The 56264-nt window shown below is 75.7% G+C and carries 51 protein-coding genes and 3 tRNA genes (1 of these 54 only partly in view); 37 read left to right on the plus strand and 17 right to left on the minus strand.

All coding sequences use genetic code 11. The features are described 5' to 3' along the window. Positions 1 to 70: 70 nt before the first annotated feature. Positions 71 to 448, plus strand: a complete 378-nt coding sequence (locus tag FBY24_RS11845) for a DUF4229 domain-containing protein (RefSeq protein ID WP_142160823.1) — start codon at positions 71 to 73, stop codon at positions 446 to 448. Positions 449 to 495: 47 nt separating this feature from the next. Here the strand turns inward: FBY24_RS11845 and FBY24_RS11850 are convergent, their stop codons facing one another. Together FBY24_RS11850 and menE are read right to left on the minus strand one after the other, a co-directional pair. Further along, on the minus strand, positions 496 to 1365 hold the full coding sequence (locus FBY24_RS11850; protein WP_142160825.1) for a 1,4-dihydroxy-2-naphthoate polyprenyltransferase: 870 nt from the start codon (positions 1363 to 1365) through the stop codon (positions 496 to 498). 77 nt (positions 1366 to 1442) lie between these two features. Further along, a complete protein-coding gene (gene menE, locus FBY24_RS11855; protein WP_142160827.1) occupies positions 1443 to 2600 on the minus strand; it encodes an o-succinylbenzoate--CoA ligase in 1158 nt (385 codons plus the stop codon). A gap of 153 nt (positions 2601 to 2753) precedes the next feature. Here menE and FBY24_RS11860 point away from each other — a divergent pair, with 153 nt between their 5' ends. Both FBY24_RS11860 and FBY24_RS11865 read left to right on the plus strand, forming a co-directional pair. Continuing rightward, positions 2754 to 3845, plus strand: coding sequence for a DUF3048 domain-containing protein (locus FBY24_RS11860; RefSeq protein WP_142160829.1), 1092 nt, complete (start codon positions 2754 to 2756; stop codon positions 3843 to 3845). 131 nt (positions 3846 to 3976) lie between these two features. Then, positions 3977 to 4159, plus strand: coding sequence for a hypothetical protein (locus FBY24_RS11865; protein ID WP_142160831.1), 183 nt, complete (start codon positions 3977 to 3979; stop codon positions 4157 to 4159). Positions 4160 to 4181: 22 nt separating this feature from the next. On the opposite strand, the gene FBY24_RS11870 is transcribed toward FBY24_RS11865, so the two are convergent. Then, the gene (locus tag FBY24_RS11870) at positions 4182 to 5168 is read right to left on the minus strand and encodes a 1,4-dihydroxy-2-naphthoyl-CoA synthase (protein ID WP_174243490.1); all 987 of its coding nucleotides are present in this window, start codon (positions 5166 to 5168) and stop codon (positions 4182 to 4184) included. A gap of 9 nt (positions 5169 to 5177) precedes the next feature. Further along, on the minus strand, positions 5178 to 5903 hold the full coding sequence (locus tag FBY24_RS11875; protein WP_142160833.1) for a hypothetical protein: 726 nt from the start codon (positions 5901 to 5903) through the stop codon (positions 5178 to 5180). A 130-nt stretch (positions 5904 to 6033) separates the two neighbouring features. Between FBY24_RS11875 and FBY24_RS11880 the strand changes: the two genes are divergently transcribed. The 3 genes from FBY24_RS11880 to FBY24_RS11890 all read left to right on the plus strand — a co-directional run bounded on the left by FBY24_RS11880 (position 6034) and on the right by FBY24_RS11890 (position 10620). Next, entirely contained in the window at positions 6034 to 6987 is a 954-nt protein-coding gene (locus tag FBY24_RS11880; RefSeq protein ID WP_370511029.1) for an o-succinylbenzoate synthase, read from the plus strand. Next, positions 6984 to 8927, plus strand: coding sequence for a 2-succinyl-5-enolpyruvyl-6-hydroxy-3-cyclohexene-1-carboxylic-acid synthase (gene menD / locus FBY24_RS11885; RefSeq protein WP_142160837.1), 1944 nt, complete (start codon positions 6984 to 6986; stop codon positions 8925 to 8927). The genes FBY24_RS11880 and menD overlap by 4 nt, the downstream gene beginning before the upstream one ends. Positions 8928 to 9042: 115 nt before the next feature. Further along, a complete protein-coding gene (locus FBY24_RS11890) occupies positions 9043 to 10620 on the plus strand; it encodes a S1C family serine protease (RefSeq protein WP_255432370.1) in 1578 nt (525 codons plus the stop codon). 143 nt (positions 10621 to 10763) lie between these two features. Here the strand turns inward: FBY24_RS11890 and FBY24_RS11895 are convergent, their stop codons facing one another. Beyond that, a complete protein-coding gene (locus tag FBY24_RS11895; protein WP_142160841.1) occupies positions 10764 to 12098 on the minus strand; it encodes an isochorismate synthase MenF in 1335 nt (444 codons plus the stop codon). A gap of 112 nt (positions 12099 to 12210) precedes the next feature. Here FBY24_RS11895 and FBY24_RS11900 point away from each other — a divergent pair, with 112 nt between their 5' ends. The 20 genes from FBY24_RS11900 (at position 12211) to FBY24_RS11995 (ending at position 37037) form a co-directional block, all read left to right on the plus strand. Next, positions 12211 to 12909, plus strand: coding sequence for a demethylmenaquinone methyltransferase (locus tag FBY24_RS11900; protein ID WP_142160843.1), 699 nt, complete (start codon positions 12211 to 12213; stop codon positions 12907 to 12909). Positions 12910 to 13081: 172 nt separating this feature from the next. Beyond that, positions 13082 to 14377 (plus strand): geranylgeranyl reductase family protein, encoded by a 1296-nt coding sequence (locus FBY24_RS11905; protein ID WP_142160844.1) that lies wholly within the window; start codon positions 13082 to 13084, stop codon positions 14375 to 14377. Between the two features lie 67 nt (positions 14378 to 14444). Next, positions 14445 to 14807 carry an NADH-quinone oxidoreductase subunit A gene (locus FBY24_RS11910; RefSeq protein ID WP_142160846.1) on the plus strand — a complete coding sequence of 121 codons (363 nt, stop codon included), beginning with the start codon at positions 14445 to 14447 and terminating at the stop codon, positions 14805 to 14807. Between the two features lie 28 nt (positions 14808 to 14835). Continuing rightward, positions 14836 to 15387, plus strand: a complete 552-nt coding sequence (locus FBY24_RS11915) for an NADH-quinone oxidoreductase subunit B family protein (RefSeq protein WP_140457356.1) — start codon at positions 14836 to 14838, stop codon at positions 15385 to 15387. Further along, positions 15384 to 16190, plus strand: coding sequence for an NADH-quinone oxidoreductase subunit C (locus tag FBY24_RS11920; protein ID WP_142160848.1), 807 nt, complete (start codon positions 15384 to 15386; stop codon positions 16188 to 16190). The genes FBY24_RS11915 and FBY24_RS11920 overlap by 4 nt, the downstream gene beginning before the upstream one ends. Beyond that, positions 16190 to 17572, plus strand: coding sequence for an NADH-quinone oxidoreductase subunit D (locus tag FBY24_RS11925; protein ID WP_142160850.1), 1383 nt, complete (start codon positions 16190 to 16192; stop codon positions 17570 to 17572). The genes FBY24_RS11920 and FBY24_RS11925 overlap by 1 nt, the downstream gene beginning before the upstream one ends. Next, complete coding sequence (nuoE, locus tag FBY24_RS11930; protein ID WP_142160852.1) at positions 17572 to 18507, plus strand: NADH-quinone oxidoreductase subunit NuoE; 936 nt, start codon at positions 17572 to 17574, stop codon at positions 18505 to 18507. Before FBY24_RS11925 ends, nuoE begins: the two co-directional genes overlap by 1 nt. A 1-nt stretch (position 18508) precedes the next feature. After that, positions 18509 to 19840: an NADH-quinone oxidoreductase subunit NuoF gene (nuoF, locus tag FBY24_RS11935; RefSeq protein ID WP_142160854.1), complete on the plus strand. Its 1332-nt coding sequence runs from the start codon at positions 18509 to 18511 to the stop codon at positions 19838 to 19840. Further along, positions 19837 to 22422, plus strand: a complete 2586-nt coding sequence (locus FBY24_RS11940; protein ID WP_142160856.1) for an NADH-quinone oxidoreductase subunit G — start codon at positions 19837 to 19839, stop codon at positions 22420 to 22422. The genes nuoF and FBY24_RS11940 overlap by 4 nt, the downstream gene beginning before the upstream one ends. Continuing rightward, on the plus strand, positions 22419 to 23759 hold the full coding sequence (nuoH, locus tag FBY24_RS11945) for an NADH-quinone oxidoreductase subunit NuoH (RefSeq protein WP_142160858.1): 1341 nt from the start codon (positions 22419 to 22421) through the stop codon (positions 23757 to 23759). The genes FBY24_RS11940 and nuoH overlap by 4 nt, the downstream gene beginning before the upstream one ends. After that, positions 23752 to 24555: an NADH-quinone oxidoreductase subunit NuoI gene (nuoI, locus tag FBY24_RS11950; RefSeq protein WP_370510985.1), complete on the plus strand. Its 804-nt coding sequence runs from the start codon at positions 23752 to 23754 to the stop codon at positions 24553 to 24555. Before nuoH ends, nuoI begins: the two co-directional genes overlap by 8 nt. Before the next feature lie 8 nt (positions 24556 to 24563). Then, entirely contained in the window at positions 24564 to 25583 is a 1020-nt protein-coding gene (locus FBY24_RS11955) for an NADH-quinone oxidoreductase subunit J (RefSeq protein WP_370511030.1), read from the plus strand. Further along, entirely contained in the window at positions 25580 to 25879 is a 300-nt protein-coding gene (nuoK, locus tag FBY24_RS11960; RefSeq protein WP_140457349.1) for an NADH-quinone oxidoreductase subunit NuoK, read from the plus strand. The genes FBY24_RS11955 and nuoK overlap by 4 nt, the downstream gene beginning before the upstream one ends. 10 nt (positions 25880 to 25889) lie before the next feature. Continuing rightward, positions 25890 to 27857, plus strand: a complete 1968-nt coding sequence (gene nuoL / locus FBY24_RS11965; protein WP_370510986.1) for an NADH-quinone oxidoreductase subunit L — start codon at positions 25890 to 25892, stop codon at positions 27855 to 27857. Between the two features lie 19 nt (positions 27858 to 27876). Next, entirely contained in the window at positions 27877 to 29427 is a 1551-nt protein-coding gene (locus tag FBY24_RS11970; protein ID WP_142160861.1) for an NADH-quinone oxidoreductase subunit M, read from the plus strand. Next, positions 29424 to 31133: an NADH-quinone oxidoreductase subunit NuoN gene (gene nuoN / locus FBY24_RS11975; RefSeq protein WP_142160863.1), complete on the plus strand. Its 1710-nt coding sequence runs from the start codon at positions 29424 to 29426 to the stop codon at positions 31131 to 31133. The genes FBY24_RS11970 and nuoN overlap by 4 nt, the downstream gene beginning before the upstream one ends. 85 nt (positions 31134 to 31218) lie before the next feature. Then, on the plus strand, positions 31219 to 32226 hold the full coding sequence (locus FBY24_RS11980; RefSeq protein ID WP_142160865.1) for a polyprenyl synthetase family protein: 1008 nt from the start codon (positions 31219 to 31221) through the stop codon (positions 32224 to 32226). A 7-nt stretch (positions 32227 to 32233) separates the two neighbouring features. Beyond that, positions 32234 to 32968, plus strand: coding sequence for a PP2C family serine/threonine-protein phosphatase (locus FBY24_RS11985; protein WP_142160867.1), 735 nt, complete (start codon positions 32234 to 32236; stop codon positions 32966 to 32968). A 1114-nt stretch (positions 32969 to 34082) separates the two neighbouring features. Further along, on the plus strand, positions 34083 to 35399 hold the full coding sequence (locus tag FBY24_RS11990) for an RDD family protein (protein ID WP_160158501.1): 1317 nt from the start codon (positions 34083 to 34085) through the stop codon (positions 35397 to 35399). A 252-nt stretch (positions 35400 to 35651) separates the two neighbouring features. Continuing rightward, positions 35652 to 37037: an FAD-dependent oxidoreductase gene (locus FBY24_RS11995; protein ID WP_142160870.1), complete on the plus strand. Its 1386-nt coding sequence runs from the start codon at positions 35652 to 35654 to the stop codon at positions 37035 to 37037. A 49-nt stretch (positions 37038 to 37086) separates the two neighbouring features. Here FBY24_RS11995 and FBY24_RS12000 read toward each other — a convergent pair whose 3' ends face one another. The 3 genes from FBY24_RS12000 to FBY24_RS12010 are packed head-to-tail and all read right to left on the minus strand — an operon-like array spanning position 37087 to position 39592. Then, positions 37087 to 37848: an amino acid ABC transporter ATP-binding protein gene (locus FBY24_RS12000; RefSeq protein WP_142160872.1), complete on the minus strand. Its 762-nt coding sequence runs from the start codon at positions 37846 to 37848 to the stop codon at positions 37087 to 37089. Next, the gene (locus FBY24_RS12005) at positions 37845 to 38753 is read right to left on the minus strand and encodes an amino acid ABC transporter permease (RefSeq protein ID WP_142160874.1); all 909 of its coding nucleotides are present in this window, start codon (positions 38751 to 38753) and stop codon (positions 37845 to 37847) included. Before FBY24_RS12005 ends, FBY24_RS12000 begins: the two co-directional genes overlap by 4 nt. After that, positions 38750 to 39592, minus strand: a complete 843-nt coding sequence (locus FBY24_RS12010) for an ABC transporter substrate-binding protein (protein WP_142160876.1) — start codon at positions 39590 to 39592, stop codon at positions 38750 to 38752. The genes FBY24_RS12005 and FBY24_RS12010 overlap by 4 nt, the downstream gene beginning before the upstream one ends. Positions 39593 to 39780: 188 nt before the next feature. Between FBY24_RS12010 and htpX the strand changes: the two genes are divergently transcribed. Further along, positions 39781 to 40656 carry a zinc metalloprotease HtpX gene (gene htpX / locus FBY24_RS12015; protein ID WP_142160878.1) on the plus strand — a complete coding sequence of 292 codons (876 nt, stop codon included), beginning with the start codon at positions 39781 to 39783 and terminating at the stop codon, positions 40654 to 40656. 22 nt (positions 40657 to 40678) lie between these two features. Here the strand turns inward: htpX and FBY24_RS12020 are convergent, their stop codons facing one another. After that, positions 40679 to 41464, minus strand: a complete 786-nt coding sequence (locus FBY24_RS12020; protein ID WP_142160880.1) for a hypothetical protein — start codon at positions 41462 to 41464, stop codon at positions 40679 to 40681. A 5-nt stretch (positions 41465 to 41469) separates the two neighbouring features. Further along, positions 41470 to 41967, minus strand: a complete 498-nt coding sequence (locus FBY24_RS12025) for a YajQ family cyclic di-GMP-binding protein (protein WP_142160882.1) — start codon at positions 41965 to 41967, stop codon at positions 41470 to 41472. Between the two features lie 200 nt (positions 41968 to 42167). Here FBY24_RS12025 and FBY24_RS12030 point away from each other — a divergent pair. Beyond that, a tRNA-Tyr gene (locus tag FBY24_RS12030) sits at positions 42168 to 42249 on the plus strand. A gap of 115 nt (positions 42250 to 42364) precedes the next feature. On the opposite strand, the gene FBY24_RS12035 is transcribed toward FBY24_RS12030, so the two are convergent. Then, positions 42365 to 42862, minus strand: a complete 498-nt coding sequence (locus FBY24_RS12035) for a hypothetical protein (protein ID WP_142160884.1) — start codon at positions 42860 to 42862, stop codon at positions 42365 to 42367. A gap of 250 nt (positions 42863 to 43112) precedes the next feature. Here FBY24_RS12035 and FBY24_RS12040 point away from each other — a divergent pair. The 5 genes from FBY24_RS12040 (at position 43113) to FBY24_RS12060 (ending at position 44497) form a co-directional block, all read left to right on the plus strand. Then, positions 43113 to 43185 (plus strand) — tRNA-Thr (locus FBY24_RS12040). A 57-nt stretch (positions 43186 to 43242) separates the two neighbouring features. Further along, a tRNA-Met gene (locus tag FBY24_RS12045) sits at positions 43243 to 43319 on the plus strand. A gap of 109 nt (positions 43320 to 43428) precedes the next feature. Continuing rightward, positions 43429 to 43599 carry a 50S ribosomal protein L33 gene (gene rpmG, locus FBY24_RS12050; RefSeq protein WP_089798398.1) on the plus strand — a complete coding sequence of 57 codons (171 nt, stop codon included), beginning with the start codon at positions 43429 to 43431 and terminating at the stop codon, positions 43597 to 43599. Between the two features lie 23 nt (positions 43600 to 43622). Next, a complete protein-coding gene (locus FBY24_RS12055) occupies positions 43623 to 44075 on the plus strand; it encodes a MaoC family dehydratase N-terminal domain-containing protein (RefSeq protein ID WP_142160886.1) in 453 nt (150 codons plus the stop codon). After that, positions 44072 to 44497, plus strand: a complete 426-nt coding sequence (locus FBY24_RS12060; RefSeq protein WP_142160888.1) for a MaoC/PaaZ C-terminal domain-containing protein — start codon at positions 44072 to 44074, stop codon at positions 44495 to 44497. Before FBY24_RS12055 ends, FBY24_RS12060 begins: the two co-directional genes overlap by 4 nt. Positions 44498 to 44644: 147 nt before the next feature. On the opposite strand, the gene FBY24_RS12065 is transcribed toward FBY24_RS12060, so the two are convergent. Further along, on the minus strand, positions 44645 to 45706 hold the full coding sequence (locus FBY24_RS12065) for a LacI family DNA-binding transcriptional regulator (protein WP_142163492.1): 1062 nt from the start codon (positions 45704 to 45706) through the stop codon (positions 44645 to 44647). A gap of 201 nt (positions 45707 to 45907) precedes the next feature. Between FBY24_RS12065 and FBY24_RS12070 the strand changes: the two genes are divergently transcribed. From FBY24_RS12070 to FBY24_RS12085, 4 genes are all read left to right on the plus strand, one after another. After that, complete coding sequence (locus tag FBY24_RS12070) at positions 45908 to 47347, plus strand: sugar MFS transporter (RefSeq protein WP_255432372.1); 1440 nt, start codon at positions 45908 to 45910, stop codon at positions 47345 to 47347. Further along, a complete protein-coding gene (locus FBY24_RS12075) occupies positions 47344 to 48642 on the plus strand; it encodes an MFS transporter (protein ID WP_142160893.1) in 1299 nt (432 codons plus the stop codon). The genes FBY24_RS12070 and FBY24_RS12075 overlap by 4 nt, the downstream gene beginning before the upstream one ends. Positions 48643 to 48651: 9 nt before the next feature. Further along, a complete protein-coding gene (locus FBY24_RS12080) occupies positions 48652 to 49824 on the plus strand; it encodes a UDP-N-acetylmuramate dehydrogenase (protein ID WP_142160895.1) in 1173 nt (390 codons plus the stop codon). Between the two features lie 251 nt (positions 49825 to 50075). Then, entirely contained in the window at positions 50076 to 51827 is a 1752-nt protein-coding gene (locus tag FBY24_RS12085; RefSeq protein WP_142160897.1) for an alpha/beta hydrolase, read from the plus strand. Positions 51828 to 51832: 5 nt separating this feature from the next. On the opposite strand, the gene FBY24_RS12090 is transcribed toward FBY24_RS12085, so the two are convergent. The 5 genes in view from FBY24_RS12090 to FBY24_RS12110 are tightly spaced (at most 45 nt apart) and all read right to left on the minus strand, a layout consistent with a single transcriptional unit that may run on beyond the window. Then, entirely contained in the window at positions 51833 to 52903 is a 1071-nt protein-coding gene (locus FBY24_RS12090; RefSeq protein ID WP_142160899.1) for an adenosine deaminase, read from the minus strand. 5 nt (positions 52904 to 52908) lie between these two features. Further along, positions 52909 to 53622: a response regulator transcription factor gene (locus tag FBY24_RS12095; protein WP_140457331.1), complete on the minus strand. Its 714-nt coding sequence runs from the start codon at positions 53620 to 53622 to the stop codon at positions 52909 to 52911. Next, positions 53619 to 55172: a HAMP domain-containing sensor histidine kinase gene (locus FBY24_RS12100; RefSeq protein WP_142160901.1), complete on the minus strand. Its 1554-nt coding sequence runs from the start codon at positions 55170 to 55172 to the stop codon at positions 53619 to 53621. Before FBY24_RS12100 ends, FBY24_RS12095 begins: the two co-directional genes overlap by 4 nt. Positions 55173 to 55217: 45 nt before the next feature. Next, the gene (locus FBY24_RS12105; RefSeq protein ID WP_142160903.1) at positions 55218 to 55850 is read right to left on the minus strand and encodes a response regulator transcription factor; all 633 of its coding nucleotides are present in this window, start codon (positions 55848 to 55850) and stop codon (positions 55218 to 55220) included. After that, on the minus strand, positions 55847 to 56264 hold the final stretch of the coding sequence (locus FBY24_RS12110) for a sensor histidine kinase (RefSeq protein ID WP_142160905.1). It continues 851 nt past the right edge of the window; only the last 418 of its 1269 coding nucleotides appear in the window; its start codon lies beyond the right edge, outside the window; the stop codon is at positions 55847 to 55849. The genes FBY24_RS12105 and FBY24_RS12110 overlap by 4 nt, the downstream gene beginning before the upstream one ends.

The raw sequence follows: 56264 nt of genomic DNA on the forward strand, positions 1-56264 counted from the left end.
TCCCGGCCGCGGCAGGCGCCCCCGGTCGGGGCACGACCGGGCGCCGCCGCGCAGCGCCTACCCTGGGGGCGTGCCCGTCGTCGTCTGGTCCGCGCTCCGGCTGCTCCTCCTCCTCGTCACCACCGGTGTGCTCTGGGCCGCCGGGATGCGCTCGTGGCTGGCCCCCGTGGTCGGGGCGTTCCTCGCCTGGGCGCTGTCGTACGTGCTGCTGCAGCGGCCCCGCGACGCCGCGGCCCGCTACCTCGCGGACCGGGCCGCCGAGCGTGCCGCGGCCGGCGGGCGCGCCGTCCTGCGCGGCGGTGCGGCGCAGGACGCGGACGCCGAGGACGCGGCCGACGAGGCCGCCCGGTCCGCGGCCACGCCGGGCGCCGACCCGCGCGCCTCCGACGTCGGCGTGGTCCCCGACCCGCCGTCGGCCGTCCCGGACCCCCCGCCCGCGCGCGGCTGACGCCCCGCCCGCGCGACGGGTCGGCGTCGGTCAGAGCGCGGCGTCGGTCAGAGTGCCAGGCCCAGCCCCAGCAGCACCCCGAACGCCAGCTCGAGCGCACCCACACCCGCGAGCACCGGCACGAGGGCCAGCCCGCGGGCACCGAGCAGCACCACCACGGCCAGCACCACCGAGGGGGCGAGCAGCAGCAGCACCAGCAGCGACCACGGGGCGACCACCGCGCACGCCGCGCCGAGCAGCACCGGCAGCACGACCATGGCCGCGAACACCCGGCGGGCGCGGCGCTCGCCCAGCCGCACCGCGAGCGTCCGCTTGCCGACCACCGCGTCGGTGGGCACGTCGCGCACGTTGTTCACCATGAGCAGCGCGCACGCCAGGAGCCCGACGGCCACCGCCCCGACCCACGCGGTCCACGGCAGCTCGCCGGCCTGCGTCCACGTGGTGCCCAGCACGGCCACGAGCCCGAAGAACACGAACACGCCGACCTCGCCGAGGCCGAGGTACCCGTACGGGCGCCTCCCGCCCGTGTAGGTCCACGCGGCCACGACGGCGAGCGCGCCCACGGCGAGCAGCCACCACGACCCGGACAGGGCGACCAGGCCCAGCCCGAGCAGCCCCGCCACCCCGAACGCGGCGAACGCGGCGGTGCGCACCTGCGCCGGGCGGGCCGCCCCCGACGCGGTCAGACGCATCGGCCCGACACGGTCCAGGTCGGTGCCCCGCACCCCGTCGGAGTAGTCGTTCGCGTAGTTGACGCCCACCTGCAGCGCGAGCGCGACACCTGCGGCGAGGAGCGCGCGGCCGACGTGCTCGGCGCCCACCTGCGCGGCGGCGCCCGTGCCGACCAGGACGGGGGCGACGGCGGCGGGCAGGGTGCGCGGACGTGCGCCGGCGACCCACTCGGTGGTGCTGGCCATGGTGCTCCTGGGCTCGGGGGGCCCGGCGCACGGCCGGGAGGACGGACGGGACGGTCCCGCACGGGCGGGGCGTCGGGTCAGGCGGGCGGGGCCTGGGCCTGCTGCTCGACGGCGAGGCGCGCGACGGCGCGGCGGTCCGGCTTGCCGGGGCCGCGCAGCGGCAGCGCGTCGACCACGACCACCTGCCGGGGCGCGCTCGCCGGGCCGAGGGCCGCGGCCACGGACGTGCGCAGGTCCTGCAGCGGCGGGGCTGCACCGTCCGACGTCACGACGACGGCGACCACGCACTGCCCCCAGTGCTGGTCGGGCACGCCCACGACGCACACCTCGCGCACGCCCGGGTGGGCGGCTACGACCGCCTCGACGGCCTGCGGGTCGACCTTGACGCCGCCGGAGACGAGCACGTCGTCGAGGCGGCCGAGGACCTGCAGGCGACCGTCCACGACGCGCCCGCGGTCGGAGGTGCGCAGCCAGCGCGCGCCCCGCTGCGTCACGAACGTGGTCGCGTCCAGGTCGGGGCGCCCGAGGTACCCGGTCGCCAGGACCGGACCGGTCAGGCTCACGCGCTGCTCGGCGTCGACGTCGACCTGCACGCCGTCCAGCGCGACGCCGTCGTACACGCACCCGCCGCACGTCTCCGTCATGCCGTACGTGGTGACGACCCGCACCCCGGCCGCCCGGGCCCGCGCCAGCAGGGTCGGCGACGTGGCGGCCCCGCCGACGAGGATCGCGTCGAAGGTCCGGGCCGCCGCCGTGGCCGCGTCGTCGTCGAGGACCCGGACGAGCTGGGTCGGCACGAGCGACGTGTACCGCGGCAGGTCCGTGCCGAGGCCGTCGACCGCCGCGCGGAAACCCTCCGCGCGGAAGGGTCCGGCGCCCAGCACGTGCGGCGCGTGGCCGGCGAGCAGCGCGCGCACCAGCACCTGGAGCCCCGCGACGTGGTGCACGGGCAGCGCCAGCAGCCACCGCCCCGGGCCGCCCAGGCGCGCGGCCGTGGCGGCGGCGGACGCCCGCAGCGCGTCGGCGCCGAGCAGCACGTCGCGCGACCGCCCCGTCGAGCCCGAGGTCCGCACGACCAGCGCCGTGCCGTAGGGCACCCCGCGCGGCGCCTCGTGCCCGCGCGGGACGTCCGGGTCGAGCGCGCGCAGCGCGGGACCGGTGCCGTCGAGCGCGGCGGGCAGCGCGTCGAGCAGGTCCCCCGCGCGCGCGGGGACGTCGCGCAGGGGCCGGTCCACCCGCACAGCCTAGGTCGCCCGGCGCGCCCGGTCGTCCCGGGTGCGCCCTGCCGCACGGCCCGCGGTCGTAGAGTGGCCCGCGGCTGCCCCGGTCCTCGTGGGGCGCCGGCCACGGACGGGGGGTCCGCGGCGGGGGAGGGATCAGGAGACGAGATGGCACCGACGGCTCGGGCCGAGCGGCCCCGGCGCGCCCACCGGGCGGCGACCCGCCACGGACTGCTGCTGGCGGTGGGCGCGGCCCTGGCGCTCGCCGCGTGCGGGTCCCCGACGACGCCGGACGTCACCGTCGTCACCCAGGCCCCGACGATCGAGCCGGCCAAGGGGGCGGTGCCCGCGCCCGAGGTGCCCCCGACCTGGCCGCTGACGGGCGTCGCCGGGGAGCCCGACCCGCGCCCCGCGATCGCCGTGAAGATCGAGAACACGTCGTCGGCCCGCCCGCAGTCGGGCCTCGACCAGGCCGACGTCGTCTGGGAGACCATCGTCGAGTTCGAGGTCTCCCGGTTCATCGCCGTCTTCCACTCCCAGGTGCCCGAGGAGGTCGGCCCCGTCCGGTCCGTGCGGCCCATGGACCCGCTCGTCGTCAGCCCCCTGGGCGGCCTGCTCGTGTTCTCGGGCGGCCAGCCCGGCATCCTCGACCTCGTCGCGCAGTCCGGCGTCCAGGTCGTCTCGCACGACGCGGGCGCGCCCGGCCTGTACCGGATCAGCTCCCGCTCCGCCCCGCACAACGTCTACGGGACCCCCCAGACCTGGTGGGACGCCGCCGAGGCCGGCCGCACGGCGCCGCCCGAGCAGTTCGCGTTCGCCCGGACGGCCGAGCGCGCGACCGCCGCGACCGACGGGTCGCCCGCGTCGACGCTGGCCTTCCGGCTGTCGGGCGCGTCGAGCCCGACGTGGACGTGGGACGGTGCCAGCGGCACGTGGCTGCGCGCCGAGGGGTCGACCCCGGCGACGGTCGCGAGCGGGCAGCGGATCTCCGCCGTCAACGTGGTCTCCGTCGTCGCCGGGCACCCCGACTCCGGGTTCGGCGCCCAGGGCGGCGCGCCCGTGCCCACCTACGAGCTCGTCGGCTCCGGCGAGGCCACCCTCGCGACCGGCGGCAAGACCGTCGCGGTGACCTGGGAGAAGACCGCCGCCGACGCGCCGCTGCGCCTGCTGATGCCCGACGGGTCGCCCGCCCGCCTGGCCCCCGGCACCACGTGGGTCGAGCTGGTGCCCGCGGGCACGGGGTCGCTGACCGTCTCCTGACGGGCCCGGCGGGGGCGCCCGGCGTCATCCCGCAGGGGGACCCCGCGGCGCCGCACGGTGGACGGACCTCACCCGCGGCGCCCGACCCCCGGCGGACGCGCCGCGGGCGACTCCCCGACCAGGCTGGTGCCATGACCACGCACCACGCCCCGGCCCTCGTCCCGTCCGCCACCGACGCCCCCGCGCAGCCGCAGCACGACGTGCGGTCCGCGCTCGCGGTCGTCGCCGCCGGCCTCGTCCTGGTCGCCCTGCTCGTCGGCGGCACGGCCCTGCTGACCGCGGTCCTCGACGTCGCCCGGTGGGTCTCCGCCTGAGCCGCCCGACGACGCGCCGGCGTCAGTAGGCGTACGGGAAGCCCGACCAGTCCGGCGCCCGCCGCTGCAGGAACGCGTCGCGCCCCTCGACCGCCTCGTCCGTCATGTACGCGAGCCGGGTCGCCTCACCGGCGAACACCTGCTGGCCGGCCAGCCCGTCGTCCGCCAGGTTGAACGCGAACTTCAGCATCCGCACCGCCTGGGGCGACTTCGACGCGATCACCCGCGCGTACTCCAGGCCCACCTCCTCGATCGTCGCGTGGTCCACGACGTCGTTGACGGCACCCCAGTCGTACGCGTCCTGCGCGGAGTACTCCCGGGCGAGGAAGAAGATCTCCCGGGCCCGCTTCTGCCCGACCTGCCGCGCCAGCAGCGCCGAGCCGTAGCCGCCGTCGAACGAGCCCACGTCCGCGTCGGTCTGCTTGAACCGCGCGTGCTCACGGCTCGCGACGCTCAGGTCCGCGACCACGTGCAGCGAGTGCCCACCGCCCGCGGCCCAGCCGTTGACGAGCGCCACGACGACCTTCGGCATCGTCCGGATCAGCCGCTGCACCTCGAGGATGTGCAGCCGGCCGGCGCGGGCCGGGTCGATGGCCTCGGCGGTCTCGCCCTCGGCGTACCGGTACCCGTCCCGGCCCCGGATGCGCTGGTCCCCGCCCGAGCAGAAGGCCCACACCCCGTCCTTGGGGCTGGGGCCGTTGCCCGTGAGCAGGACCGTCCCCACGTCGGACGTCGTGCGCGCGTGGTCGAGCACGGCGTACAGCTCGTCGACGGTGTGCGGGCGGAAGGCGTTGCGCACCTCGGGCCGGTCGAACGCCACCCGCACCACCGGCAGGTCCCGCGCCACCGCACCGGCCGCGGTCTGCGCCGCGTCGGGCCGGGCCACGCCCCGGTGGTAGGTGATGTCGGTGAGGTGCTCGAACCCGGCGACCGTGCGCCACCGGGCCGGGTCGAAGGTGTCGGAGACGCGGTCCGGCAGCGGGGGACCGGCGGGGGTGTCGTCGCTCACCGGACGACCCTATGCGGTGGCGTGGTCGGCGGGAGTCTCCCGGTCGGGGCCCTCGGACCGGCCGAGGAGCCACCGTGCAGAGATCAGGCACAGGCCGCACCACGGCACGAGCGACGCGAGGGACGCGACCAGCCCGACCACGCCGAACGGCGAGGGGACCAGCATGAGCGCACCCGCCGCGGCCGCCCACAGGGACGACCCCCGCGGAGCGTCGGGCGCCAGGTGCAGGAGTCGTGCGACCAGGAGCAGGACGACCGCGCCGAGCAGGTAGTACGTCAGGAAGGCCGTGCCGGTCCAGCCCGCCAGCACGGCCTCTCCCGCGGCTTCGAGCGCCGTGCGACCCGCGTCGTCGGCCGCGGCGTGCGCGCGGGCCAGGGTCAGCATCTCGGCCGCCGGGTTCGACGCGACGTACGCAGCCATCTGCAGCGTGCCCAGGCCGACCACCAGGACGACGCCCGACCTCGACACGGTGCGCAGCGCTGCCGCCCACCCCAGGTACAGCAGCCACACGGCCAGGTTGTTCACCAGGTACAGGGCGTCGAGGGAGAGCAGGCCGACCACCGGGTCGTCGATCATGAGCGCGAAGACCTCCGGCGTCGTGCGTGCGGGCGGCCGGACGGAGAACGTCGCGACCTGCACAGCGACGAGAGCGACCGAGCCGATCGCGCCCCATCCGCCAAGACGCCGGAGCCCGCGCAGGTCGTCATCGGGCGCAGGGCGTGCAGCGCTGACCATGGTGCCTCCGCATCGGTCGGCGCTCGTGCCGCCGTCCCGTCGACCTTAGGGCGGCGCGCCCTCGCGCGTGGGCCGTTGGGGAGGCGGCCCCGCGCGCGCCGGTGCGGGGCCTCCCTACGCTGGTGGCGTGCTGCCGATCTCCGACGTCGTCGTCTGGTCCGTCCCCCTGCGCACCCGCTTCCGGGGGCTGACCTCCCGGGACGGGGTCCTCGTGCGGGGCGCGGCCGGCTGGGGCGAGTGCAGCCCCTTCTGGGACTACGACGACGACGCCGCCGTCCGCTGGTGGCAGGCTGCGCGGGAGGCGGCCGACGAGGGCTGGCCCCCGCCCGTCCGCACGCACGTGCCCGTCAACGTCACGGTGCCGGCGGTCGCCCCCGATCACGCGCACCGCATCGTCACCGCGTCCGGCGGCTGCCGCACCGCCAAGGTCAAGGTCGCCGAGCCGGGCCAGGACCCGCACGCCGACGAGGCGCGCCTGGAGGCGGTCCGCGACGCCCTCGGCCCCGACGGTGCGATCCGCGTCGACGCGAACACCGCCTGGGACGTCGGCACCGCCGTGACCCGGCTCGCCGCGCTCGACCGGGCGGCCGGCGGGCTGGAGTACGCCGAGCAGCCCGTCGCCGGGGTCGAGGACCTCGCCCGGCTGCGCCGGCGCACGCACGTGCCGCTCGCCGCCGACGAGTCCGTGCGCCGCAGCGACGACCCCCTGGCCGTCGCGCGCCTGCACGCCGCGGACGTCGTGGTCCTCAAGGCCCAGCCGCTCGGCGGCGTCCGCGCCTCGCTGCGGCTGGCCGAGCAGATGGGTCTGCCCGTGGTGGTGTCCTCGGCGCTGGAGACGTCCGTGGGCCTGGCCGCCGGTCTCGCGCTGGCCGCGGCGCTGCCCGAGCTGCCCTACGCGTGCGGCCTGGCGACCGCCCAGCTGCTCGCGTCCGACCTCGTCGCCGAGCCCCTGCTGCCCGTCGACGGGGCGATCGAGGTGCGCCGGCCCGCGCCGGACCCTGCGCTGCTCGCGGCCGCCGCCGCGCCCGCGCCGCTCGTCGCGCGCTGGGGCGCGCGCCTGGACGCCGTGCGGGCTCGGGCATGATGGCCGACGTGAGCGCGACCCCCGACGACGCCCCCCGCACCGGGACGACCGCACGGGTCCCGGCCCGACGCGCCGCCCGCCGGCCCGTCGACCCCGGCCCCCCGGCGATCGCCGCGGCCCGGGTCCTCGTGCAGGCGCTCGCGGCCCTCGGGGTGCGGGACGTGGTGCTGGCCCCGGGGTCGCGCAGCGCCCCGCTCGCGTACGCCCTGGCCGACGCCGCGCGCCCCGACGAGGACCGTCCCGCGGGCGCCCCGGCGGTCCGCCTGCACGTGCGCGTCGACGAGCGCGACGCCGCCTTCCTCGCCCTGGGTCTGTGCCGCGCGTCCGCGCACCCGCCGCGCCACGGGGAGCCCGCACCCGCCGGACCGCGCCCCGTGGCCGTCGTCACCACGTCGGGCACCGCGGCCGCGAACCTGCACCCCGCCGTCCTCGAGGCCCACCACGCCGGGCTCCCGCTCCTGCTGCTGACGGCCGACCGACCGCACGAGCTGCGCGGCACCGGCGCCAACCAGACCACCGAGCAGGTCGGCATGTTCGGCGGGGCCGTGCGCCTCGCCGTCGACGTGCCCGCGCCGGACGGGCGCACGGGGGAGGACCGGGACCTGCGCCGGCTGGTCTCGCGCGCCGTGGCCACCGCGCTCGGCGCCCGCACCGGCGACCCCGGCCCCGTGCACCTCGACCTGGCGTACCGCGACCCCCTGGTGCCCGACGAGGCGCCGTGGCCGCCCGCGTCGGAGGCGGGCCTGACGCAGGTCGCGACGAGGCACGCGCCCGCCGAGGCCGCCGAGCCCGCGACGGGCACGGTGCCGACCGTGACCGTGCGCACCGAGGGCGGCCGCCGGGTGCGGCGCGGCTCGGGCGCGGTGCCGACCGTCGTGGTCGCGGGGGACGGCGCCGGTCCGACCGCCCGGCGCCTCGCCGAGGCCAACGGGTGGCCCTTGCTCGCCGAGCCGTCGTCGGGCGCCCGTCAGGGTCCGCACGCGATCGGCGCCTACCGCCTGCTGCTCGACGACGACCGCCTCGGCGGGCGCGTGGGCCGCGTGGTCGTGCTGGGACGTCCGACGCTCTCGCGGCAGGTGCAGCGGCTGCTGGCCCGCCCGGACGTCGAGGTCGTCGTGGTCGCCCCGCGCGGCGTCGACTGGCCGGACGCCGCCCGCAACGCCTCCCAGGTGCTCCTCGAGCCGCCGCCCCGCATGCGCCAGGGCCGCGTCGGGGCGCCCGAGGGCTGGCTGGACGACTGGCAGGTCGCCGACGCCGCCGCGCAGGAGGCGCTGGCCGGGCTGCTCGACACGCCCGAGGACGCGCGCCGCTCCCGCTCCGGCCCGCGGGTGAGCGGCCCGGCGCTGGCCCGCGCCGTCGCCCGCGCCAGCGCCCCCGACGACGTCCTCGTCGTCGGGGCGTCGAGCCCCGTGCGCGACCTCGACCTCGTGGCCCGCTGGGACACCGCACCGCTCGTGCTGGCCAACCGCGGGCTCGCCGGCATCGACGGCACGGTCGCGACCGCGACGGGGGTGGCCCTGGGCCTGCCGCACCGCCGCGTGCGCGCCTACCTGGGCGACCTCACGTTCCTGCACGACGTCGGCGGCCTGCTGCGGGGCCCCGCCGAGCCGCGCGTGGACCTGCAGATCGTCGTCGCCAACGACGACGGCGGCTCGGTCTTCACGACCCTGGAGCACGGCGAGCCCGAGCGCGCGGAGACGTTCGAGCGCGTGTTCGGCACCCCGCACGGCGTCGACGTCGCGGCGCTGTGCGCGGCGTACGGGGTGCGGCACACGCGCGTCGTCGACACCGACGGGCTGCTGCCCGCGCTCGCAGCCCCGGGCACGGGGGTGGGTGTGGTCGAGGTGCGGGTGGACCGCACGCAGCGGCGCGCGCTGGGGGAGCGGGTGGCCGTCGAGGTCGCCGCCGCGGTGGACAAGGCCCTGACCGCCGGGCCGTGACGTCCCGGTGCGGGGCCGGGCGTCCGCTCGCCGCGAACTCACAGCAGGTTCCCAGGGTTCGGGGAGGCGTGTCCCAGTCCCTGGGGGTGAGATGGGTCTCGACAAGGAGGCAGCCATGACCAGCACGCCCGAGCAGCCGCACCGCGGGCAGCAGGACCACCCGACCGAGCCCCTCGCCGTCGCGCAGCCGACGCAGCGCCTGCCGCTGCCGGCGACCCCGCCCGCTCCCGCGCCCGAGCGGCTCACGCCCGCGCAGCAGTGGGCCCGGTACGACGCCGCGCAGCGCGCCACGCGCGAGCCGGCCCTCGTCGGCGCCCCCGCCGCCGCGCACGCCGCACCGCCGGCACCCCCCGTCCCGCCGGCTCCCGCCGGTTCCGCGTCCCCCGCCGCCGGCCCGGCGACGCCCCCGCCCCCGCCCGCCGGCGGCACCCCGTCGTCCGCCCAGCCCTGGGGCCCGCCCGCCGGACCCGCGCCGCGCCGCCGCTCCCGGGCGTGGCTGTGGATCACCGCCGGCGTCGTCACCGGCCTGCTCGTCGGCGGCGGCGCGGTCGCCGCCGCGCAGCTCGTGGACGGCTCGGCGGGCACGCAGCGCCCGGCCTCGCTGGCCGAGCTGGGCCGGCCGGCGGACGACACCGTCCCGGTCGCGGGCTCCACCACGCAGGGCCCCGACTGGCCCGCCGTGGCCGCCGCGGTCCAGGACTCCGTCGTCGCGATCGACGTCACGACCTCGGCGGGCGAGTCGCAGGGCTCCGGCGTCATCATCAGCGAGGACGGTGCGATCCTCACCAACAACCACGTGGTCTCCGGCGCCGGCGACGGTCAGGTGACGGTGACGCTCACCGACGGGCGCATCCTCGAGGCCGAGGTCACGGGCACGGACGCCAGCACCGACCTCGCGGTCATCCAGGTGGTCGACGCCCCCGACGACCTGGTGCCCGCGGTGCTCGGCGACTCCGACGCGGTCACCGTCGGGGAGTCCGTGATGGCCGTGGGCAACCCTCTCGGCCTGGCCAACACCGTCACCACCGGCATCGTCTCGGCGGTCGACCGGCCGGTGAGCACGCAGGAGAACGGCGGCGAGGCGGCCGTGACCAACGCGATCCAGATCGACGCCGCGGTCAACCCCGGCAACTCCGGCGGCCCGCTGTTCGACGCGCAGGGCCAGGTCGTCGGCATCACGTCCTCGATCGCGACCCTGTCGAGCGAGTCCGGGTCGATCGGCCTCGGGTTCGCGATCCCGGTGAACCTCGCCGAGCAGATCGCGGCGCAGCTCATCGCCGACGGCGAGGCCGAGCACGCGTTCCTCGGCGTGACGCTCCAGGACGGCACGGCCACCGCCGACGACGTCACGCGCCGCGGGGCCGTGGTGCGGTCCGTGACCGACGAGTCCCCGGCGGCGGAGGCGGGCCTGCAGGTCGACGACGTGATCGTCGCGATCGACGGCGACGTCGTGGGCGGCTCGGAGTCCCTCACCGCGTACGTGCGCGGCATGTCCTCCGGCGACGAGGCCACGCTGACCGTGGTCCGGGACGGCCGTGCCCTCGAGGTCGACGTGACGCTCGCGACCCGCCCGGACGACTTCGGCCAGCAGGAGCAGCAGCCCGCCGTGCCGGACGACTCCAGCGGGATGCCCGAGGGCATGACGCCCGAGGACCTGTGGGAGTGGTTCCAGCAGCAGCAGGAGCAGGGCTGAGCCCCGCACGACCTGGGCCGGCCGGTGACGGTCGTGCCCACCGCGGTCCGGTCCCCCCTGACCGGGCCGCACGCGAGCCCGCCGCGACGTCCCCCGCGGCGGGCTCGCGCACGTCCGGGGCCCCGGGCGTGCGCCTCGAGGGCTCAGTCGCCGCCGAGGGCGTAGCGCATGGGCTCGAGCTTGGCGCGGGACTCCGCGAGCTCGGCGGCCGGGTCGGACGCCGCCACGACGCCGCAGCCCGCGAACAGCCGCAGGCGGTGCGGGTCGTCGGGGTCGACGCGGGCCGAGCGCAGCGCGATGCCCCACTCGCCGTCGCCGTCGGCTCCGAACCACCCGACGGGCCCGGCGTACCGGGCCCGGTCCATGCCCTCGACGCGGGCGATCAGGGCCCGTGCGGCCTGCGTCGGCGTGCCGCACACCGCGGCCGTCGGGTGCAGGGCCGCGGCCAGCGCGAGCGAGGACGGGTGCGTGCCCTCGGCGCCGCGCAGCACGCCCGTGACGTCGGACGCCAGGTGCAGCACGTTCGGCAGCGAGAGCACGAACGGCACGTCCGGCACGTTGCTCGACGAGCAGAACGGCGCGAGCGCGTCGGCCACGGACGTCACGGCGTACTCGTGCTCCTCCAGGTCCTTGGACGAGTGCGCGAGGATCGCGGCGCGTGCCATGTCCGCCGCGTCGTCGCCGGTGCGCCGGATCGTGCCGGCGAGCACGCGCGAGGTCACCAGCCCGCGCTCGGAGCGCACGAGCAGCTCGGGCGTCGCGCCGATCATGCCGTCGACGCTGAACGTCCAGCACGACCGGTACCGCCCCGCGAGCCGCGCCAGCGCCCACCGCACGTCCAAGGGGTGCTCGGTGCGTGCCTCGACGTCGCGGGCGAGCACGACCTTGTCGACCTCCCCGGCGCGGATCGCTGCCACGCCGCGGGCCACCACGTCGAGCCAGTCCTCGGCCGCGACGGCGCCGTCCCGGTACTCGACGGCGCCCGGCGCGGTCGGCGCGGTGCGCCCGGTGACGACCTCGGCGAGCGTGGGTGCGGCTCCCAGGCGGGCTGCGGGCGTCAGCGTCGTCAGCCAGGCCCGCCCGGCGCGGCGCCCGACGACGACGCGGGGGACGACGACGGTGCCGCCGTCCGCGGACGCCCCGTCGAACGCGAACGAGCCGAACGCGACCGGTCCGGTGCCGGGCAGCCCCACCTCGTCGCGCACGACCGCGTGCGCGAGGACCTGCTGCCAGGCCCGCTCGGCGTCGGCGAACCGGTCGGGGCCGTGCACGTCGACGCGCAGGGCCTCGCCCCACGCCACGAGGCCGTCGCCGCGACGCACCCACGCCAGGGGCGCGTCCTGCGGCAGGAGGTCGAGCAGGTCGGCCGGGTCCGGCTCGCCCGCGCGCCCGTCGCCGAGCCCGTCGAGGGCGACCGTCCGGACGACGAGGGGGTGGGGGAAGGGCTCCCCGGGCGTGGAGCTGGGCGACGTGCTCATCACCGTCCAGGGTAGGTGGTGCGTCGTGGTCGCCCGGACCGTCGGCGGTCACCCGCGCGGGTGGCGGTGGTGCCTGGCGGGCGCGCGGGGGCGGACCTGCGACGATGGGCGCATGTCTCGCGCCTCCCTGGAGAAGGACCCCCGCGACGTCGCCGCGATGTTCGACGCGGTCGCCCGGCGGTACGACCTCACGAACGACGTCATCTCCCTCGGTCAGGACCGTGCCTGGCGCCGGGCCACGCTCGCGGCGCTCGGGGCGCAGCCGGGCGAGACGGTCCTCGACCTGGCGGCGGGCACGGGCACGTCGAGCGAGCCGCTCGCCGACGCGGGGGTGCGGGTCGTGCCGTGCGACCTGTCGACGGGCATGCTCGGCGTCGGCAAGCGCCGCCGCCCCGACCTGCCGTTCGTGGCGGGCGACGCGCTGCACCTGCCGTTCGCGGACGGCGTGTTCGACGCGGTCACCATGTCGTTCGGGCTGCGCAACGTCGCGGACGTCGACGCGGCGCTGGCCGAGCTGCTGCGCGTGACGCGCCCGGGCGGGCGGCTGGTCGTGTGCGAGTTCTCCCGGCCCACCTTCGCCCCGTTCCGCACCGTCTACACCAACTACCTCATGCGGGCGCTGCCGCCCGTGGCGCGCGCGGTCTCCAAGGAGCCGGACGCCTACGTGTACCTCGCCGAGTCGATCCGGGAGTGGCCGGACCAGGCCGCGCTCGGGCGGCAGGTGCGGCGCGCGGGCTGGACGGACGTGGCGTTCCGCAACCTCTCGGGCGGCATCGTCGCCCTGCACCGCGCGACACGCCCGGAGGCCTGACGCGCGCACCCGTGCCCCGTGCGGCGCCGGCGGGTAGCGGCTGGTGGGGCGGTCCGGCGGGACGATCGTCCCGCGGCGGGCGCCAGGTAAGCCCTACCTTCGCAGACAGGCCCGGAGGGTCTCGTTACACTCGCCGGAGTTGCACGTGAACATCGTCACAAGTGGGGTGAAGATGACGGCCGCAGCACACGATGACGCCGACGTCATCGTCGTCGGCGCAGGCCCTGCCGGGGCCGGCGCGGCCTACTGGTGCGCGTCCGCGGGGCTCGACGTGCTGCTCCTCGAGAAGTCCGCGTTCCCCCGGGACAAGATCTGCGGCGACGGCCTGACGCCCCGCGCGGTGTCCGAGCTGGTCCGCATGGGCGTGCCGATCCGGGAGCAGGACGGCTGGATCCGCAACGTCGGCCTGCGCGTCATCGGCGGCGGCCACCGCATCGAGCTGCCGTGGCCGGAGCTGTCGAGCTACCCGTCCTACGGCCTGGCGCGCGCCCGCACCACGTTCGACCAGACCCTCGCCGAGCACGCCCGTGCCGCCGGCGCCAAGCTCTCCGAGCGCACCTCGGTCACCGGTCCCGTCGTGGACGAGCGCACGGGCCGCGTCGTCGGCGTCCGGGCCCGGCCCGTCGACGACGCCGGCCGCCGCGCGGGCGACGAGGTGGAGTACCGCGCCCCCGTGGTCATCGACGCGGGCGGGGTGTCCGCACGCCTGGCCACCGCCGTGGGCCGGGTCAAGCGCGACGACCGCCCGATGGGCGTGGCCGTGCGCACGTACTTCCGCACGCCGCGGCACGACGACCCGTGGATGGAGTCGCACCTCGAGCTGTGGGACGGCGAGCCCGGCCGGTCGCACCTCATGCCCGGCTACGGCTGGATCTTCTCCCTCGGCGACGGCACCGCCAACGTCGGCCTCGGCTCGGTCAGCTCGACGGCCGCCGCCACCAAGGTGGACTACAAGGACCTGTTCGCCCGCTGGATGGCGCACGCGCCGGCGGAGTGGGAGTTCACGCCCGAGCACCAGGTCGGCCCCGTGCGTGGCGCGGCCCTGCCGATGGGCTTCAACCGCGGCCCCATGTACGCCGACGGCCTGCTGCTGGCGGGCGACTCCGCCGGCATGGTCAGCCCGTTCAACGGCGAGGGCATCGCCTACGGCCTGCAGGCGGGACGCGTCGCCGCCGACGCGATCTCCCAGGCCCTCACGCGCGGCTCCGCGGCGGGTCGCGAGCGGGCGCTGGCGACGTACCAGCAGCGCATGCGCGAGGACCTCGGCGGCTACTACACGCTCGGCCGGCTGTTCGTCCGGATCATCGAGCACCCCCAGGTCATGCGCCTGTGCACCCGGTACGGGTTGCCCCGGCCGCTGCTGATGAAGTTCGTCCTGAAGCTGTTGTCGGACTGCTACGAGCCCCGGGGCGGGGACACGGTCGACCGTGTGATCGCCGGGCTCGCGAGGATGGCACCCGCAGCATGACCCCGGCAGCCCCCACCCCCCGCCCGCGGCCGTCCGGCCGCACCTCGACGACGAGGAGGACCGCTCGATGAGCAACCCGTACGTGCCGCTCCTGGTGCTCATGGGCATCGCCGCGGTGCTGGCGCTGGGCGGTGTGGGGGCGAGCGCGATCCTCGGGCCGAAGCGCTACAACCGCGCCAAGCTCGACGCGTACGAGTGCGGCATCGAGCCGACGCCGCACGCGGTCGGCGGCGGCCGCTTCCCGATCAAGTACTACCTCGTGGCGATGACGTTCATCGTCTTCGACATCGAGGTGGTGTTCCTCTACCCGTGGGCCGTGAGCTTCGCCGAGCTGGCGACGTTCGGCCTCGTCGCGATGCTCGCGTTCATCGCGCTGATCACGGTCCCGTTCGTCTACGAGTGGAAGCGCGGCGGGTTCGAGTGGGACTGACGACGGCACGCGCGAGGAGGAGGGCCTGATGGGCATCGAGGAGGCCCCTTCGGGGTTCCTGCTGACCACGGTCGAGGACCTGGTCGGCTACTTCCGCAAGGGCTCGCTGTGGCCGGTGACGTTCGGCCTGGCGTGCTGCGCGATCGAGATGATGGCCGCGGGCGCGCCCCGGTACGACATCTCACGCTTCGGCATGGAGGTCTTCCGCGCGTCGCCGCGCCAGGCGGACCTCATGATCGTCGCCGGCCGGGTCAGCCAGAAGATGGCGCCGATCGTGCGGCAGGTCTACGACCAGATGTCGGCGCCGAAGTGGGTGCTGTCGATGGGCGTGTGCGCCTCCAGCGGCGGCATGTTCAACAACTACGCGATCGTGCAGGGCGTCGACCACGTCGTGCCCGTCGACATCTACCTGCCGGGCTGCCCGCCGCGGCCCGAGATGCTGATCCACGCGATCCTCGCGCTGCACGAGCAGATCCAGAACGAGCCGCTCGGGGTCAACCGCAAGGAGGCGGCCGCGGCCGCCGAGGCCGCGGCGATGGCCGCCACGCCGACGTCGCACATGACGGGGCTGCTGCGGTGAGCGACGCGAAGGACCTCAAGGCCGACGCCGCCGACGCCGTGAAGCCCGGCGAGGGCACGACCGGAGCGCAGAGCACCTCGGCGGCCGCGCTCGAGGCGGGTGCCCAGCACGTGCCCGCGGGGCCGGAGGCGGCCCGCACGCCGCTCGACCTCGTCGACGTGCGGACCGGCATGTTCGGCGTGCACGGGTCGGGCGACACGTCCGGGTACGGCGGGCTCGTGGCGGCCGTGGCGCTGCCCGGCCCGAGCGAGCGCCCCTACGGCGGCTGGTTCGACGAGGTCGTCGACGTGCTCGCCGAGGTGCTGGACGAGTCCGGCCCGGGCTTCGCCGCCGCCGTCGAGAGCGTCGTCGTCGACCGCGAGGAGCTCACGCTGCACGTGGCGCGCGAGCACGTCGTGGCCGTGGCGCAGGCGCTGCGCGACGACCCGGACCTGCGGTTCGAGCTGAGCCTGGGCGTCAGCGGCGTGCACTACCCGCACGAGGCGGGGCGCGAGCTGCACGCCGTCTACCACGTGGTGTCGGTGACCCACGGGCGCCGGCTCCGGTTCGAGGTCGCGGTGCCCGAGGCCGACCCGCACGTGCCGTCGACCACCGGCGTCTACCCGGCCAACGACTGGCACGAGCGCGAGACCTACGACTTCTTCGGCGTGGTCTTCGACGGGCACCCGGGTCTGGCCCGCATCGAGATGCCCGACGACTGGCCCGGCCACCCGCAGCGCAAGGACTACCCCCTGGGTGGCATCCCCGTCGAGTACAAGGGCGCCACCGTGCCACCCCCCGACCAGCGGAGGTCCTACAGCTGATGACCGCCGGACCCGCCCCCACCCCCCGCGCGACCCCCCACGCGTCCCCCCGCTCCACCGGCCACGTCGTCGACGACGACACCACCGGCGTCCCCACGTTCGAGGCGTCCGGCGGCGACTGGTCCGACATCGCGGCCGAGGCCGCGGCGCTCGGCGAGGAGCGCATCGTCGTCAACATGGGCCCCCAGCACCCGTCGACGCACGGCGTGCTGCGCCTCATGCTCGAGATCGAGGGGGAGACCGTCACCGAGGCCCGTGCCGGCATCGGCTACCTGCACACGGGCATCGAGAAGAACATGGAGCACCGCACCTGGACGCAGGGGGTGACGTTCTGCACGCGCATGGACTACGTCGCCCCGCTGTTCCAGGAGGCCGCGTACTGCCTGGCCGTGGAGAAGCTCCTCGGCATCACCGACGACGTGCCCGAGCGCGCCACGGTCATCCGCGTGCTGATGATGGAGCTCAACCGGATCACGTCCCACCTGGTCTGCCTGGCCACGGGCGGCAACGAGCTCGGCGCGACCACCGTCATGACCGTGGGCTTCACGGCCCGCGAGGAGATCCTCAAGGTCTTCGAGCTCATCTCGGGCCTGCGGATGAACCACGCGTACATCCGCCCCGGCGGGGTCGCGCAGGACGTGCCGCCCGGCGCCGTGGACTCCGTGCGCGAGGCGCTCGTGCAGGTCCGGCACTACCTGCGCCAGCTCGAGGACATCATGCTGGCCAACCCGATCCTGCAGGCGCGCCTGAAGGACGTCGGCACCCTCAGCCTGGCCGGGTGCATGGCCCTCGGCGTCACGGGTCCGGTGCTCCGCTCGACCGGGCTGCCGTACGACGTGCGCAAGGCCGCGCCGTACTGCGGCTACGAGACGTACGACTTCGACGTGCCCGTCGACGACGGCGCCGACTGCTGGTCGCGGCTCGTGCTGCGCCTGGAGGAGTGCTACCAGTCGATGCGGATCGTCGACCAGTGCCTCGACCGGCTCGCGGCCATGCCGGCCGGTCCGGTCATGGTCGCCGACAAGAAGGTCGCGTGGCCCGCGCAGCTGGCCATCGGCACGGACGGCATGGGCAACTCCCTCGACCACATCCGCGAGATCATGGGCACCTCCATGGAGGCCCTGATCCACCACTTCAAGCTGGTGACCGAGGGCTTCCGGGTCCCGGCCGGGCAGGTGTTCCAGACGGTCGAGCACCCCCGCGGCGAGCTCGGCGTGCACCTGGTGTCCGACGGCGGCACCCGGCCGTACCGCGCGCACTTCCGCGACCCGTCGTTCAACAACCTGCAGGCCGTCTCCATGATGTGCGAGGGCGGGCAGGTGGCCGACGTGGTCGTCGCCGTCGCGTCCCTCGACCCGGTGCTGGGAGGGGTGGACCGCTGATGTCGGTCGAGCACGAGCCGGTGCAGGACGCGCTGCTGCGCACCCGCGTCGACGGCGAGCGGCACGCCACGGGGTACGACGACGAGACCCGGGCGCGCCTCGCCGCCGACGCCGCCGCGATCGTCGCCCGCTACCCGCAGGCCCGGTCGGCGCTGCTGCCGATGCTGCACCTGGTGCAGTCCCAGGACGGCTACGTCTCGCCGCGCGGCATCGCGTTCTGCGCGGCGGAGCTGGGGCTGAGCACGGCCGAGGTGTCGGCCGTCGCGACGTTCTACACCCAGTTCAAGCGCCACCCCAACGGCACGTACACCGTCGGTGTCTGCACCAACACGCTGTGCGCGATCATGGGCGGCGACGCGATCTGGGAGGAGCTCACCGAGCACCTCGGCGTCGGCCACGACGAGACGACGCCCGACGGGGCGATCACGCTCGAGCGGGTCGAGTGCAACGCCGCCTGCGACTACGCGCCCGTCGTGATGGTCAACTGGGAGTTCTTCGACCAGCAGACGCCCGCGTCGGCGAGCGACCTCGTCGACCGGCTGCGCGAGGGCGTCCCCGTGGCCCCCACGCGCGGGGCCGCGTCGGTGTGCACGTTCAAGCAGATGAGCCGGGTGCTGGCCGGGTTCTCCGACGGCCGCGCCGACGAGGGCGTGGGCGCCGGGGAGCCGACCGTGCGCGGCACGGTCCTGGCTCGCGAGCGGGGCTGGTCCGCCCCGGCGTACCCCGACGCGGGCGAGCCGCCCGCACCGCTGGACGAGGACGCGAAGCCCGCCGCCACCGGTGCCGGCCCCACGCCGGCCGGGCAGCAGCCGGGTGCCGACCCGAAGGTCGGCGCGGAGCAGTCCAGCGCCCAGCACGCCCCGAGCACCCCCGCGGACACCTCGGACGAGGCGGCCGGGCGGGCGCAGCGGTCCGACGACGCGAAGGAGTCGTGAGATGACGACCCTGGCACCCGTGCTGAGCGCCCACTGGGACGCGCCGCGCTCCTGGACGCTGGCCACGTACGAGGAGCACGGCGGCTACCGCGGTCTGCGCCGCGCGCTGGCGATGGAGCCCGCGGACGTGGTGACGACCGTGAAGGACTCGGGCCTGCGCGGCCGCGGCGGCGCCGGCTTCCCCACGGGCATGAAGTGGGGCTTCCTGCCCGCGCCCGACGGCGGCCCCCGCTACCTCGTGGTCAACGCGGACGAGTCCGAGCCGGGCACCTGCAAGGACATCCCGCTGATGATGGCCAGCCCGCAGGCGCTGATCGAGGGCGTCGCGATCACGTCGTACGCGATCGGCTGCCACCACGCGTTCATCTACGTGCGCGGCGAGGTCCTGCACGTGTACCGCCGCCTGCTGCGCGCCGTCGAGGAGGCGTACGCCGCCGGCTACCTCGGCACCGACGTGCTGGGCTCGGGCTTCGACCTCGAGGTCACCGTCCATGCCGGTGCGGGGGCGTACATCTGCGGCGAGGAGACCGCGCTGCTCGACTCCCTCGAGGGGCGCCGCGGGCAGCCGCGCCTCAAGCCCCCGTTCCCCGCGGTCGCCGGGCTGTACGCGCGCCCGACGGTGGTCAACAACGTCGAGTCGGTGGCGTCGGTGCCGGGCATCCTCGTCGGCGGGTCGGACTGGTTCCGCCAGATGGGCACCGAGAGGTCGACCGGGCACGGGCTGTTCTCCCTGTCAGGGCACGTGCAGCGGCCCGGGCAGTACGAGGCGCCGCTCGGCATCACGCTGCGCGAGCTGCTGGAGATGGCCGGCGGGGTCCGCGAGGGCCACGAGCTGAAGTTCTGGACGCCGGGCGGCTCGTCGACGCCGATCTTCACCGCCGAGCACCTCGACGTGCCGCTGGACTACGAGTCCGTCGGCGCGGCGGGCTCGATGCTGGGCACGCGCGCGCTGCAGATCTTCGACGAGACCACGTCCGTGGTCCGGGCCGTGACCCGGTGGATCGCGTTCTACAAGCACGAGTCGTGCGGCAAGTGCACGCCGTGCCGCGAGGGCACGTACTGGTTGCTCCAGGTGCTCCAGCGCATCGAGGCGGGCCAGGGCACGCCGCAGGACGTGGACCTGCTCCTCGACCTGTGCGACAACATCCTCGGGCGCGCGTTCTGCGCGCTCGGCGACGGGGCCACCAGCCCGGTGACCAGCGCCGTGAAGTACTTCCGGGAGGAGTTCGAGGCGGGCACGCACACGCCCGCGGACGTGCTCTTCCCGCCGGAGCGGACCGCCCTGTTCGCCTACACGCCGCGTCCGACGCAGCTCGCAGGGGTGCACGCATGACCGTCACGCAGGGGCCGCGCACGGCGGCCGTCACCACGCCCCTCGTGCCCGCCGCACCGCCGGTGGTGGTGCCCGAGCCCGAGCAGACCGTCACGTTCACGATCGACGGCGCCGAGACGACGGTGCCGAAGGGCACGCTCGTCATCCGGGCCGCCGAGCAGCTCGGCATCCAGATCCCGCGGTTCTGCGACCACCCGCTGCTCGCGCCCGCCGGTGCGTGCCGGCAGTGCCTCGTCGAGGTCTGGGCGCCGGGTCGTGACGGCAAGGTCGCCAAGATGCCCAAGCCGCAGGCCTCGTGCACCCTCGAGGCGACGCCGGGCATGGACGTGCGGACGCAGCACACGTCCCCCGAGGCCGACAAGGCCCAGCACGGGGTCATGGAGCTGCTGCTCATCAACCACCCGCTCGACTGCCCCGTCTGCGACAAGGGCGGCGAGTGCCCCCTGCAGAACCAGGCCATGAGCAACGGCCGGGCCACCACCCGGTTCGTCGACGTCAAGCGCACCTTCCCCAAGCCGATCTCCGTCTCGACGCAGGTGCTGCTCGACCGGGAGCGGTGCGTGCTGTGCCAGCGCTGCACCCGGTTCTCCGAGGAGATCGCCGGGGACGTGTGGATCGACCTGCAGAAGCGCGGGGCGCAGCAGCAGATCGGCACGTTCGACACCGAGGTGCTCGGGTTCGCGGGGGACACCCCGGTCGGGGCCGCGACCCTCGACACCAGCGGACGGCCGTTCGCGTCGTACTTCTCGGGCAACACCGTGCAGATCTGCCCGGTCGGCGCCCTGACGAGCGCGGCCTACCGGTTCCGGTCGCGGCCGTTCGACCTGGTCTCCACGCCGGGGGTCGCCGAGCACGACGCCAACGGCTCGGCGATCCGCGTCGACCACCGCCGCGGCGTGGTGCTGCGGCGCCTCGCGGGCGAGGACCCGGTCGTCAACCAGGAGTGGACCACCGACAAGGACCGGTTCGCGTTCCGCTGGCAGTCGGCGCCCGACCGGATCACGACGCCGCTCGTGCGCCGCCGGGAGGCCGACGGCACCCGCGGCGCGCTCGAGCCGTGCTCGTGGACCGAGGCCCTCGACACCGCGGCCGCCGGGCTGCGCGCGGCGGTCGCCGGGGCGGGCGTCGGCGTGCTCCCCGGGGGGCGGCTGACCCTCGAGGACGCCTACGCGTACGCCAAGCTCGCCCGTGTCGCGCTGGGCACCAACGACGTCGACCACCGGTCGCGGCCGCACTCGGCGGAGGAGGAGCAGCTGCTCGGCCACCTCGTGGCCGGCCGCACCCTCGACGTGACCTTCGCCGACCTCGTCGCGGCGCCCGCGGTGCTGTGCGTCGCGTTCGAGCCGGAGGAGGAGGGCGGCGTCCTGTTCCTGCGGCTGCGCGGCTCCGTCGTCGCCGGCCGCACGCACGTGTGGTCCGTCGCGCCGCTGGCCAGCCGTGGCCTGCAGCGCCTGGACGGCACCCTGCTGGCCGCTGCGCCGGGCACCGAGCCGGAGGTCCTCGACGCGCTCGAGGCCGACGCCGACGAGGACCTGCTCGCGCGGGCCGCGCAGGCGCTGGCCGCCCCGGGGGCCGTGGTCCTCGTCGGCGAGCGTGCCGCGACCGTGCCGGGCGCGCTGTCCGCGGTGCTGCGGCTCGCCGGGCGCACCGGGGCACGGGTGGCCTGGGTGCCGCGTCGCGTCGGTGAGCGCGCCGGCGTCGAGGCCGGGACGCTGCCGACCCTGCTGCCCGGCGGCCGACCGGTCGCGGACCCCGCGGCCCGCATCGACATGGCGGCCGTGTGGGGCGTGGACGACCTGCCCGCCCGGCCGGGGCGCAGCGCCGACGAGATCCTCGCGGCGGCCGCCGCGGGCGACCTCGGCGCGCTCGTCGTCGGCGGGGTCGACCCGGCCGACGTGCAGGACCCGCGGCTCGCCCGCGCGGCCCTCGACGCCGTCCCGTTCCTCGTCTCGCTCGAGGTGCGCGCGTCCGAGGTCACCGACCGTGCCGACGTCGTGCTGCCCGTCGCGCCGCCGGTCGAGAAGCCCGGCACGTACGTCACCTGGGAGGGCCGCCCGCGGCCGTTCCCGCAGGCCCTGACCACGACGTTCCTGCCCGACCACCGGGTCCTCGACCGGCTCGCCGACGCCCTGGGCGTCGAGCTGGGCCTGCCGACGCTCGCGGCCGTGCACGCCGAGCTCGACCAGCTCGGCGGCTGGGACGGCGCCCGGGTGCCGGCCCCCGACGTGGACCCGCGCGAGCCGGACCCCGTGCCCCCGGGGCACGCCGTCCTCGCGACGTGGCACCAGCTGCTCGACGCCGGACGCCTGCAGGACGGCGAGCCGTACCTGGCGGGCACCGCGACCCGCCCGGTCGCCCGCGTCTCCGCCGCGACGGCCGCCGCGTGCGGCGTCGCCGACGGCGGCGACCTGCGCGTCAGCACCGACCGCGGCGCGGTCGTGCTGCCCGTCCTGGTGACACCGATGGCCGACCACGTGGTGTGGCTGCCGACCAACGCCCGCGGCTGCGCCGTGCGCGACACGCTCGGCGCGGGCACCGGCACGGTCGTGCGCGTCGGGGCCGACGAGGAGGAGCGCGCATGAGCGTCTGGGCAGCGGTCGGCGACGGTGCCGTCGCCCCCGTGACGGCGGACTTCAGCCAGGACGTGTTCTGGGTGTGGCTGCTCAAGGCCGTCGCGATCATCGTGTTCCTGCTGACCAGCGTGCTCATCGCGATCTGGTTCGAGCGCAAGGTCGTGGCCCGCATGCAGGTGCGCCCGGGCCCGAACGTGCACGGCCCCTTCGGGCTGCTGCAGTCGCTGGCCGACGCGATGAAGCTCCTGGTCAAGGAGGACCTCACCGTCAAGGCGGCCGACAAGCTCGTCTACATCGTCGCGCCGATGATCGCGGTGTTCTGCTCGCTGCTGGTGTACGCGGTCATCCCGTTCGGGCCCGAGGTGAGCATCTTCGGCGTCGTGACGCCGCTGCAGCTGACCGACTTCCCCGTCGCGGTGCTCTACATCCTCGCGTGCGCGTCGGTCGGCGTGTACGGGATCGTCCTCGGCGGCTGGTCGTCGGGGTCGACGTACCCGCTGCTCGGCGCGGTCCGGTCGACCGCGCAGGTCATCAGCTACGAGCTCGCGATGGGTCTGTCGCTGGTCAGCGTGTTCATCATGGCCGGGTCGATGTCGACGTCGCAGATCGTCGACTCCCAGACCGCGGTGTGGTGGTTCCTGCCGCTGCTGCCGGCGTTCGTCATCTACCTCGTCGCGATGGTCGGGGAGACGAACCGGCTGCCGTTCGACCTGCCCGAGGCCGAGGGCGAGCTCGTGTCGGGGTACATGACCGAGTACTCGTCGATGAAGTTCGCGTGGTTCTTCCTCGCGGAGTACATCAACATGCTCAACGTCTCGGCGGTCGCCACGACCCTGTTCCTCGGCGGCTGGCGCGCCCCCTGGCCGCTGTCGACGATCGGCGACGGCGTCCTCAACACCGGCTGGTGGCCCGTGCTGTGGTTCCTCGCCAAGGTGTGGCTGCTGATGTTCGTGTTCGTGTGGATCCGCGGCTCGCTCCTGCGGTTCCGGTACGACCAGTTCATGAAGCTCGGCTGGAAGGTCCTCATCCCGGCCGCGCTCGTGTGGGTCGTGGCCGTCGCGCTCGTCCAGGCGACCCGGCAGTTCTGGGACGTCGACCTGCGCACCCTGCTGTTCGTGCTCGCCGGTGTCGTCGTCGCCGGGCTGGTCGCCTCGTTCCTCGTGCCGGAGAAGAAGCCGCCGGCCGCGACCGGCCCGACGCAGCCGCAGGAGATCGACCCGTTCGCCGACGGCTACCCCGTGCCGCCGCTGCCGGGCCAGGTGCTGCCCCCGTCCCCCCGCGCCCGACGCCGGCAGGCCGAGGCCGCCGACGGACCCGAGACCCCCCTGGAGGTGCGCGGTGGCTGACCGCGACGAGCGCCAGAACGACCCCGGCGGCACCGACGCCGCCGGGCGGCAGGTGCAGCCCGCCGGTACCGGCGGGGACGTCGACCGCCCCGCCGAGGGCTACCGCTCGATGATCGAGCCCCGCACGGGGCTCGCGGGAGCGCTGTCGCCCGCGGGCGGGTTCGGCGTGACCCTGGCGAACATGTTCCGGCCCACCGTGACGGAGCAGTACCCGCGCGAGCAGCCGCCGACCAAGCCCCGCTACCACGGGCGCCACCAGCTCAACCGGTACGCCGACGGCCTGGAGCGGTGCATCGGCTGCGAGCTGTGCGCGTGGGCCTGCCCCGCGGACGCGATCTACGTCGAGGGCGCCGAGAACACCCCGGACGCCCAGTTCTCGCCGGGGGAGCGGTACGGCCGCGTCTACCAGATCAACTACCTGCGCTGCATCTTCTGCGGGTTGTGCATCGAGGCGTGCCCGACCCGGGCGCTGACCATGACCAACGAGTACGAGCTCGCCGGTCCGACGCGCGCCGGGATGATCTGGGAGAAGCAGGACCTGCTCGCGCCGCTGCGCGAGGGGCAGCTCTCGACGCCGCACCCCATGGTCGAGGGCACGACCGACACCGAGTACTACCGGGGCGAGGTCACGGGCAGCACGCAGGCGCAGGTGGACTGGGTCGCCGAGCACCGCCCCGACGACCCGACGCTGCCGGTCAACGCCGCGCAGGGCGCGACCGTGCCCGACCTCGGCGAGACCCGGCTCGCGCAGCGCGCGATCACCGCGGGCGCGCACCGCCAGGGGGGTGCACGGTGAACGCCGCCCTGCACCTGGCCGCCACCGTGCCGGCCTCGCTCACGTCGACCGGGCAGACGACGACCGCCGAGGCCGTCCTGTTCTGGGTGCTCGCGCCGATCATGGTGCTGTCCGCCCTCGGGCTCCTCTTCGCCCGCAAGGCCGTGCACGCGGCGCTCGCGATCGTGGTGGTGATGATCTCGCTGGCGTTCCTGTACGTCGCGCAGGACGCCGTGTTCCTCGGCGTCGTGCAGGTCGTCGTCTACACCGGCGCCGTGATGATGCTGTTCCTGTTCGTCCTCATGCTCGTCGGCGTCGACCGGTCGGACTCCCTCGTGGAGACGATCCGCGGCCAGCGCTGGACGGGCCTGCTCGCCGGGGTCGGCCTCGGGATCGTGCTCGTCGGCGTCGTCGGCCGCGCGCTGTACCCCACGCCGGTCGGGCTCGACCAGGCCAACGCCGACTCCAACCCCACGGGTGTCGCCCGCCTGGTGTTCGGCGAGCACGTCTTCGCGTTCGAGGTGGTCGGTGCCCTGCTCGTGACCGCGGCCCTGGGGGCGCTCGTCCTCACGCACCGCCGCCGGCTCACGCCGCACCTCGGCCAGAAGGAGCGCGCCGAGCGGCGCCTGCGGTCCGGGGCGCTGCTCACCCCGCTCCCCGCCCCCGGCGTGTACGCCCGGCACAACGCCATGGACGTGCCGGCCCTCGGCCCCGACGGGCAGCCGCTGGAGCACTCGGTGCCCCGCGTGCTGCGCGTGCGCGGGCAGGAGGCCGACGCCCGCGAGTACGCCGCCCGCATCGACCGGGTGCTGGCCGGCGGCTGGGCGACGGGTGCGGGGTCCTTCACGTCCGACGCCGAGGAGGGCGGGCCGCCCGCCCGTACCCGCGTCCTGCCGGACCTGCAGCACCCCGCCACGACCGAGGACCTCGACACCCCCGGCCCGGCCACGTCCAGCGCCGCGAGCGGCGAGGCACGGACCGCCGACGCCGACGAGGTCCGCGACGACGCCCCGGGCGCCCGCCCCGGCGACGAGGAGGACGCCCGGTGAGCCTGACCCACTACCTCGTGCTGGCCGCGGTGCTGTTCGCGATCGGCGCGACCACGGTCCTGCTGCGACGCAACGCGATCATCGTGTTCATGGGCGTCGAGCTCATGCTCAACTCGACGAACCTGCTGCTCGTGACGTTCGCGCGGATGCACGGCGACCTCACGGGCCAGGTGCTCGCGTTCTTCGTCATGGTGGTCGCCGCCGCGGAGGTCGTCGTGGGCCTGGCGATCATCGTCGCGATCTTCCGGACCAGACGCTCGGCGTCGGTCGACGACGTCAACCTCCTGAAGAGCTGAGGGGCGCCACGTGCACACCCTGATGTCCCTGACGGCGTCCGCCACGGGCCCGTCCGTCGCGACCGTGCCCTGGGACGGCGCCTCCGCCGCCGTGTGGCTCGTCGCCGTCCCCCTCGCGTCCGCCGCGGTGCTCCTGCTGCTCGGCCGTCGCGCCGACCGGTGGGGCCACTGGCTCGGCGTCCTGGCGTCCGCCGCGTCGTTCGTCGTCGCGGCCGTGCTGCTCGTCGGCCTGCTGGGCCTGCCGGCCGAGCAGCGGGTCCACGACGTCACGCTCGGCACGTGGTTCGACGCCGGTGCGCTGAGCGTCGACGCCGGGCTGCGGGTCGACCCCCTGTCGCTGACGTTCGTGCTGCTGGTGACCTTCGTCGGCACGCTCATCCACGTGTACTCCGTGGCGTACATGGAGCACGACGCGTCCCGGCGCCGCTTCTTCGCGTACCTCAACCTCTTCGTCGCCGCGATGCTGCTGCTGGTCCTCGCGGACTCCTACGCGCTGCTGTTCGTCGGCTGGGAGGGCGTCGGTCTCGCCTCGTACCTGCTCATCGGGTTCTGGAACCACCACACCCCGTACGCGGTCGCGGCGAAGAAGGCGTTCGTGGCCAACCGCGTCGGCGACGTCGGGCTGCTGGTGGCCATGGGCCTGCTGTTCGCGGCCTTCGGCGGTCTCGACTTCGCGACCGTCGACGCCGGGGTCGCGCAGGCGTCGGAGGGCACGCTCACGCTCGTCGGCCTGGCGCTGCTGCTCGCCGCGTGCGGCAAGTCCGCGCAGTTCCCGCTGCAGTCCTGGCTCGGGGACGCGATGGCCGGGCCCACCCCGGTCTCGGCGCTCATCCACGCGGCCACGATGGTCACCGCGGGCGTGTACCTGATCATCCGCTCGGGTGCCGTGTTCGCCGCCGCGCCCACCGCGCAGCTCGTCGTCGCGGTCGTCGGTGCGGTCACGCTGCTCTTCGGTGCGGTCGTCGGCTGCGCCAAGGACGACATCAAGAAGGCCCTGGCCGCCTCGACGATGTCCCAGATCGGCTACATGGTCCTCGCGGCGGGTCTCGGCCCCGTCGGGTACGCGTTCGCGATCTTCCACCTCGTGACCCACGGGTTCTTCAAGGCCGGCATGTTCCTCGGCGCGGGCTCGGTCATGCACGGCATGGACGACCAGGTCGACATGCGCCGGTTCGGCGGCCTGGGTCGCTACATGAAGATCACGTACTTCACGTTCATGGCCGGGTGGCTCGCGATCCTCGGCGTCCCGCCGTTCGCGGGGTACTTCAGCAAGGACAAGATCATCGAGACCGCGTTCATGCCGGTCGACGGCCAGCCCTGGCGCGCCTGGGTGCTCGGCGGGATCGCGCTGCTCGGCGCGGGCCTGACCGCGTTCTACATGTCGCGGCTGTTCTTCATGACCTTCGAGGGCAGCAAGCGTTGGAGCGAGCGCCGCGACGGCACCGAGCAGCACCCGCACGAGTCGCCCGCGCTGATGACCGTGCCGATGGTGGTGCTCGCGGTCGGTTCCGTCGGCCTCGGCTGGGTGCTGTCGGCCGTCGGGTTCGTCGAGTGGCTCGAGCCGTCCGTCGGGCACGCCGAGCACCACGAGCCCGTGCTGCCGGTGTGGCTGATCATCGCGCTGACGCTCGTGGCCGTCGCCGTCGGGCTCGTGCTCGCCTGGCGCGCCTACGCGGTCTCGACCGTGCCCGTCGTGCCCCCCGTCGGCACGGTCCTGACCCGGGCCGCACGCGTGGACCTGCACCAGGACGCCGTGAACGACGCGGTGCTGGTCCAGCCGGGGCAGTACCTGACCCGGTCCCTGGTGTACGGCGACAAGACCGTCGTCGACGGGAGCGTCACCGGGCTGGCCCGCCTCACCGTGGGCGCCGGCGACGTCGTCCGCCGTCTGCAGAACGGGTTCGCCCGGTCGTACGCCGCGACCATGGTCGTCGGCGTCGTCGTGCTCGCGTTCGTCGTCCTGGCCGTGCGCGGCTGAGAGCTGGAGGAGCGAGAACATGCAGGACGTCCCCTGGCTCACCGCGCTGGTCGTGGTGCCGGCGCTCGGCGCGGCAGCGCTGTGGTCGTTGCGCGGCACCGCCCGCGCGCACGCCCGCACCGTGGCGCTCGTCGTCGCGCTGGCGACCCTGGCGCTCGGCGTCGGCGCGCTGCTCGCGTTCGACACCGCCGCAGCCGGCACCCACCAGCTGCTCGAGACCTACCCCTGGATCCCCGCGCTCGGCGTGTCGTGGGCGCTCGGCGTCGACGGCGTCGGGCTCGCGCTGATCCTCATGTCCCTCGTCCTGGTCCCGCTGGTCGTGCTCGCGGCCTGGCGCGAGCAGGGCTCCGACGCCGGTCCGACCGACGCGCTGCGGCACTACCTCGCGCTCGTGCTGCTGCTCGAGGCGTTCGTCGTGGTCGTGTTCGCCGCCCGCGACGTCTTCCTCTTCTACGTCGTCTTCGAGGCGATGCTCATCCCCGTCTACTTCATGATCGGGGCGTTCGGGGGAGCGCGGCGCCGGTATGCGGCCGTGAAGTTCCTGCTCTACTCGCTCGCCGGCGGCCTGGTCATGCTCGTGGGCGTCATCGGCCTGTACGCGCAGGGCCCGGGCGGCCCCGAGGGCTTCCTCACCGAGAACCTCGTCGGTCTGCCGCTCGACCCGACGGTCGAGAAGTGGCTCTTCGTGTCGTTCTTCCTCGCGTTCGCGATCAAGGCCCCGATGTTCCCCGTGCACACGTGGCTCCCGGACGCGGCCGAGCAGGCGCCCGCCGGCACGTCCACGCTGCTCGTCGGGGTCCTCGACAAGGTCGGCACGTTCGGGATGCTCACCCTCTGCCTGCCGCTGTTCCCGACGGCCTCGCGCTGGGCGGCGCCCGTGGTGATCGTCCTCGCGGTCGTCTCGGTGCTCTACGGCGCGCTGCTCGCGATCGGGCAGAAGGACCTCATGCGCCTGGTCGCGTACACCTCGGTGTCGCACTTCGGGTTCATCGTGCTGGGCATCTTCGCGTTCACGTCGACCTCGGTCGCCGGCTCGTCGTTCTACATGGTCAACCACGGCCTGTCGACGGGGGCGCTGTTCCTGCTCGTCGGCTTCCTTGCGGCCCGGCGCGGCTCGCAGCAGGTCGCCGACTTCGGCGGGCTGCAGAAGGTCACGCCCGTGATGGCCGGCGTGTTCCTCGTGGTGGGCCTGTCGGCGCTGTCGCTGCCCGGGCTGTCGACGTTCGTCAGCGAGTTCCTCGTGCTCGTCGGCACCTTCGCCCGGCACCCCGCGGCCGCGGTGGTCGCGTCCCTCGGCGTCGTCCTGGCCGCGCTCTACGTGCTGTGGACGTACCAGCGCGTGTTCACCGGGCCCGTCCGCCCCGGGCTCGAGCGGACGCCCGAGCTCGGCACCCGCGAGCGGTGGGCCGTCGGCCCGCTGGTCGCGCTCATGCTCGTCCTGGGCTTCCTGCCCGGCCCGGCCCTCGACCTCTTCCGGGCGCCCGCGCAGGGCACGCTCGCGGACGTCGGGGTCGACGACGTCGCACCGACCTGGGCCCCGATCGTCGCCGTGGAAGGGGAGGACGAGTGAGCACCTTCGTCGCACCGGAGATCGCCTGGGGCCCGATGGCCCCCGTGCTGATCGTGCTGCTCGCCGCCGTCGTCGGCGTGCTCGTCGAGGCGTTCGTGCCCGACGCCCGTCGGCGCCTCGTCCAGCTGTCGCTGGCGGCGCTCGCGCTCGGCGGCGCCCTCGTCGCCGTGGCGGCGCTGTGGTCGGACGTGGCCGCGACCGGCGGCACCGACGTGCTCGGCGGCTCCCTCGTCGTGGACGGACCCACGCTCGTGCTCCAGGCGACCGTGGCGCTGCTCGCGCTGCTGTCGCTCCTCGTCGTCGCCGACCGCCTCGTCGGCGACGAGGACGCCTTCGCGCCGTCCGCGGCGTCCGTGCCGGGGTCGGACTACGAGGAGCTCGCGCGCCGCCGCGGTCTGCAGCAGACCGAGGTCTACCCCCTGCTGCTCTTCGCGACCGGCGGGATGATGGTCTTCCCCGCGACCAACGACCTGCTGACGCTGTTCGTCGCGCTCGAGGTCCTGTCGCTGCCCCTGTACCTGCTGTCGGGCATGGCCCGACGTCGGCGCCTGCTCTCGCAGGAGGCGTCGATGAAGTACTTCCTGCTCGGCGCCTTCACCTCCGCGATCATGCTGTTCGGCATCGCGCTGCTCTACGGGTACGCGGGCTCGCTCGCGTTCTCCGACATCGCGGCCGCGACCGCCACCGCGAACGGGCTCGAGGGCCTGCTCGTCGTCGGTGCGCTCATGCTGCTGGCGGGCCTGCTCTTCAAGGTCGGTGCCGTGCCGTTCCACCAGTGGACGCCCGACGTCTACCAGGGCGCCCCGACGCCGGTCACCGCGTTCATGGCGGCCTGCACCAAGGTCGCCGCGTTCGGCGCCCTGCTGCGCGTCGTCTACGTGATGCTGCCCGGCATGACGTGGGACCTGTCGGTCGTGCTGTGGACCGTCGCCGCCGTGACGATGGTCGTCGGCACCGTCGCCGCGCTCGTGCAGACCGACGTCAAGCGCATGCTCGCGTACTCCTCGATCGCGCACGCCGGCTTCGTGCTGACCGGCGTCGTGGCCCTCGTCGGCTCCGGCGTCACGGCCGTGCTCTTCTACCTGCTGGCGTACGGTGCGGCGAGCGTCGGGGCCTTCGGGCTCGTCACGCTCGTGCGCGAGCGGGGCGCCGACGACGACGAGCCCGCGGTGCTCGGCGAGGCCACCAGCCTGACCCAGTGGACCGGGCTGGGGCGCACGCACCCCCTGCTGGCCGTGACCTTCACCCTGTTCCTGCTGTCGTTCGCGGGGATCCCCCTCACGGCCGGGTTCACCGGAAAGTTCGCGGTGTTCTCCGCGGCCGTCGAGGGCGGTGCCTGGCCGCTGGCCGTCGTGGGTGTGCTCGCCTCGGCCGCGGCCGCGTTCTTCTACGTGCGCGTCATCGTGCTGATGTTCTTCACGGACCCCGAGGGCGCTCCCGCGTCGCCGTCGGACGCGTCCGACGGCGACGCGGTCACGACCACCCCTGCAGAGACCACCCCGGCCGCAGCCGTCGAGGCGGGTGCCGCCACCGCCACGGTCACGGCGGAGCCCGTCGTGGGCACGCGTCCGTCGACGGTGGTGGTCGGCGGCGAGGGGCTGACGGCGGCCGCCGTCGGGGTGTGCGCGGTGCTGACGGTGGTCCTCGGCGTGGTGCCCTCGCCGGTCCTCGACGCGATCGCCTCGGTTGCGGCGTTCCTGCCGTGAGCCGGGTGCGCGGCCCGTCGCGCGCGGCGCACCCGGTGCCGCGTCCGGTTCGGACGCGACCGCTCCGGACGGATAGGTTCGTGCCGTGACGTCGACCCCCGCCCTCCCGCTCCACGACGCCGAGCTCGCCGAGCGGCTCACCGCGCGGCTCCAGCTCGTCGAGGAGCTCCTGCGCGACGCGGTGGCGCACGCCGACCCGCTGGCCGACGACGCGTCGCGCCACCTCGTCAACGCCGGCGGCAAGCGGCTGCGCCCGCTGCTCACGCTGCTGGCCGCCGAGCTGGGCGACCCGTCGCGGCGCGAGGTCGTCGACGCGGCCGCCGTCGTCGAGCTCACGCACCTGGCGTCGCTGTACCACGACGACGTCATGGACTCCGCACCGCTGCGCCGCGGGGCACCGTCCGCCCACGAGGTGTTCGGCAACTCCGTGGCGATCCTCACCGGCGACCTTCTCTTCGCCCGGGCGTCGAACGTCGTCTCGGGGCTGGGCCCGGACGCCGTCCGCATCCAGGCGGCGACGTTCGAGCGCCTGTGCCTCGGGCAGCTGCACGAGACCGTCGGGCCGCAGGGCGACCAGGACCCCGTCGAGCACTACCTGCAGGTGCTGGCGGACAAGACGGCGTCGCTCATCGCGACCTCGGCGCGCTTCGGCGCGATGTTCGCGGGCTGCCACGCCGACGTCGTGCACACCGTCACCCGGTTCGGGGAGACGATCGGTGTCGCGTTCCAGCTCGCGGACGACGTGATCGACCTCACCTCCGACGGCACCGTCACCGGCAAGACCCCCGGGACCGACCTGCGCGAGGGCGTCCCGACGATGCCGGCGCTCCTGCTGCGCCAGCGGGTGGCGGCCGGCACCGGTGACGCGGCCGACGCCGGGATCGTCGCCCTGCTGGACTCGGACCTGTCGGACGACGCCGACCTCGCCCGCGCCGTCGCGGCGCTGCGCGAGCACGAGGTCGTGGCCCTGACCCGTCGTCGCGCCGTCGACCTGGCCCGGGCGGCCGTCGACGAGCTGCGCCCCCTGCCGGCGGGCCCGGCCCGGGACGCGCTCGTCGACTTCGCGGACGCCCTGGTCGACCGGGCGTCGTGACCGTGCCATGACCCCGCCCGTCGAGCTGCACGCGGGGTACGCGACCGACCGTGCCGGGCGGGAGACCAACGAGGACGCGGTCCACGCCGCGAACGGGCTCTACGTCGTGGCCGACGGCATGGGCGGGCACGAGGCGGGCGAGGTGGCGGCGGGGGTCGTCGTCGACGTCGTCAGCCGGCTGGCCGGCACGTCGCCGACGCTCGAGCAGGTGCGGGACGTGCTGCGCGAGGCCCACGCCCAGGTGCGTGCCCTGCCGGTCGGCGGTGAGCGGCGCCCGGGCACCACGCTCTCGGGCGTGGTCGTCACCGAGCGCGAGGGCGTGACGTGCTGGCTGGTCCTCAACATCGGCGACTCCCGCACGTACCGGATGGTCGGCGGTGTGCTCGAGCAGCTCACCCAGGACCACTCCGAGGTCGCCCAGATGGTCGCCGACGGGCTCATCCCCGTGGAGGACGCGGTCCGGCACCCGCGGCGCAACGTCGTGACCCGCGTCCTCGGCGGCGGGGCCGCCGAGGTCGAGCCGGACCTGTGGATCTTCCCCGTGAGCGTCGGCGACCGCATCGTCGTCTGCTCCGACGGCCTGTCCGACGTGCTGTCGGACGCGCGCATCCAGGCCCGGCTGCGTCAGCACGACGACCCGGTGCGGGCCGCGCAGGTGCTGGTGCACGACGCGCTGGCCGCCGGCGGGCAGGACAACGTGACGGTCGTGGTCGTCGACGCCACAGGGGTGAACCCCGGATGACGGTGCCCGGACGGGTGTCCGATCTGGCACGATGGCGCCGCATCCGCCCAGCCTGGAGGGACGTGGAGTGAGCTCTGGACCCGTAGCGCCCCGGTGCGCCGCCTGCGGCGCTGCGCTGCGCCCGGAGGGGGAGCGGTGCGCGGTCTGCGGCGCACCCGTCCCGCGCATCGCCCGGTCCGCCGGCGCCCGGCTGCCGCGCGGCGCGTCGCCCGGCGACGTGCGCCCCGGTGCCCCAGCCGCGCCGGCGCCGGCCGCTGCGCCCGGGCCGGTGACGGGCCCGTCCGGACCCCGGGTGCCCGCCGAGCCCGTGCGCCGTGACGGCGCCCCGGCCGCGCGTCCTGGCACGTCGTCGCCTGCCCCGTCGTCGCCCGCCCCGTCGCGGGCAGCCGTGGCGCCACCGGCCGCGTCGTCGTCCTCCCCGGGCCCGGTGGCGGGCCCGCCGGCCCCGCCGGTGCCTCCCGTGGGCCCCCCCCTTCCGCCCGCGGGGAGCGCCGCCGCGCTGCCCGCCCGCCGTCCGACGACCGGGCAGACCGCCGGGGCGTCCGGCACCTGGGCGCCGACGTCGCGCCCCACGGCCGCCGCGCCGGGCGCGGCCGCACCGCTGCCCACGCGTGCCGCGCCCGCCGCGCGCGCCGCGGGCGCTCCTCCCGCGGCCCCCGGGAGCGCCGCTCCGTCCAGCCCCGCACCGTCGCGCCCCGCACCGCCCGCCCCAGGGGTCGCCGCCGCGCCTCCCGCGCGCCGCCCCGCCGCCGATCCTCCGTCCGCGCAGCCCCGGACGACGGGTGCGGACGGTCCCGCGCCCGCGCCCCTGGGTGCACCGTGGCAGGGCCCGGCACCGACCGCTGCCCCCCCGTCGCGTCCCGCGCCGTCCGCAGCACCGCCCGCAGCACCGCGAGGGGCACGGCCGGTGGTGGAGCCCGTCGGCCCGGCGGCCCGGCCCGTCGCTGCCCCGCAGGGCCCGGCCGAGCACGTCGGCGCTGCCGCCCGGCGTGCTCCGGTCGCCCCGCCCCGGCCCGCGGACCGCCCGCAGCCCGCCGCGGTCGCCGCTCCGCCGTCGCTGCCCCCGCGCCCGGAAGCCGCCCCTGCTCCGGCGTCGCCGACCCCACCTGCGGCGGTGCCGCCATCCGACGGGTCCGCGCAGAGCCCGGCGGTCGCGCCGGTCGCCCCGCAGGACGTGCCGACCATCGGGTCGCGGCTGCTCGCGCACACGGTCGACGTGCTCGTCCTCCTGGCCGCGTTCTCGGTCGGTGTCCTGGTCGTGCTCCTCGTGGGGGACGGGGCGGCGTTCCTCACGTGGCTGCTGCCGGTGGTGGCCCTCCTGGGGCAGATCGCGTTCGAGGGGCTGCGCGGTCGTACGCTCGGCGCGCTGATGGTCGGGCTCCTCACGCTCGACGCGCGCACCGGCCGGGTGCCGGGCTGGCGGGCCGCGGCGGTCCGGCAGCTCGTCCTGGCCGCGGGCGGTCTCGGCCTCCTCGTCGGCACGTGGGTGGTGGCCGGGTCGGGCGCCTGGGACCGCACGCCCGCGCAGCGGGGCTGGCACGACAAGGCGTCGGGAACGGTCGTGCGCCGCAGCGCGGCCGTCCGCCGCGCGGCGATGGCCGCCAAGGCCGCCGCGGCGGCGAGCGCGGCACCGCCCGCACAGGCGGCGGCGGGTCCTGCCGGGCAGGTCGGGGACGCCCACGAGCAGGCGACGCAGGAGCAGGTGGCGCCTGCCGCCTCCGGTCCCGGCGGGGGTGCCGGCCCGGTCGTCGGCGCGCCGGGCCCGGGTCCGCGGCCGACGGAGCAGCCGGACGACGACGTCACCGTCCGCACCCCGCCTGCGGGCGGTGCCGCGGCGGCCCGGCCCGCGCCCGATCGGCTGATCGACTCGCCGGCGTGGCTGGAGGCCGCAGGGCGCACCGAGGCGACGCGCGGCACGGGGCACGACGCCGCGCGCGGCACGTGGTCGCCGGTGAAGGGGGTCCCGGCGTCCCTCCCGCCGTCCGTGGCGCCCGCGGACGAGGTCGACGACGACCTGGTCGACCTCGAGCACACCCGGGTGGCCGACCCGGCCCAGCTGCGTCGCCGCACGTCGGCCCTGACGCTGCTGTTCGACACGGGGCAGCGCGTGCGCGTCGCGGGGCGCGGCCTGGTGGGCCGCAAGCCGAGCGCGGGGGACGGGCGCGACATCCTGCACGTCGTCGCGATCGACGACCCGAGCCGGTCGGTCTCGCGCGTGCACCTGGAGTTCGGCCCGGTCGCGGCTCCCGGCAGCGGCCCGTCGACGGCGCCGGCCGAGCTCTGGGTCCTCGACCGCGGCTCGACCAACGGCACGGTCGTGGTCGACCCCGACGGGGAGGCGCGCGTGCTGCCGCCCGGCGCCCGCGCGGTCGTCGGCCCCGGCTGGCAGGTCCGCATGGGCGAGCGGGTCATCCAGGTCGACGACGACTGACGAGCCCGGGGCGCCTCGCGTCCCGCATCCTGAGATGTCCGCATGGTGGGATGTCCGTATCGTGGAGCGGACGTGAGGTTCACCTCACCTCGCGACCTACACTGGTCGGCAGCAGTGCTCGCGCGGTGTCCGCGTGCAGCAGGGGCGTCGCAGGGCGGTACGGGTGCTTGACTGTCCGTCGGCCCGCGCCGGACCGCTGCCCCAGCGGCCGTGCGCGCCCACCCGACCCGTGACCGGAAGGCATCTGGACCCGTGAGCACCCCGACCCTGCGCGTCGCCGTCGTCGGCGCCGGACCGGCCGGCATCTACGCGGCGGACATCCTCGCGAAGACCGACCTGGACGTCAGCATCGACCTCTTCGAGCGGCTGCCGGCGCCGTTCGGCCTCGTCCGCTACGGCGTGGCACCCGACCACCCGCGCATCAAGCAGATCATCGTGGCCCTGCACAAGGTCCTCGACCGCGGCGACATCCGCCTGCTGGCCAACGTCGACTACGGCACGGACCTCAAGCTGGACGACCTGCGCCAGTTCTACGACGCCGTGATCTTCTCGACGGGGTCCATCCGCGACGCCGCGCTGCCGATCCCGGGCATCGACCTCGACGGTTCCTACGGCGCCGCGGACTTCGTCTCCTGGTACGACGGGCACCCCGACGTGCCGCGCACCTGGCCGCTGCACGCGCAGCAGGTCGCCGTGCTCGGTGCGGGGAACGTGGCGCTCGACGTCGCCCGCATCCTGGCCAAGCACGCGGACGACCTCCTGCCCACGGAGGTCCCGGCCAACGTCTACGACCTGCTCAAGGCCAGCCCGGTGACCGACGTGCACGTGTTCGCGCGCCGCGGCCCGGCGCAGGCCAAGTTCTCCCCGCTCGAGCTGCGTGAGCTCGGGCACGTCCCGGACGTGGACGTGGTCGTCTACCCCGAGGACTTCGAGTTCGACGACGGCTCGATGGCCGCCATCCACTCGAGCAACCAGACCAAGCAGGTCGTCAAGACCCTCACGGACTGGACGCTCAAGGAGCCCGAGGACCTCACCGCCTCGCGCCGCATCCACCTGCACTTCCTGCACAAGCCCGTCGAGGTGCTCGGCGAGGACGGCAAGGTCGTGGGGCTGCGCACGGAGCGGACCGCGCTGAACGGCGACGGCAACGCCACGGGCACCGGGCAGACGCAGGACTGGCCCGTGCAGGCCGTGTACCGCGCGGTCGGCTACTTCGGCTCCCCGCTGGTCGACATCCCGTTCGACGACGTCGCCGGCGTCATCCCGAACCGTGAGGGCCGCGTCATCGACGTGGACGGCGAGCCGATCCCCGGCGTCTACGCCACCGGGTGGATCAAGCGCGGACCGGTCGGCCTGATCGGCCACACCAAGTCCGACGCGTCGGAGACGATCCGTCACCTCGGCGAGGACGTGGCCGAGGGCGGGACGGACTTCTACACGGCCGCGGAGCGCGACCCGCAGGCGGTCCTGGACTTCCTGCGCACGCGCGGTGCCGAGCCCGTCGAGTGGTCGGGCTGGCAGCTCCTCGACGCCTACGAGCGCGCGCTGGGCGAGCCGCACGGCCGCGAGCGCATCAAGCTGGTGCCGCGCGAGGACATGATCGCGGTGGCCCTGGGCCGCGAGCTCCCGCAGGCCTGACGCGCCCCGCAGAGCCCCGGACGTCACCGACGTCCGGGGCTCGTGCGCGTCAGGACGTGAAGCGCTGCAGGAACTCCCGGGTGCGCGGCTGCCGGGGGTCCGAGAACACCTGTGCCGCGGGCCCGCGCTCGTGCACGCGACCCTCGTGCAGGAAGCAGACCTCGTCGGCGACGTCCCGCGCGAACGCCATCTCGTGCGTCGCCAGCAGCATGGTCAGGCCGGTCTGCTTGAGCTCGCCGAGCAGGTCGAGGACCTCGCCCACGAGCTCGGGGTCCAGGGCGCTCGTCACCTCGTCGAGCAGCAGGACGGCGGGTCGTCCGAGCAGGGCGCGGGCGATCGCGACGCGCTGCTGCTGACCGCCGGAGAGCTCGTCGGGGAACGCCCGGGCCTTGCCGGCGAGCCCGACGCGCTCGAGGACCGCCATGGCCTGCTCCTCGGCCTGCGCACGGGACGTGCGGTGCACCAGCCGCGGGGCGAGGGTGACGTTGTCGAGCACGCGCAGGTGCGGGAAGAGGTTGTACGACTGGAACACCATGCCCATGCGGGCGCGCACGGCGTCGGCGTCGAGGCGCGGGTCGGTGATGTCCTGCCCCTCGAGCTCGATGACGCCGTCGTCGACGTCCTCGAGCAGGTCGATGCAGCGCAGCAGCGTCGACTTGCCCGACCCGGAGGCGCCGATGAGGACGACGACGCGGTGGGCGTGGACGTCGAGCGAGAGGTCGTCGAGGACGACGTGGTCGCCGAACGACTTGCGCACGCCGCGGACGCTCAGCAGCGGGGCGTCCGCGGCCCGGGGGTCCTCGGCGCTCACCGCATGGCCCCCGCGCCGGCGAGCCCGCTCTGGGCGCCGAGCCAGCCGGACCGCCGGGCCAGCACGTCCGTGACGCGGGCCAGCGGGATGGTGATGAGCACGAAGAGGACCCCCGCGACGACGTAGGGCGTGAAGTTGGCGTACTCCGCGGTGGCGATCTGGGCGGCGCGCACGGCGTCGATGGCCCCGAGGATCGAGATCAGCCCGGAGTCCTTGGAGAGCGAGACCAGGTCGTTCATCAGCGGTGGTACGACGCGCCGCACGGCCTGCGGCAGGACGACGTGCCGCATGGCCTGCCCCCGGGTCAGCCCCAGGGAACGTGCTGCGGCCACCTGCGAGGGGTGCACCGACTCGATGCCGGCCCGGAACACCTCGGCGACGTACGCCGAGTAGGTGAGCACGAGCGCGAGGCCGCCGAGGACGACGGCGTCGGTGGGGACGCCCTGCAGCCGCAGCCCGGGCAGCCCGAACCCGACGAGCAGCAGCACGAGGATGAGCGGCAGGCCGCGGAACACGTCGACGTACGCGGTCGCGAGCAGCCGCAGGGGCAGGAACGCGGGGCCGCGCACGGTGCGGGCGAGGGCCAGCGCGAGCGCGACGACGACGATCACGACGGCGCAGACGGCCATGACGCGCACGTTGAGCCACAGCCCCTCGAGCACCGCCGGCAGGGAGGCGAGCGCCACGTCGAGGTCGAAGAACGACGCCCGCACGCGCGGCCAGCCCGGGCTGGCCCGCACGCCGAGGACCGCCACCACGGCGAGGGTGACGGTCGAGAGCAGGGCGACCGCGGTCGACCGCCGTGCGCGGGTGCGCCGGTACGCGTCCCGCTCGCGCTGGCGCGCCGACGGGGTCCACGCGGACGGCGTGGACCCCGTCGCCGCGGGTCCGTCCGGGCTGCTCACTCGAGCACGGGCGCGCCGGCCGCGTCGGTGAGCCACTCCTCCTCGAGCGCGGCGAGCGTCCCGTCCTCGCGCAGGGCGTCGACGGCGGCGGTCACGGCGGGCGTGAGCGGCGAGCCCTGGTCGAGCACCAGGCCGAAGGTGTCGCCCCCGGCGCTGTCGGGCAGCTGGCCGAGCAGCACGCCGCCGTCGAGCTCCGCTGCGGTGATGTACAGCGCCGTCGGGAGGTCGACCACGACGGCGTCGACGAGCCCCGACGTCAGCGCCTGCTTGACCTGGTCGTTGTCGTTGAACGCGGAGACCGCGGTGGTCGGGTCGATCGCGTCCTGCGCGGCCGTCAGGCTCGTGGTGCCGACCATGGCGCCGATGCGGACCTCGGCGAGGTCGGCGAGGGAGGTCGCGCCCGCGGCGGGGGACCCTTCGAGCGTCACGACGGCCTGCGTGGTCTCGTAGTAGGGGGAGGAGAAGTCGAGGTTCTCGGCGCGCTCGGGGCTGATCGACACCTGGTTGACCGCGATGTCGAAGCTCTTGGCCCCGGGCGCGATGATCTGGTCGAAGCTCGCCTCGACCCAGGTCACGTCCTCGGCGGCGAAGCCGAGCTCGGCGGCCACGGCGTACGCGACGGCGGCCTCGAAGCCCTCGCCGGACGACGGGTCGTCGCCGACGACCCAGGGCTCGTACGCGGGGTTCGACGTCGCGACGGTCAGCACACCGTCCGTCAGCGTCGGCAGGGCGCCGTCGGTCGCCGTGTCGGCGGGGGCGGTGGCCTCGTCGACCGGGGCGCACGCCGCGAGCGCCAGGGCGGCGACGGCGGCCAGGGCGGTCAGGCGGGTGGTGCGCATGGGGTCTCCTCGTGGACGGCGGTGGGGACGGCGCCGGGGCGTCGTGGGGCACAGGATACGAGCGGCCGCCGGGCGGTGCGGGCGGCGTCCGGGGCGGACGCGGGGCGGGCGGGAACGCGCGTGCGCCGCGGGTCGTTCAGACGTCCGGAGAGCGGCCGCACGAGGTGGCCGGGGAGGACGGGCGAGCGATGGGTCACCGGCACCACAACGGCTTGAAGACGGCGGCGCTGTTCGGCGTGATGTGGGCCGTGCTGCTGGGCATCGGGTGGCTGCTCGGCGGGGGGTCGGCCCGGTTCCTGTGGATCTTCACGCTCATCGGCCTCGTGACCACGGCGTACAGCTACTGGAACTCCGACAAGATCGCGATCCGCGCCATGCGTGCCCGGCCCGTCAGCGAGCTCGAGCACCCCGCCATGCACCGGATCGTGCGCGAGCTGTCGACCGCGGCGCGCCAGCCGATGCCGCGGCTGTACGTCTCGCCGACGATGGCCCCGAACGCGTTCGCGACGGGCCGCAACCCGCAGAACGCGGCGGTCTGCTGCACGGAGGGCATCCTCGCGCTCCTCGACGAGCGCGAGCTGCGCGGCGTGCTGGGGCACGAGCTCATGCACGTCTACAACCGCGACATCCTCACCTCGTCGGTCGCGGCCGCGATCGCCGGCGTGATCACGTCGCTGGCCCAGTTCGCGCTGTTCTTCGGCGGCGGCGACCGGCGGGAGGGCGCGAACCCCCTGGCGGGCCTGCTGCTCGCGCTGCTCGCGCCCCTGGCCGCGACGATGATCCAGCTCGCGATCAGCCGCACCCGCGAGTACGACGCGGACGAGGACGGCGCGGCCCTGACGGGCGACCCCCTGGCCCTCGCGTCGGCGCTGCGCAAGCTCGAGCAGGGCACGCGCGCGCGGCCCCTGCCGCAGGAGCGCGAGCTCGTCGACGTCTCCCACCTGATGATCGCCAACCCGTTCCGCGGCGCGGGGGTGGGCCGCCTGTTCGCGACCCACCCGCCGATGGGCGACCGGATCGCCCGGCTCGAGGCGATGGCGGGGGGCCGAGCGACCCGGTACTGACCTCTGGTCCGCCCGCCGCGGCTCAGGCGCGGCGGTGCCGTCCCCGGCCGTCCGCGGCCATGTCCGCGAGCCGGGCGACGAGCATCACCCCGCCGGCCACGACGTTGCCGGGCCTGACCTCGCCGACGTCCCCGGGCAGGCACAGGTCGACCTCGCCGGGGGCGGTGCGCACGCGGGCCGCGACGAACTCCTGGCCGGTCAGGGCGACGCGTCGGCGGCTCGCGCGCAGCACGGTGCCGTGCAGCAGCGCGACCGGCGCCGGTGCGGTCCCGGGGGCGTCGGTGAAGAGCCCCGTCGGCACGAACGACTCGGGGCCGAACCGCACCGGGGCGCGCCCGTCGGCGCGCTCGGCCGCTCCGCCCAGCAGGCTGGCGGGGTCGCCGTCGAAGGCGCCGGCGTCGGCGTGCACCGTGACGTCGAAGCCGAGCGCCACGAGCGCCGCCGGACCCGCCCACGGCACGGCGTCGAGCAGGGCGCGCTGCTCGACGTGCACCGCGCAGCGCGTCAGCACGGACCCGGCCGTGTCCACGACGTCCGCGACGTGCACGTCCGCGGTGCCCGGACCGGCGGGCGTGAGGCCGGCGAGCAGCACGCCCGGTGTCCCGGCGAACGAGGGCACCACGTCGACGAGGGTGCCCTCGCGCAGCGCGAGGACGAGGCGGGCGCCCGAGCCGTCCTGCCAGCTGACCACGGACGTGCCGTCGCGCGTGCCCCAGGCCTGCGCGTGCGCCAGCCCGTGCTGCACGACGCGCTCGAGCCCCCGCCCGTCCTCGACGCCGAGCCCGAGGCAGGCCAGGTGGGAGGTCACCCCGCTCAGCGGTAGTTGACGAACTGCAGCGCCGCGTCGACGTCCGCACCCTTGAGCAGCGCGATGACGGCCTGCAGGTCGTCGCGGCTCTTGGCCGAGACGCGCAGCTCGTCGCCCTGGATCTGGGTCTTGACCCCCTTCGGGCCCTCGTCGCGCACGACCTTCGCGAGCTGCTTGGCGACCTCGCTGCTCAGTCCCTCCTTGATGGAGGCGGCGAGCCGGTGCTCCTTGCCCGAGGGCTTGGGCTCGCCGTCGCCGGTGTCCAGCGACTTCAGGGAGATGCCGCGCTTGATGAGCTTGGACTGGAACACGTCGAGGACGGCCAGCACGCGCTCGGCGGAGTTGGCGACCATGAGGATGCTCTCGCCGCTCCAGCTGATGGACGCGCCCACACCCTTGAAGTCGTAGCGCTGCGCGATCTCCTTCGACGCCTGGTTGAGCGCGTTGTCGACCTCCTGCCGGTCGACCTTGCTGACGACGTCGAACGAGGACTCGCTCGCCATGGGGTGCTCCTTGTCCCGGCGCCCTCGGGGCGCCGTCGTGCGGTCGGTGCGGCCGGTGCGGCCGGGCGGGAGTGCCGCGGCGTGCGACGCCCGCGCGACCGTGTGGCGCGCGGGGCCTCCCGGAGTTGCTATCCTTCCATCCGCACGTCGCCCACGTGCACCGGTCGTCCGCGGCCGGTGGCACCGGGTGCGCGCCCCTTGGCGGGTTACCCGAGTGGCCAAAGGGGGCTGACTGTAAATCAGCTGGCAACGCCTACGGGGGTTCGAATCCCTCACCCGCCACAGCCCGGACGGGGCGTCCTCGATCACGAGGGCGCCCCGTCCGTGTTCCGACGTCTTGCGTCGGTGCTGGGCGTCGGCGGGCCGGGTGTCCGGACTCGCGTCGGCCCGAGAGCGGTCAGTCGCAGGTCCACGGCCCGGACGTCAGCGACACCGTCGTCCCCGCGAAGCGGGTGTCGAACACGCCGGCGTCCTCCGCGGACGCGAAGGCCACGCCGACGGCCGTCGGGTCGTCGATCCCGGTGACGCCGCCGAGGACCTCGCCGGTGCCCTCCTGGCACGCGGGGTCCAGCGGTGCCGCGTCGGCGTACCCCGCGGTGCGCAGCTCGGCCACGGCGGCGTCGACGGCCGCCTGGTCACCGTCCTCGGCGACCGCGGTCCACACGACCCACACGTCGCCCTCGGCGGTCGCGGGGTCCACGGCGGCCGGCCAGTCCTGCGTCGAGGGGTCGACGCCCGCCTCCGCCTCGTCGTCGCCGCCCGTGCAGCCGGTCACGGCGAGGGCGAGGGCGAGCGCGAGTCCGACGGCCCGGCCGGACGTGCGGGCGGCGGTGCGGACGGGGGGTCGAAGGGAGGTGCCGGGTGTGGTCGCGACGGGGCGGGGGAGGGAGCGCATGCGCGGGATCGTGGCACGGCCGTGGGCCCGGGGGCGACGAACCGAAAGGTTTAGGCAGCGCCCGCCGGGCGCCCGTGGAGGGGTGGGGGGTCACGGTGCGGGCGCGTGCTGCCGGCGTCCCGGTCCGCCCGGGCGTCGTCGTGGACGACGCGTACGTCGGGCTCGACGGAGCCTCGTCCGGGCCTGTCGTGGCCCCCTCGTGGACTCGATTTCGCCAGCGCCCGTCGGCGCGTGTACTCTGTTCCGCGCTGCCCCGATAGCTCAGTCGGCAGAGCGTCTCCATGGTAAGGAGAAGGTCAAGGGTTCGATTCCCTTTCGGGGCTCTGTGGTGTGTCACGGGCCGGTCGCGTCACCGCGGCCGGCCCGGGCGCAGCCGCTGTGGCGGGATAGCTCAGGTGGTTAGAGCACACGGCTCATAATCGTGGTGTCGCGGGTTCGAATCCCGCTCCCGCTACCACGCCCGCCGGCCGGGTTCGGCCGGTGGTTTCCCTGCACGAGCGTGTGTCGGCCGGCGCGCGCGACGAGATGAACGCAGCCCCCGCGGGGCGCGAGAGGTGGGCACGAACATGGCCAGCAAGAGCGCGGACGTCCGCCCGAAGATCACGCTCGCCTGCACGGAGTGCAAGGAGCGGAACTACATCACGAAGAAGAACCGTCGGAACACCCCCGACCGGCTCGAGATGAAGAAGTACTGCCCGCGGGACAACAAGCACACGGTGCACCGCGAGACCCGCTGACCGCGGCTCTCCGGCAGCCTGACGTGACGGTCGACACCTCTTTCGCCGGTCGGGTCTACCCCGCCGGCGACGTCTACGAGGTCTCGCGCGAGAAGATCCGCGAGTTCGCCGAGGCGACGGGCGCCACGCACCCTGCGCACACCGACGTCGCGGCGTCCCGGAACCTCGGGCACCGCGACGTCGTCGCACCACCGACCTTCCTGGTCGCGCTCGCCCAGCGGTCCGAGGCGCAGTACGTCGACGACCCGGCCGCCGGCATCGACTTCAGCCGTGTCGTGCACGCCGACGAGCGCTTCACGCTGCACCGCCCCGTCGTCGCGGGGGACAGGCTGCGGCCCACCCTCCACGTGGACGGTGTCGCGATCCGTGGCGGCCTCGCGATGGTGACGACGCGGGTCGAGGTCGCCGACGAGGACGGCTCGGCGGTCGCCACCGTCGTCTCGACGCTCGCGGTCCGGCCGGAGGGGGACGCATGACCCGCCCGGTGCTCGCCGACCTCGTCGTCGGCCAGGAGGTCGCCCGCGGCACCGTCGCCGTCGACCGTGCCCGCCTGGTGCGCTACGCCGGGGCGAGCGGCGACTTCAACCCGATCCACTGGAACGACCGGTTCGCCACCGCGGTGGGCCTGCCCGGTGTCATCGCGCAGGGCATGTGGACGATGGGCGCTGCGGTCTCCGTCGTCGTCGACTGGCTCGGCGACCCCGGGGCCGTCGTCGACTACCAGACGCGCTTCACGCGCCCCGTGCCGGTGCCCGACCCCGGCGAGGCCGTCGTGCAGGTCGTGGCGGCGGTCGGCGCGGTCGACGCGGAAGCCGGGACGGCTCGCATCGACCTGACGGTCACGCTCGACGGCGCGCGCGTGCTCGGCAAGTCCCAGGCGGTCGTCCGCCTCGCCTGAGGCCCGCACGCCCGAGGACCGCATGCGTGAGGTCCGCGCGGCAGCGCTGAGGTCGGCAGGCGCCGGCCCTGAGGCTGCGCGGCAGTCCCCGCGCGAGCATGCCGTCCACCTGCTCCGAGGGCGTGACCCGCATTCGGGCGAGAGCCGTCAGGCCGGTGCGGGCCCCGTGGTCGTCCCGAGGCGCAGGACCACCGGCAGCTCGGTGTCGGCGGGTCGCCCGCCCGCGATGATCTGCGCCACGGCGTGGCCCACGGTCTCCCCCTTGCGCGCGAGCGGCTGCTCGACGGTCGTGAGCACGTCCGGGGCGAGCCACGGCAGGTCGAGACCGTCGAAGCCCGCCACCGAGACGTCCTCGGGGACCCGCAGGCCGAGCTCGCGCGCGGCCAGGACGACGCCCGAGGCGAGCAGGTCCGACTGGCAGACGACGGCGGTGGGGCGGTCGGGCGCGGACAGCAGCGCCCGACCGGCCGTCGCGCCGTGCTCGACGAGCGAGGCGGGGGTCTCCCACACGACCGTCGGCTCGACGCCCGTGTCACGGACGCCCGCCAGGCGGCGGCGGGTGATCTCCCACGCCGGCGCGCGCAGCCGTGCGGCGTCGGCGGGGCCCTCGGCGCGGTCGCGGTCGAACGGCAGCGTCACGGTCGCGATCCGGCGGTGCCCGAGCCCGACCAGGTGCTGCGTGACCTGCGCCATGCCGCCGCGGTCGTCGATGCCGACGACCGTCACGTCGGGCTGCGGGGTGCCCTCGAGCAGGACCGCGGGCACGCCGCGGCGGCGCAGCGCGGCCAGCACGGGGTCGTCGCTGGTGCCGCCCCACAGGAGCACGGCCACGTCCATGGCCGCGGACTCCACCAGGGGGTCGACCGGCGGCTCCGACGGGTCGCTGGGGCCGGCGATGAGCAGGACGCCGAGGTCGAGCGGGGCGAGCGTCCCGACCAGGCCGTCGAGCATCTGCACGGCCACGGGGTCGCGGAACGCACGCTTGAGCGAGTCGCCGACCACGACGCCGACGATCCCGGAGCGCCCGCGGCGCAGCTGGCGCCCCAGCGGGTTGGGGCCGGAGTAGCCGAGGGTGCTCGCGGCCTCGAGGACCCGGGTGCGGGTGGCGGCGGCGATGGGGCCGGCGCCGGAGAAGGCCAGGGACGCGGTGGACACCGAGACGCCCGCGGCGGAGGCGACGTCGGCGAGCGTCGGTCGCTGGGTCGACAGGTCGGCCACCTCCGGGTGGGTGCCGGTCCGGCCGGCGGGTCGGGTGATTGACGCGGTCGCCAGCGTACCCGCAGAATGGCAGCCGACCTCAAAACGATTCGACCGTCTGCGCCACGCCAGGCTCGAATCGATTCGATAGCCGCCTCGTCGGCCCAGCCACACCTCGCGACGCGCCTGCGGGCACGTCGCGCCGGAGCGCCCGTGAACCGCCCTGCCCCCGCCCCGTCGTCCGTCACGCGCGCCCGCGTGCTGCTGGTCGGGCTCTTCGCGCTCGCCGGGCTCGCGTTCTCCAGCTGGCTCGCCCGAGTCCCGACGGTGCGCGACCAGCTGGGCCTGTCCACGGCAGACCTGGGAGTCCTCCTGCTGGTCGGCTCCGTCGGGTCGCTCCTGACGGTCACGGTGGCGGGCGGCGTGCTGCAGCGCCACGGCACCCGCCGCGTGCTGCTCGCGTCCACGGCGCTGCTCGCCACCGCGCTCGTCCTGCTCGGCGTCGCCCCGGGCGCGGGCTCGCGGGCGCTCCTCGCCGCCGGGATCTTCGTCAACGGCGTGGCCGTCGCGCTCGGCAACGTCGCGATCAACGTCGAGTCCGGACGCGTCGAGCGTGCGGTCGGCCGGACGGTCATCCCGCAGTTCCACGCCGCGTTCTCCGTGGGTGCCGTCGCGGGCTCCGGGCTCGGGGCCCTGGCGTCCGCGCTGGGCGTGCCCGTCGTCGTCCAGCTGCCCGCCACGGCCGTCCTCGTGGTCGTGTGGCGCCTGGCCTCGCTGCGCGACGTCGTGCTGCCCGCCACCCCGGCGGAGCGGGCCGCGCGAGCCGGGACGGGCACCCCGGCCCCGGACGGCCCGCCCCGCGCGCGACGCGGGGGAGGGGCGCTGCGTGCGTGGCGCGAGCCCCGGACGCTCGGCGTCGGCGTGGTCGTCCTCGCCGCCGCCCTGTCGGAGGGGTCGGCCAACAACTGGCTCGCCCTGGCCGTCGTCGACGGCTTCGCGAGCCCCGAGCACGTCGGGGGCGCGGTCCTCGGGCTGTTCGTCGCCGCGATGACCGTGGTGCGGCTGCTCGGCACCCGGCTCCTCGACCGGTGGGGCCGTGTCGGCGTCCTGCGCGCCTCCGGGGTGCTGTCGGTCCTCGGCCTGGCCACCTTCGGGCTCGCCCCGACGCTCCCGCTCGCCGTGGTCGGTGTGGCGCTCTGGGGCGCGGGTGCCGCGCTCGCGGTGCCCGTCGGCATGGCCGCGGCGTCCGACGACCCCGTCCGCGCGGCGGGTCGGGTGGCCGTGGTCTCGGCGTTCGCGTCGGTCGCCTCGCTCGCCGCGCCCCCCGTGCTCGGTCTCGCGGCCGAGCACGTCGGTGCCCGGCACGCCCTGCTGCTCGTGCTGGTGGCCATGCTGGTGAGCGTGCTGGTCGCCCCCGTCGTCCGACCCCGCCCGCCCGTCGCGGTGCCTGGCGTCACCCCGCGCGTGACCGGTGGCCTCCCGGCGGACGCGCCCGGCACCGCTCCGGGCGCCGCCGTCGACGTGGTGCGCCCCGACGCGCCCGGCGCCCGCCGCCACGACGGCGGCCCGCGCCGCGGACGCCCGGCGCCCGGGCGGCCCGCCCTGCCTCGCACCCCCCGCCCCCGTCGCACCCCCCGAGGAGCCGACCGATGACCGGACCGTCGCCCGAGGGCGCGCGCACGGCCGTACCCGCCCCGACGCGCGAGGTCCGCCTCGCGTCCGTCGCCGTCTTCACCGTCTTCGCCCTGGCGGGGCTCAACTTCGCCAGCTGGGCCGCGCGGCTGCCGGCGGTCCGCGACGGCCTGGGGCTCACGCCCGAGCAGATGGGCGTGCTGCTCCTGGTCGGCGCGTTCGGCTCGCTCGCCGCCCTGCCGCTGTCCGGCCTCGTCGTGGAGCGCCTCGGCGCCGCACGCACGGTGCTCGTCTTCGCGCTGCTCAACGCGGCCGGGCTGGCGACCGCCTCGGCCGGCGTCGCGGCCGGGCAGGTCGTCGTCGTGGGCCTGGGCCTCGTCCTGGCCGGGGTCGGCACCGGGGTGTGGGACGCCGCCATGAACCTCGAGGGCGCCGTCGTCGAGCAGCGCCTCGGCCGCACGGTCATGCCGCGCTACCACGCGGGCTTCTCCTTCGGGACGATGGCGGCGGCCGGCCTGGCGGCCCTCGCCGCCTGGCTGCGCGTGCCGGTCTGGTGGCACGTGCCCGGCGTCCTGCTGCTCAGCTCGGTCGTCGTCGTCCTCGCCGTCCGGGTGTTCCTGGCCGGACCGGGGGAGGAGGCGCACGGCGCCACCGACCCCCACGGCGACGCGCACGGGCACGGCGGGGCCCGCGGGGCCGCCCGCGCCTGGGTCGAGCCGCGCACGCTGCTCATCGGCCTCGTCGTTCTCGCCGCCGCCCTCACGGAAGGGGCTGCGAACGACTGGCTGGGCCTGGCGGTCGTCGACGAGTTCGACGTCGACGACGCCGTCGGTGCGGTCGCGTTCGGGCTCTTCGTCACCGCCATGACCGGCATGCGCATCCTCGGCACGCGGCTGCTGGACCGGTTCGGGCGTGTCGCCGTCCTGCGCCTGTGCGCGGGGCTCGCCGCCGTCGGCCTCCTCGTCTTCGGCACGGCCGGCAGCCTGTGGCTCGCCATGCTGGGCGTCGTGGCCTGGGGGCTGGGTGCCGCGCTCGGCTTCCCCGTCGGCATGAGCGCCGCCGCCGACGACCCGCTGCGTGCGGCACCGCGCGTCGCGGTCGTCTCGACGATCGGCTACTCGGCGTTCCTCGCCGGCCCGCCGCTGCTCGGGCTGCTCGCCGAGCACGTCGGCTACCGCGACGCGCTCCTGGCGATCCTCGTCCCCGTCGTGCTGGGCCTGCTCGTCACGAGCGCGGCAGCGCCCCTGCGCGCGGCAGGGCCGGTCGCCGCGGACGACCCCCTGCCCGCCGACGCCCGGTCGCCCGAGCCCCGTTAGCCTGACGCCGTGGAGCCCGACACCTGCGCACTTCCCGGCCCGGCCCCCGAGGCGCGGTCCGCCGCCGTCCCGACGCACCCCGGCACGCCGACGCTCGCCGACCTGACGACCCTGCGCGTCGGCGGCCCGGTCGGCCGCTACGTCGAGGCGACCACGGAGGCCGAGCTCGTCGAGACGGTCCGGTCCGCGGACGCGGCCGGCGAGCCGGTGCTCGTGCTCGGCGGCGGCTCCAACGTGCTGGCCGCCGACGCAGGGTTCGCCGGGGTGGTCGTGCGCGACGTGCGCGGCGGCGTGCAGGTGCCCGACGCGTCGGCGTGCGCGGGCGTCACCCTCACCGTCCCGGCGGGCACGGTCTGGGACGATGTCGTCGCCTACGCCGTCGAGCACGAGCTCGTCGGCGTCGAGGCGCTGTCCGGCATCCCCGGCTCCACGGGCGCGACGCCCGTGCAGAACGTCGGCGCCTACGGCCAGGAGGTGGCCGAGACGATCGCGCAGGTGCGGGTCTGGGACCGCGGCGCCGGGCGGGTGCGGACCCTCGCGTGGGTGAACCTGGCGTTCGGGTACCGCACGTCCCTGCTGAAGCGGTCGATGCGCGAGACGTCCACCGCGGACCCCCGTGCCCCGTGGGCGCCCACTCCCCGGTACGTCGTGCTCGACGTCACGTTCCAGCTGCGCCCCGGCTCGCTCTCGGCACCCGTGGCGTACCCCGAGCTCGCGCGCACCCTCGGCGTGGCGGTCGGCGAGCGGGCCCCGCTGGCCGAGGTCCGGGCCGCGGTCCTCGCGCTGCGCGCACGCAAGGGCATGGTGCTCGACGCGGACGACCACGACACGTGGAGCGCCGGGTCGTTCTTCACGAACCCCGTGCTGACGGCCGCGGCCGCCGAGCACCTGCCCGCCGACGCGCCCCGGTGGGCGCTGCCCGACGGCGGGGTCAAGACGAGCGCCGCGTGGCTCATCGAGCACGCCGGCTTCGGCCGCGGCCACGGCGCGCCCGGCCCGGCCGCGCTCTCGTCCCGGCACACCCTCGCGCTGACCAACCGGGGCGGGGCGCGCGCGGCCGACCTGCTGGCCCTCGCGGGGCAGGTCCGCGACGGCGTGCTCGACCGGTTCGGCGTCGCGCTCGAGCCCGAGCCGGTGCTCGTCGGTGCCGCCCTGCCGGCCGTGCCCGCCACGGCCGGCTGACGGCCCGCGCGGACGGCCGCGCACCCTAGCAGCAGGTCCGGGGGCGCACCTCCCCCCTGCGGGCGGTCCCCGGGTCCACCCGCAGGCCGTTGCCCCGGCCGGTGGGAGCCGCGAGCGTGGGGGTGTCCCGCCCGCCCGCGTCCGCACCGACGCGTGCGGCCGGGCGGGCACCGCACCGCAGCAGGGGGAAGCACGTGAACCATCGACCTCGATCCCGCCGGGCACTCGTCGCGGGAGCTCTCGCGACGACCATGCTCCTGTCAGGGGTCGCCACCGCGGCCGCGGCGTCGGCCGCCCCGGCCGCCGCACGCACCGACCGCACCAGCGCCGCGGAGGCCCGCCGGGTCGATCGCGTCCCCGCACCCGACCCGCAGTGGTTCGACTGCACGAGCGTGTTCGGCGCGACCGCGGACTGCGGCACCGTCGCGCTGCCGCTCGACTACGACAAGCCGCGCGGTGCGACCACCGAGGTCGCGCTGCTGCGGGTGCGGGCCACCGACCCGGCCCGCAAGATCGGCACCCTGTTCGTCAACCCCGGCGGCCCCGGCGGCTCGGGCGTCCTCATGGCCGCTGCGGCGGAGGAGTTCCTCACCGAGGACGTGCGGGCCCGGTTCGACGTCGTCGGCATCGACCCCCGCGGGACGAACTTCAGCACCAACGTGGCGTGCTTCCGCAACGCCGGCGAGCAGGCCGCCGCCTACGGCGGGCTGTCCGTCCCGTTCCCGACCTCGCCCGCCGAGGAGGACGCGTACGTCACGTCGTCCGAGGCCCTCGGCCGGGCCTGCGCGACGACGGGGACGCCGCTGAGCGCCTCGATGTCGACCGCCGAGGTCGCCCGCGACATGGACGTCGTGCGGCGCGTCGTCGGCGACCAGAGGCTCACGTACCTCGGCTTCTCCTACGGCAGCTACCTCGGGGCCGTGTACGCCAACATGTTCCCCGACCGCGTGCGCGCGGTCACCGTCGACGGTGTGCTCGACCCCGTCGCGTGGGCGGGGACGCGCGCCACGGCGAACGTCCCGCAGACCCAGCGCCTGCGCTCCGGCGAGGCGGCGTGGGCGTCGCTGCAGGAGATCCTCGACCGGTGCGAGGAGGCCGGCCCCGAGCGGTGCGAGCTCGCCGCGCTCGGGGAGCCGCACGCGCTCTTCGACGAGATCGTCGCCGACATCAAGGCCGAGCCCGTGCCGGTGGTCGACCCCGAGACCGGTGAGGACTACGGGACCATCACCTACGCGACGCTCGTGTCGTTCCTGCTGAGCGACATGTACGCGCCCGACGGCTGGGCGTGGGTCGCCGCCGACCTCGCCTACGTGCGCACGCTCCAGCACCCCGAGGAGGTCGCCGAGGACGCCCGTGACGCCGCGTCGGCCGGCCTGGCCGCCCGCGTCCAGCGGGCCAAGGAGCAGCAGGAGCAGGCCGCGGCCACCACGGCGAAGCAGCGCGAGGCCCTGGGCTTCGCGTTCCCCTACGACAACTCGCTCGAGGCGTTCACGGGCGTGCTGTGCACCGACGGGCTCAACCCCGCCCGCGCCGACCGGTGGCGCGCCGCGGGCGCGCGGGCCGATGCGGACGCGCCCGGCTTCGGACCGCTGTGGACGTGGGCGTCGGCACCCTGCGCGTCGCGCACGTGGACGGCGCAGGACGAGGACGCGTTCCGCGGCCCGTTCACCGCACGCACCGCCGCACCCGTGCTCGTCGTCGGCAACTACTGGGACCCGGCCACGTCGTACGAGGGCGCCGTCGCGCTCGCGGACCGCATGCCCCGGGCCCGGCTGCTGTCGTCCGACAGCTGGGGGCACACCGCGTACGGCACGTCCGCGTGCGTGACGGGCGCGGTCGACCGGTACCTGCTCACGGGCAAGGTCCCGGCGGAGGGCACGGTCTGCACGGGTGACCTGCAGCCGTTCCCGGCCGGGGACGACTCCTCGCGCCGGCCGTCGTCGGCGACGACGTCGCTGCCGCCCGTCGTGCCGCCGCTGCCGGGAGCCGCACCGCGGTCCTGACGTGCTCAGGCCGCCCCGGGCCCCGCGCCCGGGGCGGCCGGGCCGCGCCGCTCGGCCGGGTCGTCGGCTAGCCACGCGTCCACCCCCGCGAGCAGCCGGGCACGCGTGGTCGCCGAGGCCCGGCTCGCCCGCACGGACGCCCGGGCCAGGTCCGCCAGGGCGCGGTCGTCCAGGCCGTGCACCTCGCGCGCGGCGACGTACTGGTCGAGCAGGCGCGAGCGGAACAGCAGGGGGTCGTCGGCACCGAGCGCCACCGTGGCCCCCGCGTCGACCAGCGCCCGCAGCGGCACGTCCGCGGCCGTCGCGTACACCCCGAGGGAGACGTTCGACGCGGGGCAGACCTCGAGCGCGACACCGTCCTCGACGACCCGGGCCAGCACGTGCGGGTCCTCCGCGGACCGCACGCCGTGCCCGAGCCGCTCGGGGTGCAGGTGGTCGAGCACCTCCGCGACGTGCGCGGGGCCGAGGAGCTCGCCGCCGTGCGGCACCCGGGCCAGCCCGGCCCGGTGCGCGATCTCGAACGCGGGCCCGAACTGCTCGGTGTCGCCGCGCCGCTCGTCGTTCGACAGGCCGAACCCGACGACCTGGCCGGGGCCGTCCCCGGCGTGCCGCGCCGCCAGCCGCGCCAGCGTCCGCGCGTCCAGGGGGTGCCGCATCCGCGACGCCGCCACGACGACCGCGACCTCGACGCCCGTCGCGTCGCTGGCCCGGCGGGCCTCGTCGAGGACGATCTCCAGCGCCGGCGTCAGGCCCCCGACGAACGGCGCGTACGACGTCGGGTCCACCTGGATCTCGAGCCGCCGCGACCCCTCGGCCGCGTCGTCGGCGGCCGCCTCGGCGACGATGCGCCGCATGTCGTCCTCGCCGCGCACGCACGCCCGCGCCGCGTCGTACAGGCGCTGGAAGCGGAACCAGCCGCGCTCCCCGGCGGGCACCCGCAGCGGGTCGGCGTCGAGCAGGACGTGCGGCAGCCGGATGCCGTGCCGCTGGGCCAGGTCCGCGAGCGTCGACACCCGCATCGACCCCGTGAAGTGCAGGTGCAGGTGCGCCTTCGGGAGCAGGGCCAGGTCGCGCACGCCGGTCAGTGTGCCAGCCGGGCCGGTGCGGCGGTGCCCGCCCGCGCGTCGGGCGACGTGTCGACCATCCGGTACCCCACGCCGCGGATCGTGTCGAAGTGCTCCGCGCCGAGCTTGCGGCGCAGGTACCGCACGTACACGTCGACGACGTTGGACCCGGGGTCGAAGTCGAAGCCCCACACGTCGGCCAGCAGCCGCTCGCGCGTGAGGACCTCGCCGGGGTTGCGCATGAACATCTCCGCGAGCGCGAACTCCCGCGCGGACAGGTCGACCTCCCGCTCGTCGACCCGCATGCGCCGCGTGCGCAGGTCGAGCGCGAGGCGCCCGAACGAGAGCACGTGCCCCCGCGCCACCGGTGCCTGGGTGCGCAGCCGCAGCCGGATCCGGGCGAGCAGCTCCTCGAACCGGAACGGCTTGGCCATGTAGTCGTCCGCGCCGGACTCCAGCCCCGTGACCGTGTCGGTGACGGACGAGCGGGCCGTCAGCACGACCACGGGCAGGTCGTACCCCTCGGCGCGCAGCATCCGCAGCACGTCGAACCCGTCCATGTCGCCCAGCCCGAGGTCCAGCACGAGCAGGTCGACGCCGCCGACCTCGACGCGCTCGAGCGCGGCCTCGCCGGTCGGGACGCACGTCGTCTCGTAGCCGTGGGCGCGCAGCCCCTTGGAGACGAAGGCGGCGATCCGCTCCTCGTCCTCGGCGATGAGGATGTGGGTCATCGGTGGTGCTCCAGGAGGTCGGTGTCGAGGGCGGGGTCACCGTCGACGAGCCCGACGGCGGGCAGGTCGAGGACGAACACGACCCCCGTGCCGGCACCCGGCGGCGGGTGCTCGAGGAACACCCGCCCCCCGTGCGCGGACGCGATGGCGGCGACGATGGGCAGCCCGAGGCCCGCGCCGTGCTGCTTGCGGTCGGCCTGGCCCCGGTGGAACCGCTCGAAGATACGCGCCTCCTCGCCGGGCGGGACACCCGGTCCCTCGTCGCGGACCCACAGCAGCAGGCGACCGTCCCACACCTCGCTGCCCAGGCGCACGGTCGACCACGGGTCGGAGTACCGCACGGCGTTGGCCAGGAGCTGCAGCCACGCCTGGGTGATGCGCTGGGCGTCGACCAGCGCGGTGACGTCGGCGCGGGACACGACGACGAAGCGGCGCTCGCCGAGCGCACGGGCCTTCTCCAGAACCTCGTCGGTGAGGCGGCCCACGTCGCAGGGCGCCGGCTTGACGAAGTCCGGCCGGTCGGCCGTGGCGAGGGTCACGAGGTCGTCGACGAGCCGTTGCATGCGGTCGACCTCGTCGAGCACGAGCTGCTGGGTGGTCCGCACGTCGTCCGCGTCGTGGGGGTCGACGAGCTCGAGGTGCCCGCGCACGATCGTCAGCGGCGTGCGCAGCTCGTGCCCGACGTCGTCGGCGAGCTCCCGCTGCGAGCCGAACGCGCGCTGCAGGCGGTCGAGCATGGCGTTGACGGTGCGCGCCAGGTCCGCGAGGTCGTCGCTGCCGTGCACCTCGATCCGCTCGGACAGGTCGGACTCCGTGATGCGGCGCGCCGTGTCGCGCAGCAGCCGCACCGGGCGCAGCATCCGTCCCACCACGAACCAGGCGACGACCGTCATGACCCCGAGCGCCATGAGGCCCACGCCCGCGTAGGTGACGAAGATCCGCCGCACCGCCGCGACCTGTGCGCTGCGGTCGAACGCGACGACGAGCTGCCCGTGCACGTCCGGCTGGGCCGGCACGGTGACGGGGAGCGCGACGAGCCGGTACTCCGTCGTGCCGGTCCGTACCGTGCGGGGCTCGTCAGCACGCGGGTCGAGCGGGTCCAGCGCCTGCACGGCGGCGATCAGCTCGGTGTCCAGGTCGATCCGCAGCGGCTCCGTCACGTCCGACGCGCGCACGTGCAGCGCACCGTCGACCAACGACACGACGCCCTCGTGCTCACCCGGCACGCGGTTCTGCACGGCCGTCGCCAGCAGGGTGTGGACGCTCGACCACGGCTCGCGCGACTCGTCGTCGCCCGCCGGGCGGCCGCGCTCCAGGTCGTGCAGCGCCGCCGCCGCCCGCTCCAGCGACTCGTCGATCGCCCGGTCCGTCGACCGCAGCTGCAGCGCCAGGCCCGTGGCCGCGGACACCGCGAGCGTCGTCGCGGTCAGCGCCACCACCGCGGCCATCAGCCGGCCCCGCACGGTCGAGCGGGACCGGGGGACGACGACGGGCACCGGGGCCGTCTCGGCGCCGGTCGCGGACCCCTGCCCGCTGCGCGTTCGCCCCATGGGGGCACAGTATGGGCACCCGCGCCGCCCGGGGTGAAGACGGGCTCAGGCCCCGGGCAGGATCCCGCGCTCGATCGCGACCGTCACGGCCCGTGTCCGGTCGTCCACGCCCAGCTTGGCGAAGGCCCGCAGCAGGTGCGTCTTGACCGTCGCCTCCGTGATGAACAGCTCGCGCCCGACCGCCGCGTTCGACAGCCCCCGCGCGACCCCGGCGAGGACCTCGCGCTCGCGGGGGGAGAGACGCTCGCCGCCGTCGCCGCGGACCTGCTGGACCAGGCGCAGCGCGACGGACGGCGACAGGGCCGACTCCCCGCGCGCCGCGGCCCGCACGCCTGCCACCAGCTGGTCGCGGGGGGTGTCCTTGAGCAGGTACCCGGTCGCCCCGGCCTCCACGGCCCGCAAGATGTCGGTGTCGGTCTCGTAGGTCGTCAGCACCAGGACGCGGACACCGGGCACGTCGCGCACGACCCGTGCGGTCGCGTCGGCGCCGTCCGTGCGGGGCATCCGCAGGTCCATCAGCACCAGGTCGGGCCGCAGGCTCACCGCGAGGGCGACGGCCTCCTCCCCGTCGGCGGCCTCGCCGACGACCTCGAGGTCGGGCTCGAGCGCGAGCAGCCCCGCCAGGCCGGAGCGGACGACGGGGTGGTCGTCCGCGATGAGCACGCGGATCGCTGTCATGACGTCTCCTCGACGGCCGTGCCGGTCCCGGGGCCCGCCCCCGGGGCGGAGCCCGGGACGAGCGCCTCGGTCGGCAGCTGCAGCAGCACCTGCGTGCCGCGCCCGGGCCCGGGCGCGACGTCGAGCGTGCCCCCCGACGCCCCGGCCCGTGCGCGCATGCCTCGCAGCCCGTTCCCCTCCGCCGCGTCGGCCGGCAGCCCGCGGCCGTCGTCGACCACCTCCAGGCGGACGCCGTCGGCGTCCCGGCGCAGCCGGAGCACGACCGTGCTCGCCTCGGCGTGCTTGCGCACGTTGGCGAGGGCCTCCTGCGCCGCGCGCAGCAGCACCACCTGGGCCTCGCGCCCGATCCCGGCGTCGTCGACCTCGACGTCGACGTGCACGCCCGTCTCGTCCCCGAAGCGGCGCCCCAGGCGC

Origin of the sequence: Cellulomonas sp. SLBN-39 (assembly GCF_006715865.1) — a bacterium.
Taxonomy (GTDB): domain Bacteria; phylum Actinomycetota; class Actinomycetes; order Actinomycetales; family Cellulomonadaceae; genus Cellulomonas.

Bases quoted from the DNA above. Each gene is read 5' to 3' on its own strand.
- FBY24_RS11850 (WP_142160825.1), bottom strand. From the start codon at position 1,365: ATGGCCAGCACCACCGAGTGGGTCGCCGGCGCACGTCCGCGCACCCTG.
- FBY24_RS11860 (WP_142160829.1), top strand. From the start codon at position 2,754: ATGGCACCGACGGCTCGGGCCGAGCGGCCCCGGCGCGCCCACCGGGCG.
- FBY24_RS11865 (WP_142160831.1), top strand. From the start codon at position 3,977: ATGACCACGCACCACGCCCCGGCCCTCGTCCCGTCCGCCACCGACGCC.
- FBY24_RS11875 (WP_142160833.1), bottom strand. From the start codon at position 5,903: ATGGTCAGCGCTGCACGCCCTGCGCCCGATGACGACCTGCGCGGGCTC.
- menD (WP_142160837.1), top strand. From the start codon at position 6,984: ATGATGGCCGACGTGAGCGCGACCCCCGACGACGCCCCCCGCACCGGG.
- FBY24_RS11890 (WP_255432370.1), top strand. From the start codon at position 9,043: ATGACCAGCACGCCCGAGCAGCCGCACCGCGGGCAGCAGGACCACCCG.
- FBY24_RS11895 (WP_142160841.1), bottom strand. From the start codon at position 12,098: ATGAGCACGTCGCCCAGCTCCACGCCCGGGGAGCCCTTCCCCCACCCC.
- FBY24_RS11900 (WP_142160843.1), top strand. From the start codon at position 12,211: ATGTCTCGCGCCTCCCTGGAGAAGGACCCCCGCGACGTCGCCGCGATG.
- FBY24_RS11905 (WP_142160844.1), top strand. From the start codon at position 13,082: ATGACGGCCGCAGCACACGATGACGCCGACGTCATCGTCGTCGGCGCA.
- FBY24_RS11910 (WP_142160846.1), top strand. From the start codon at position 14,445: ATGAGCAACCCGTACGTGCCGCTCCTGGTGCTCATGGGCATCGCCGCG.
- FBY24_RS11915 (WP_140457356.1), top strand. From the start codon at position 14,836: ATGGGCATCGAGGAGGCCCCTTCGGGGTTCCTGCTGACCACGGTCGAG.
- FBY24_RS11925 (WP_142160850.1), top strand. From the start codon at position 16,190: ATGACCGCCGGACCCGCCCCCACCCCCCGCGCGACCCCCCACGCGTCC.
- nuoE (WP_142160852.1), top strand. From the start codon at position 17,572: ATGTCGGTCGAGCACGAGCCGGTGCAGGACGCGCTGCTGCGCACCCGC.
- nuoF (WP_142160854.1), top strand. From the start codon at position 18,509: ATGACGACCCTGGCACCCGTGCTGAGCGCCCACTGGGACGCGCCGCGC.
- FBY24_RS11940 (WP_142160856.1), top strand. From the start codon at position 19,837: ATGACCGTCACGCAGGGGCCGCGCACGGCGGCCGTCACCACGCCCCTC.
- nuoH (WP_142160858.1), top strand. From the start codon at position 22,419: ATGAGCGTCTGGGCAGCGGTCGGCGACGGTGCCGTCGCCCCCGTGACG.
- FBY24_RS11970 (WP_142160861.1), top strand. From the start codon at position 27,877: ATGCAGGACGTCCCCTGGCTCACCGCGCTGGTCGTGGTGCCGGCGCTC.
- FBY24_RS11985 (WP_142160867.1), top strand. From the start codon at position 32,234: ATGACCCCGCCCGTCGAGCTGCACGCGGGGTACGCGACCGACCGTGCC.
- FBY24_RS12010 (WP_142160876.1), bottom strand. From the start codon at position 39,592: ATGCGCACCACCCGCCTGACCGCCCTGGCCGCCGTCGCCGCCCTGGCG.
- htpX (WP_142160878.1), top strand. From the start codon at position 39,781: ATGGGTCACCGGCACCACAACGGCTTGAAGACGGCGGCGCTGTTCGGC.
- FBY24_RS12025 (WP_142160882.1), bottom strand. From the start codon at position 41,967: ATGGCGAGCGAGTCCTCGTTCGACGTCGTCAGCAAGGTCGACCGGCAG.
- FBY24_RS12035 (WP_142160884.1), bottom strand. From the start codon at position 42,862: ATGCGCTCCCTCCCCCGCCCCGTCGCGACCACACCCGGCACCTCCCTT.
- rpmG (WP_089798398.1), top strand. From the start codon at position 43,429: ATGGCCAGCAAGAGCGCGGACGTCCGCCCGAAGATCACGCTCGCCTGC.
- FBY24_RS12060 (WP_142160888.1), top strand. From the start codon at position 44,072: ATGACCCGCCCGGTGCTCGCCGACCTCGTCGTCGGCCAGGAGGTCGCC.
- FBY24_RS12075 (WP_142160893.1), top strand. From the start codon at position 47,344: ATGACCGGACCGTCGCCCGAGGGCGCGCGCACGGCCGTACCCGCCCCG.
- FBY24_RS12085 (WP_142160897.1), top strand. From the start codon at position 50,076: ATGCTCCTGTCAGGGGTCGCCACCGCGGCCGCGGCGTCGGCCGCCCCG.
- FBY24_RS12095 (WP_140457331.1), bottom strand. From the start codon at position 53,622: ATGACCCACATCCTCATCGCCGAGGACGAGGAGCGGATCGCCGCCTTC.
- FBY24_RS12100 (WP_142160901.1), bottom strand. From the start codon at position 55,172: ATGGGGCGAACGCGCAGCGGGCAGGGGTCCGCGACCGGCGCCGAGACG.
- FBY24_RS12105 (WP_142160903.1), bottom strand. From the start codon at position 55,850: ATGACAGCGATCCGCGTGCTCATCGCGGACGACCACCCCGTCGTCCGC.